This is a genomic window from Chelativorans multitrophicus (assembly GCF_011317445.1).
GTDB classification, from domain to species: Bacteria; Pseudomonadota; Alphaproteobacteria; order Rhizobiales; family Rhizobiaceae; genus Chelativorans; species Chelativorans multitrophicus.
In genome coordinates this window covers 1-57671 of sequence record NZ_JAAAPL010000010.1, presented here as the reverse complement: position 1 = coordinate 57671, position 57671 = coordinate 1, and the positions used below count along the sequence as shown (strand labels likewise).

At 59.4% G+C, this 57671-nt stretch carries 51 protein-coding genes and 4 pseudogenes; 27 read left to right on the top strand and 28 right to left on the bottom strand.

Features of this window, described 5'->3' with window-relative positions; genetic code table 11:
• Positions 1–872: 872 nt before the first annotated feature.
• Both scpB and GNP00_RS22435 read right to left on the bottom strand, forming a co-directional pair.
• Positions 873–1610 (bottom strand): SMC-Scp complex subunit ScpB, encoded by a 738-nt coding sequence (gene scpB, locus GNP00_RS22440; protein WP_011578984.1) that lies wholly within the window; start codon positions 1608–1610, stop codon positions 873–875.
• A gap of 5 nt (positions 1611–1615) precedes the next feature.
• Positions 1616–2647: a DUF1403 family protein gene (locus GNP00_RS22435; protein ID WP_166016320.1), complete on the bottom strand. Its 1032-nt coding sequence runs from the start codon at positions 2645–2647 to the stop codon at positions 1616–1618.
• A 126-nt stretch (positions 2648–2773) separates the two neighbouring features.
• Here GNP00_RS22435 and GNP00_RS22430 point away from each other — a divergent pair, with 126 nt between their 5' ends.
• The 3 genes from GNP00_RS22430 to GNP00_RS22420 all read left to right on the top strand — a co-directional run bounded on the left by GNP00_RS22430 (position 2774) and on the right by GNP00_RS22420 (position 5252).
• Positions 2774–3991, top strand: a complete 1218-nt coding sequence (locus GNP00_RS22430; protein ID WP_041545856.1) for a site-specific integrase — start codon at positions 2774–2776, stop codon at positions 3989–3991.
• A 359-nt stretch (positions 3992–4350) separates the two neighbouring features.
• Positions 4351–4701 (top strand): MbcA/ParS/Xre antitoxin family protein, encoded by a 351-nt coding sequence (locus tag GNP00_RS22425; RefSeq protein WP_011578981.1) that lies wholly within the window; start codon positions 4351–4353, stop codon positions 4699–4701.
• An 8-nt stretch (positions 4702–4709) separates the two neighbouring features.
• Positions 4710–5252 (top strand): RES family NAD+ phosphorylase, encoded by a 543-nt coding sequence (locus GNP00_RS22420; protein WP_011578980.1) that lies wholly within the window; start codon positions 4710–4712, stop codon positions 5250–5252.
• A 323-nt stretch (positions 5253–5575) separates the two neighbouring features.
• Here the strand turns inward: GNP00_RS22420 and repC are convergent, their stop codons facing one another.
• The 4 genes from repC to GNP00_RS22400 all read right to left on the bottom strand — a co-directional run bounded on the left by repC (position 5576) and on the right by GNP00_RS22400 (position 11167).
• Positions 5576–6781, bottom strand: a complete 1206-nt coding sequence (repC, locus tag GNP00_RS22415) for a plasmid replication protein RepC (protein WP_011578979.1) — start codon at positions 6779–6781, stop codon at positions 5576–5578.
• A gap of 156 nt (positions 6782–6937) precedes the next feature.
• Positions 6938–7948, bottom strand: a complete 1011-nt coding sequence (gene repB / locus GNP00_RS22410) for a plasmid partitioning protein RepB (protein ID WP_011578978.1) — start codon at positions 7946–7948, stop codon at positions 6938–6940.
• Entirely contained in the window at positions 7945–9159 is a 1215-nt protein-coding gene (gene repA, locus GNP00_RS22405; RefSeq protein ID WP_011578977.1) for a plasmid partitioning protein RepA, read from the bottom strand. Before repA ends, repB begins: the two co-directional genes overlap by 4 nt.
• A gap of 1384 nt (positions 9160–10543) precedes the next feature.
• Positions 10544–11167, bottom strand: coding sequence for a hypothetical protein (locus tag GNP00_RS22400; RefSeq protein WP_011578976.1), 624 nt, complete (start codon positions 11165–11167; stop codon positions 10544–10546).
• A 22-nt stretch (positions 11168–11189) separates the two neighbouring features.
• On the opposite strand from GNP00_RS22400, the pseudogene GNP00_RS22395 reads away from it, so the two are divergent.
• A pseudogene (locus tag GNP00_RS22395) lies at positions 11190–11349 on the top strand (DDE-type integrase/transposase/recombinase); the annotation flags it as partial.
• Between the two features lie 48 nt (positions 11350–11397).
• Here GNP00_RS22395 and GNP00_RS22390 read toward each other — a convergent pair.
• On the bottom strand, positions 11398–12330 hold the full coding sequence (locus GNP00_RS22390; RefSeq protein ID WP_011578975.1) for a LysR family transcriptional regulator: 933 nt from the start codon (positions 12328–12330) through the stop codon (positions 11398–11400).
• A gap of 145 nt (positions 12331–12475) precedes the next feature.
• Here GNP00_RS22390 and GNP00_RS22385 point away from each other — a divergent pair, with 145 nt between their 5' ends.
• Both GNP00_RS22385 and GNP00_RS22380 read left to right on the top strand, forming a co-directional pair.
• The gene (locus tag GNP00_RS22385; protein WP_011578974.1) at positions 12476–13639 is read left to right on the top strand and encodes a mandelate racemase/muconate lactonizing enzyme family protein; all 1164 of its coding nucleotides are present in this window, start codon (positions 12476–12478) and stop codon (positions 13637–13639) included.
• A 16-nt stretch (positions 13640–13655) separates the two neighbouring features.
• Positions 13656–14732, top strand: a complete 1077-nt coding sequence (locus GNP00_RS22380) for a tartrate dehydrogenase (RefSeq protein ID WP_011578973.1) — start codon at positions 13656–13658, stop codon at positions 14730–14732.
• A 47-nt stretch (positions 14733–14779) separates the two neighbouring features.
• On the opposite strand, the gene GNP00_RS22375 is transcribed toward GNP00_RS22380, so the two are convergent.
• Entirely contained in the window at positions 14780–15937 is a 1158-nt protein-coding gene (locus tag GNP00_RS22375; RefSeq protein ID WP_011578972.1) for a mandelate racemase/muconate lactonizing enzyme family protein, read from the bottom strand.
• A 642-nt stretch (positions 15938–16579) separates the two neighbouring features.
• Between GNP00_RS22375 and GNP00_RS22370 the strand changes: the two genes are divergently transcribed.
• The 6 genes from GNP00_RS22370 (at position 16580) to GNP00_RS22345 (ending at position 23849) form a co-directional block, all read left to right on the top strand.
• A complete protein-coding gene (locus GNP00_RS22370) occupies positions 16580–17704 on the top strand; it encodes an ABC transporter substrate-binding protein (protein ID WP_011578971.1) in 1125 nt (374 codons plus the stop codon).
• Positions 17705–17790: 86 nt separating this feature from the next.
• Positions 17791–19530, top strand: a complete 1740-nt coding sequence (locus GNP00_RS22365) for an ABC transporter permease (RefSeq protein WP_011578970.1) — start codon at positions 17791–17793, stop codon at positions 19528–19530.
• Between the two features lies 1 nt (position 19531).
• Positions 19532–20629, top strand: a complete 1098-nt coding sequence (locus tag GNP00_RS22360) for an ABC transporter ATP-binding protein (RefSeq protein ID WP_011578969.1) — start codon at positions 19532–19534, stop codon at positions 20627–20629.
• 127 nt (positions 20630–20756) lie between these two features.
• Positions 20757–21911, top strand: a complete 1155-nt coding sequence (locus GNP00_RS22355) for a mandelate racemase/muconate lactonizing enzyme family protein (RefSeq protein WP_011578968.1) — start codon at positions 20757–20759, stop codon at positions 21909–21911.
• Positions 21912–22111: 200 nt separating this feature from the next.
• Positions 22112–22993, top strand: coding sequence for a serine aminopeptidase domain-containing protein (locus GNP00_RS22350; protein ID WP_041545855.1), 882 nt, complete (start codon positions 22112–22114; stop codon positions 22991–22993).
• A gap of 4 nt (positions 22994–22997) precedes the next feature.
• A complete protein-coding gene (locus tag GNP00_RS22345; RefSeq protein ID WP_011578966.1) occupies positions 22998–23849 on the top strand; it encodes an IclR family transcriptional regulator in 852 nt (283 codons plus the stop codon).
• A 410-nt stretch (positions 23850–24259) separates the two neighbouring features.
• Here GNP00_RS22345 and GNP00_RS22340 read toward each other — a convergent pair whose 3' ends face one another.
• The 5 genes from GNP00_RS22340 to GNP00_RS22320 are packed head-to-tail and all read right to left on the bottom strand — an operon-like array spanning position 24260 to position 27749.
• On the bottom strand, positions 24260–24751 hold the full coding sequence (locus GNP00_RS22340) for a nuclear transport factor 2 family protein (protein ID WP_011578965.1): 492 nt from the start codon (positions 24749–24751) through the stop codon (positions 24260–24262).
• A complete protein-coding gene (locus tag GNP00_RS22335; RefSeq protein WP_011578964.1) occupies positions 24738–25490 on the bottom strand; it encodes an amino acid ABC transporter ATP-binding protein in 753 nt (250 codons plus the stop codon). Before GNP00_RS22335 ends, GNP00_RS22340 begins: the two co-directional genes overlap by 14 nt.
• Positions 25487–26185, bottom strand: a complete 699-nt coding sequence (locus GNP00_RS22330) for an amino acid ABC transporter permease (protein ID WP_011578963.1) — start codon at positions 26183–26185, stop codon at positions 25487–25489. Before GNP00_RS22330 ends, GNP00_RS22335 begins: the two co-directional genes overlap by 4 nt.
• A 4-nt stretch (positions 26186–26189) precedes the next feature.
• A complete protein-coding gene (locus GNP00_RS22325) occupies positions 26190–26888 on the bottom strand; it encodes an amino acid ABC transporter permease (protein ID WP_011578962.1) in 699 nt (232 codons plus the stop codon).
• 24 nt (positions 26889–26912) lie between these two features.
• Positions 26913–27749 carry an ABC transporter substrate-binding protein gene (locus tag GNP00_RS22320; RefSeq protein WP_166016318.1) on the bottom strand — a complete coding sequence of 279 codons (837 nt, stop codon included), beginning with the start codon at positions 27747–27749 and terminating at the stop codon, positions 26913–26915.
• 192 nt (positions 27750–27941) lie between these two features.
• Between GNP00_RS22320 and GNP00_RS22315 the strand changes: the two genes are divergently transcribed.
• Together GNP00_RS22315 and GNP00_RS22310 are read left to right on the top strand one after the other, a co-directional pair.
• The gene (locus GNP00_RS22315) at positions 27942–28868 is read left to right on the top strand and encodes a LysR family transcriptional regulator (RefSeq protein WP_011578960.1); all 927 of its coding nucleotides are present in this window, start codon (positions 27942–27944) and stop codon (positions 28866–28868) included.
• A gap of 31 nt (positions 28869–28899) precedes the next feature.
• Positions 28900–29862 (top strand): NAD(P)-dependent oxidoreductase, encoded by a 963-nt coding sequence (locus tag GNP00_RS22310; protein WP_011578959.1) that lies wholly within the window; start codon positions 28900–28902, stop codon positions 29860–29862.
• Positions 29863–29930: 68 nt separating this feature from the next.
• On the opposite strand, the gene GNP00_RS22305 is transcribed toward GNP00_RS22310, so the two are convergent.
• From GNP00_RS22305 to GNP00_RS22285, 5 genes are all read right to left on the bottom strand, one after another.
• Positions 29931–30716 (bottom strand): SDR family oxidoreductase, encoded by a 786-nt coding sequence (locus tag GNP00_RS22305; RefSeq protein WP_011578958.1) that lies wholly within the window; start codon positions 30714–30716, stop codon positions 29931–29933.
• Positions 30717–30728: 12 nt separating this feature from the next.
• The gene (locus GNP00_RS22300; protein WP_011578957.1) at positions 30729–31949 is read right to left on the bottom strand and encodes a mandelate racemase/muconate lactonizing enzyme family protein; all 1221 of its coding nucleotides are present in this window, start codon (positions 31947–31949) and stop codon (positions 30729–30731) included.
• A gap of 124 nt (positions 31950–32073) precedes the next feature.
• Positions 32074–33321 carry an ABC transporter substrate-binding protein gene (locus GNP00_RS22295; RefSeq protein WP_011578956.1) on the bottom strand — a complete coding sequence of 416 codons (1248 nt, stop codon included), beginning with the start codon at positions 33319–33321 and terminating at the stop codon, positions 32074–32076.
• A 123-nt stretch (positions 33322–33444) separates the two neighbouring features.
• Positions 33445–34440 carry a mannonate dehydratase gene (locus tag GNP00_RS22290; protein WP_011578955.1) on the bottom strand — a complete coding sequence of 332 codons (996 nt, stop codon included), beginning with the start codon at positions 34438–34440 and terminating at the stop codon, positions 33445–33447.
• A gap of 95 nt (positions 34441–34535) precedes the next feature.
• Positions 34536–35222, bottom strand: a complete 687-nt coding sequence (locus tag GNP00_RS22285) for a FadR/GntR family transcriptional regulator (RefSeq protein ID WP_246259414.1) — start codon at positions 35220–35222, stop codon at positions 34536–34538.
• A 166-nt stretch (positions 35223–35388) separates the two neighbouring features.
• Here GNP00_RS22285 and GNP00_RS22280 point away from each other — a divergent pair, with 166 nt between their 5' ends.
• The 7 genes from GNP00_RS22280 (at position 35389) to GNP00_RS22250 (ending at position 41392) form a co-directional block, all read left to right on the top strand.
• The gene (locus tag GNP00_RS22280) at positions 35389–36381 is read left to right on the top strand and encodes a Gfo/Idh/MocA family protein (RefSeq protein ID WP_011578953.1); all 993 of its coding nucleotides are present in this window, start codon (positions 35389–35391) and stop codon (positions 36379–36381) included.
• A 132-nt stretch (positions 36382–36513) separates the two neighbouring features.
• Positions 36514–37386, top strand: coding sequence for a carbohydrate ABC transporter permease (locus GNP00_RS22275; protein ID WP_166016316.1), 873 nt, complete (start codon positions 36514–36516; stop codon positions 37384–37386).
• Entirely contained in the window at positions 37379–38206 is an 828-nt protein-coding gene (locus tag GNP00_RS22270) for a carbohydrate ABC transporter permease (protein WP_011578951.1), read from the top strand. The genes GNP00_RS22275 and GNP00_RS22270 overlap by 8 nt, the downstream gene beginning before the upstream one ends.
• 44 nt (positions 38207–38250) lie before the next feature.
• Positions 38251–39024 (top strand): SDR family oxidoreductase, encoded by a 774-nt coding sequence (locus GNP00_RS22265; RefSeq protein WP_011578950.1) that lies wholly within the window; start codon positions 38251–38253, stop codon positions 39022–39024.
• Complete coding sequence (locus GNP00_RS22260; protein ID WP_011578949.1) at positions 39017–39511, top strand: heme-degrading domain-containing protein; 495 nt, start codon at positions 39017–39019, stop codon at positions 39509–39511. The genes GNP00_RS22265 and GNP00_RS22260 overlap by 8 nt, the downstream gene beginning before the upstream one ends.
• A 15-nt stretch (positions 39512–39526) precedes the next feature.
• Entirely contained in the window at positions 39527–40303 is a 777-nt protein-coding gene (locus tag GNP00_RS22255) for an RraA family protein (protein WP_011578948.1), read from the top strand.
• A gap of 18 nt (positions 40304–40321) precedes the next feature.
• Positions 40322–41392 (top strand): ABC transporter ATP-binding protein, encoded by a 1071-nt coding sequence (locus GNP00_RS22250; protein WP_011578947.1) that lies wholly within the window; start codon positions 40322–40324, stop codon positions 41390–41392.
• Positions 41393–41774: 382 nt separating this feature from the next.
• Here the strand turns inward: GNP00_RS22250 and GNP00_RS23510 are convergent.
• Positions 41775–41870: pseudogene (locus GNP00_RS23510) on the bottom strand (IS6 family transposase); the annotation flags it as partial.
• A 57-nt stretch (positions 41871–41927) separates the two neighbouring features.
• Between GNP00_RS23510 and GNP00_RS23505 the strand changes: the two are divergent.
• Positions 41928–42238: pseudogene (locus tag GNP00_RS23505) on the top strand (DDE-type integrase/transposase/recombinase); the annotation flags it as partial.
• Between the two features lie 561 nt (positions 42239–42799).
• Here the strand turns inward: GNP00_RS23505 and GNP00_RS23930 are convergent.
• From GNP00_RS23930 to GNP00_RS23500, 5 genes are all read right to left on the bottom strand, one after another.
• Positions 42800–43096: an ABC transporter substrate-binding protein gene (locus tag GNP00_RS23930; protein WP_425482945.1), complete on the bottom strand. Its 297-nt coding sequence runs from the start codon at positions 43094–43096 to the stop codon at positions 42800–42802.
• Positions 43097–43221: 125 nt separating this feature from the next.
• Positions 43222–44544, bottom strand: coding sequence for a TRAP transporter large permease (locus GNP00_RS22230; RefSeq protein WP_011578944.1), 1323 nt, complete (start codon positions 44542–44544; stop codon positions 43222–43224).
• A complete protein-coding gene (locus GNP00_RS22225) occupies positions 44537–44983 on the bottom strand; it encodes a TRAP transporter small permease (RefSeq protein WP_207634035.1) in 447 nt (148 codons plus the stop codon). Before GNP00_RS22225 ends, GNP00_RS22230 begins: the two co-directional genes overlap by 8 nt.
• Before the next feature lie 104 nt (positions 44984–45087).
• A complete protein-coding gene (gene dctP, locus GNP00_RS22220; RefSeq protein WP_011578941.1) occupies positions 45088–46104 on the bottom strand; it encodes a TRAP transporter substrate-binding protein DctP in 1017 nt (338 codons plus the stop codon).
• Between the two features lie 342 nt (positions 46105–46446).
• Entirely contained in the window at positions 46447–46608 is a 162-nt protein-coding gene (locus tag GNP00_RS23500) for a RidA family protein (protein WP_246259397.1), read from the bottom strand.
• A 703-nt stretch (positions 46609–47311) separates the two neighbouring features.
• Between GNP00_RS23500 and GNP00_RS22210 the strand changes: the two genes are divergently transcribed.
• Together GNP00_RS22210 and GNP00_RS22205 are read left to right on the top strand one after the other, a co-directional pair.
• The gene (locus GNP00_RS22210; protein ID WP_011578940.1) at positions 47312–48538 is read left to right on the top strand and encodes a metal-dependent hydrolase family protein; all 1227 of its coding nucleotides are present in this window, start codon (positions 47312–47314) and stop codon (positions 48536–48538) included.
• 24 nt (positions 48539–48562) lie between these two features.
• A complete protein-coding gene (locus tag GNP00_RS22205; protein ID WP_011578939.1) occupies positions 48563–49699 on the top strand; it encodes an iron-containing alcohol dehydrogenase in 1137 nt (378 codons plus the stop codon).
• A gap of 124 nt (positions 49700–49823) precedes the next feature.
• Here the strand turns inward: GNP00_RS22205 and GNP00_RS22200 are convergent, their stop codons facing one another.
• Positions 49824–50342 (bottom strand): MmgE/PrpD family protein, encoded by a 519-nt coding sequence (locus GNP00_RS22200; protein WP_011578938.1) that lies wholly within the window; start codon positions 50340–50342, stop codon positions 49824–49826.
• Positions 50343–50927: 585 nt separating this feature from the next.
• Here GNP00_RS22200 and GNP00_RS22195 point away from each other — a divergent pair.
• Positions 50928–51371, top strand: a pseudogene (locus GNP00_RS22195) (DDE-type integrase/transposase/recombinase); the annotation flags it as partial.
• Positions 51372–51956: 585 nt separating this feature from the next.
• Complete coding sequence (locus GNP00_RS22190) at positions 51957–52676, top strand: GntR family transcriptional regulator (RefSeq protein WP_011578937.1); 720 nt, start codon at positions 51957–51959, stop codon at positions 52674–52676.
• 116 nt (positions 52677–52792) lie between these two features.
• On the opposite strand, the gene uxuA is transcribed toward GNP00_RS22190, so the two are convergent.
• The 3 genes from uxuA to uxaC form a co-directional block, all read right to left on the bottom strand.
• Complete coding sequence (uxuA, locus tag GNP00_RS22185; protein WP_011578936.1) at positions 52793–54007, bottom strand: mannonate dehydratase; 1215 nt, start codon at positions 54005–54007, stop codon at positions 52793–52795.
• A 197-nt stretch (positions 54008–54204) separates the two neighbouring features.
• A complete protein-coding gene (locus GNP00_RS22180; RefSeq protein ID WP_011578935.1) occupies positions 54205–55641 on the bottom strand; it encodes a mannitol dehydrogenase family protein in 1437 nt (478 codons plus the stop codon).
• Positions 55638–57059 carry a glucuronate isomerase gene (uxaC, locus tag GNP00_RS22175; protein WP_207621443.1) on the bottom strand — a complete coding sequence of 474 codons (1422 nt, stop codon included), beginning with the start codon at positions 57057–57059 and terminating at the stop codon, positions 55638–55640. Before uxaC ends, GNP00_RS22180 begins: the two co-directional genes overlap by 4 nt.
• Before the next feature lie 75 nt (positions 57060–57134).
• Here uxaC and GNP00_RS22170 point away from each other — a divergent pair.
• The coding region (locus GNP00_RS22170) for a sugar kinase (RefSeq protein ID WP_166016310.1) at positions 57135–57671 on the top strand (537 nt) is incomplete at its 3' end.

Sequence of the window (57671 nt, the reverse complement as noted above, 5' to 3'; positions counted from 1 at the left end):
CAAACTTCCTGTCAGCTCGCCGCCAATTTAGACTGGTCTCTGCGCCCCGCTCGCTCGGCATCAGGTGTTAGCAGGCGGTGTGATGGTCGGTCCAGTTAGCCGCCGATAATTGCGCACCAATGAGCCTGGTCTTGTATGCCAGCACGGCCGCCCCATTGAGATGGGAACTGTATAGGAATGGCCGGGCCGGACGGAAGGCCCGCTTACTCGATGACGCTGCACACGGACACCGCCGCTGGTACGCGCGCCCGGTCCGCTTGCCCGGCAAAGAGCATCAGGGTCACTTTTGGTCTGCCCGTACGACCATCTGAGCGGCTGCCACTAAAGACGGTTTTTGGAAGGCGGAGGGGAGGCCTCGTTCCGACTCTGCTCGCGAGATGCAAAATCTTGAGTGCTTTCTGAGTGAACGGGTCGGCGGCGGCGCTCGGCTGGAGCGTTGGGTTGCCCGCGGTCTGCCAGCGCGCCTACAAGAGAAAATGATTCGACGGCGCCGGCGGTCGAGTGATCGACCTTTTCGAGCGCTCCCTTCGGCCTTGCCTGGAAGGCCGGAGTATATTTTCCAAGGTCGGCAGAAGTCCGGCAAGCCGCGCGGCGTTATGCATTTTCCGCACGCCGGCAGCGATCCGTCGTGTTGATGATGGAAAATGCCGGGGTCTCGCCGACAGAAAGCTGACGGACACCGGGGGCAGACAGCTCGGATGTCCGCTTGAGACCTTTTGGAGGATCTGCTGAATGATCACAGTGCAGCGAAATGCTGCCATCGAAGTCCGGACGAGGCGCGAGATGGTGAATGGATTTCCGCCGCAACGGAACTCACCGGCGACATTGACAAGGCGCAACGATCCGCGACGGCATAAGCTGAACAGACCCAATCAAAGGGCTTCGTCCTGGACGAAATCACCGTCCGGCTCGTCCGCCGCCCCGCGAACCAGCCCGGATAAAATGTCGCGCGCGAGCAGCTTCTCCTTGCTCAGCAACCCGGCATCCTCCAGCGCCTCGAAATCCGGCAGGTCGCGCAGCGTGTCGAGGCCGAACTCGAGCAGGAATGCTTTCGTCGTCACGTAGGTGTAGGGCGCGCCCGGCGTCGGGCTACGCGGGCCGGACGCGATCATGCCCGCGCCGCGCAGATGGGCGATCAAGTCGCGAGAAATCTCCTTGCCGAAAAAGGACGACAGTTCGGCGCGGGTGATCGGTTGGAAATAGGCGATGCACATCAGCACCAGCACCTCCGATTGCGTGAGGTCGCCCGCACCCCCGCTGCCGCCGACGGTCGTGCCAAATGCACTGCGGATGGCGTCAGCATAGGCCGGCCTGGTCAGGTGCCGAAAACCACCGGCGACGGCGACGAGGTCATAGGGCCGGCCGCGCAGCTCCTCGCGGATGTCGTCGATCAGAAGATCGATGCTGCAGCTCTCGCCGACGATGCGTGCCAGCACCTGGCGGCTGACCGGCTCGCTGGCGGCGAAAATCACCGCCTCGACGCGATGCATCCATTCGCGCCAGCGCGCTTCCGGCGGCAGATGATCCAGCTCGCGGTCAAACAGACCGTCGTCTGCTCGGCCTTCGCCTCCCTGCCCCCCTTTTCGCCGCTTGGCCGCACGCTCCGCCATTGTCTTCACAGCCCGTAGATGCGGAAGGTCGGCCGGCCGGACAGCTCGCGCACGGCGCCGAGCGCGACCAACCGGTCAAACAGGCGGCGCAGGCCGCGATCACTCATGCCGGTATGTTTGTCCCTGTCTCCCCGCGACGCGACCAGCGCATCCTCGTTCAGGAACCGGTCGACGATCGCATCCGCTCCCTTGGCCCTGAGTTTTGGCGCCACGGCAAGTAGCCGGTCCGCGCGACGTCCCAATTCGGACGACAGGTCAATCGCGCGCAGAGCTGCGCGCGCCTGTGCCGCGAGCAGATTCGTCGTAGCATGCGGACCTTTCTCACCGCCCATTACCGCAACCCCGGCACGCGCCCGCCGTGATCGCGCAGCCCCTGCGCTGAAAGCGGGCTCGGCACCCAGCAGCGGTATTGCATGCGCCCACCCGAGCCGCTGCGCCAGCACAGCATCGGCAAGCCAGGCTCCCAGGAGGCGCCCGAAGCCGTGCCGCTCGGCGGCCATCAACGCGCCCGTCAGCACGCCGAGGGTTCCGGAATTGCCGGCAAGCTGCCGCAGTTCGTCCGCCAGCCCGCTGACCGCAGCGTCGTCGCGGGCATGACCGAAGTCCTGCAGCACCGCGGCGAGGGTTTTCGCCGTCAGAAGCTCCGCGCTCGGCTGCGCCGTTAGCCGCCGCCACGCCCACAGCATCTGGCCGCCAGGCCCGACATCGTCAGCGCCCTTCGTCAGCAGCAGCGCATCGCGCAGGGCTGCTTCGTCCTCGAGGCGCCCCGCCTGCTTCGTCGTGGCGGCGGCGGCCGCCAGTGCGAGGCGTTGCCGCCAGGCACCGGCCCATCGCTCCTGCCGGCGCACCACCGCATCGAGCGTGCCGAGGGCGGCACCCGCCGCGAGCGCAACATCCTCGACTCCGTTCCCGGCAACGCTTTGCGCGCCCGGAACCGCGCTGCGCAGCCAAGCCGGCACCGCCGTCAACGGGACGGCCGCGGCCGATCCGGGGGGCGTGCCACGATGGCGCGACGAGGGGTTGAGACGCAGAATCATCGCCGACAATGCTGAAGAACAGCGGCGCTTTTTGCAAGCATATGATTGCAAAACCGCCGCGCCTGTCGTGGATAAATAATGACCGATAATCTTGCATTATCGTTCGTTATGTACTTTTATGGAACAATGGCTTCTCTCGTCGATCAAAACACCGAAAAACGTACTCAGCACGGCTCCGCTCGACCACAGAAAACGCCGCCGGGGATCGACCAACCCTCGGCCGAGCACGATGCGCCGATCGCCGAGGACTTGCCCGACATCATCGACGTGGTCATGGAGATGGGGCGCGCGACGGACGAGCTGTCGGCGGAAGCCCAAACCCCCTCCCCTGTTCCGGCCGTCGCCAATTCTCGCCTGCCGACGCATCTCGATGCGCTGGCCGATCGCGCCCGCGTTTATGTCGACGCAGCGAGCTCGGCCAACACACGCCGCGCCTACGCCTCAGACTGGAAGCATTTTGCCAGCTGGAGCAGGCGGCAGGGCGTCGAGATGTTTCCGCCGGATCCCCAGGTGGTCGGCCTCTACATCACGGCATGCGCCTCGGGAAAGGCGACCGGCGACAAGAAGCCCAATTCCGTGTCGACGATCGAGCGCCGGCTCTCCTCGCTGACGTGGAACTATGCCCAGCGCGGGCAACCGCTCGACCGCAAGGACCGGCACATTGCCACCGTCATGGCCGGCATACGCAACAAGCACGCCGCTCCGCCCCGGCAGAAGGAGGCGATCCTGCCCGAGGACCTGATCGCTATGCTGGAGACACTCGACCGTGGCACGTTGCGTGGGCTGCGCGACCGGGCCATGTTGCTTTTGGGCTTCGCCGGCGGGCTGCGCCGCTCCGAAGTCGTCGGGCTCGATTGCGGCCGCGACCAGACGGAGGACGGCCGCGGCTGGGTGGAGATCCTCGACAAGGGCCTCCTGGTCACGCTCCGCGGCAAGACCGGCTGGCGCGAGGTGGAGATCGGGCGCGGCTCCTCGAACGCCACCTGCCCCGTCGTGGCGCTCGAAACTTGGCTCAAGTTTGCCCGCATCGCCCATGGTCCGCTGTTTCGGAGGGTAACTGGTCGAGGCAAGGTCGTCGGCGCCGAGCGCCTCAACGACCAGGAGGTCGCGCGGTTGGTCAAACGAACAGCAATGGAAGCAGGCGTGCGCGGAGACCTGAGCGAAAAGGATCGAGTGAAGCTTTTTGCCGGCCATTCGCTTCGTGCCGGCCTTGCGTCCTCCGCCGAGGTTGACGAACGCTACGTGCAGAAGCAGCTCGGTCACTCGAGCGCAGAAATGACCCGCAAGTACCAGCGGCGGCGGGACCGTTTTCGCGTTAATCTCACCAAAGCGTCGGGTCTATAGAAAAACCCCTACCCTGGTTTTGACCCCTAATAACTAGGTGGTCAGGACTTTCACCTTCGCAGCATCGACGGGATCGCTGTGCAATCATTCCGTTCCGTAACTGCGATGCGGCTTTATCGGGCGGCCCAAGTCCCGTTAGAGATGCTCGCCAGCGGAGCGGAACGGAGGTGCAATTGCGGCCGAGCACCCTGCCCGGCTGGATGCCTTTCAGCCCTGATCAGGCCGATGTGCTGGAATCGCGAGCGGCAGACGTCGGCGGTCCGCCGTATCGGGGACGCCTCCCTGCTCTCTTGAATTCCATCTCTTCTGACGCTATCTTACGTCAAGATCACTGGCACAATACATGGGAGTTCCGATTCATGGGCCTCGCCCAATATGCGGATGATGGAATTTTCGCTCCGCGCCGGATCGCTGAAGCATTCCGGACAACAAGCGAGGAGATCGCCCGCACGGCCGGTCTGGGCAAAGACGCGATCCAGCGCAGGGATCGGGTCCGGTCGGATAAGACCCAGCGCCGGCTGCGTGAAATGATCGAGGTCATCAATAAGGTGGAGCCGCGTTTCGGTTCGGCGCTGATGGCCTATGCCTGGTACCGCTCGGAACCACTCCCGGGGTTTTCCGGTCAGACGGCCATGCAGCTCGTGCGCAGCGGACGAGCTGACGACGTGCTCGATTACATCGACGCGGTTGATGCGGGCGTGCATGCCTGAACGCCCGGATGCACTATAACGGCAAGCTCTATAGGGCGCTAAACCCGATCTATGCCCGTGAGCCGCTATCCGGGCGGGGAGCGGAGCTATATGGCGGCAGGTTCAATCCGAAAGGGGTGCCCGCTCTCTACACCTCTCTATCCATCGTAACAGCTCTGAGAGAGGCCAACCAGGTGGGTAATCTGCAGCCAACCACGCTGGTCTCCTACGACGCGGAGATCGACAGCATCTTCGACTGCCACGACGAGATGGCGCTTTCAGCCGAAGGAATGGACGCCGCGGCCATCGCTGACACGACCTGGCGCGATCAGATGAAAGCCAGCGGCGAAGCCAGAACGCAAGGTTTTGCCCGACGCTTGATCGACGCAGGCTATAATGGCCTACTCGTTCGAAGCTTTGCTGCTGGTTCTACGCCCGAGGATATGAATCTTGTGCTATGGAAATGGAGCAGCAGTCCTCCGGCGCGTCTCATCCTGATCGACGACGAAGGCAGACTGTCCGCATCTACAGTGACGGGCAGTATTCCTCCACGTTCTGAAGTGATGACCTGACGCGGGGACACAGTGGCTGTCGATCGCTCGCAACCACGGCCAGGACCGGTTCACCATATGCCTCAGAACACGGAGCCGACTTGTCCTTACATAAGGGCCCCCTATCCGTCTTATGAGCGATCTTGAACCCTCGATTTCGCAAGCCTTCGGTTGCGTCCTTCCTGGTAACGAGCTTCAGCGTGCCGGGCCCGGAATCACCTGCGTTGTCCATGTGCAACCTTCGTCAACCCTCACGACAAACACTTCGAAGCGCGTTCGGAGGCGAGCCTGTCCCTCTTCGTTCGCTGTCTCTTTGTAATCCCTTCGCAATCACCAGCTGAGCCTCATCCGGCTTTTCTTTCGCTACCAGCGTTTGCTTTCAGGCACGCCATCAGCATGGGGCCGACGGAGAACTGCCCTGCCCTCGCCTTTTCTGTTAGGGTGCGCAGATAACCACCAGCCGAATTGATGTGATTGGCGCGTTGCAGCATGCAGGCAATCACGATCGCGGTTGTTTCCTGCCCCATTACATCGAGCGCATCGGCATATGCGGATGGCGAGACCCCGAGATATCCCCTCACCTGGGCGGCGGTTGCCATCAGGTCACGCCAGCTTGCAATTCCGCTAGTGGAGTAATCGGCTATGTCGGGGCATGCTCTTAGCACCAATCCAAGTGGATAGCCTTTCAGCGGCTCAGGCGTTTCTTTTGCAGCCGCGGCTTCGTCCCCGCTCTTTTCGAGAGCAGGTTCAAATTCAATAAAGTGGTCGGTGTTTGAATTAGAATGCTGCCGCCCATTATGGGATTCATTGCCATCCGGATTCTCCGCATTCATGTGAGAATTCAGGATGTTGTCTACTTCTTCCCGAAGGTTTGCGAGACGCGCCACGAAAGGCTCGAGTTCCGTGGCGGTCGCACGGCGCGGCAAACGGTCCACGATCGCGCGGAAACGCTCCAAGATACCTGTCCAGTTGCCTGGAACGCCCTCCTCCACGGCCGCCTCGATAAGTTTACCTATATCGCGCCTGTAGAGCGTAATGCGTTCCCTCATGAGCTTGAGGGCGCGGTTCTCGGCCTGGATACGCTCAGCAGCATCCTGAAACGCTTCGGCGCGGGCAAGCAGCGGCGCCAGCGAGAAGCCGAAGGCTTCTTCCAACTCCCCTCCCCTCCCCTTCCGAGCGTACCTTTTCCCGTTTGGGCTGTCCCTGCGGATGATGATGCCACAATCTACCAAGTTGCCCAGGTGACGACGCAAGGTCGTATCTGGCATCCCGTGCGCCCTTAGCGACAGCTGCTTGTTGGACGGAAAAACAATCAGACCGCCTTCTTCGCTGAGTTCATTATCCGGATGGAACGACAGAAGCGCCGCCAGAATTGCGAGAGCGCGATCAGTGACTCCGATCAGCGACTTCCCCTCGCAAAGCCAGCGATACACCTGCCATTTGTCGACCGTCTTTCCCTCTGCGAGCTCACGCGCACTATTTTGTGCCACTAACAGAGCAAGCGACATCGGTCGGCTCCCAAAGGGAGTCGATGCAATATGCGTCTCCATTTCCTTTCACCCTCTCTCAGGCAAAAGAAATCTGCTCGCCGAAACGACGCCAGGACTCTTGACAGTGATTCGCGGAAATGCGATTCTCAGGCTGCTTAGACCATTGAGAAGGGCTTCCGCGACGGTGACGTTCGGGGGCCTTTTTCTTTTGCGGTTCTACTCTCCGTTTTCCTGCTTCTCCAACTTCCTGAAAGCCTCATAAAGGCTGTCCAGATTATGAGAGATCCATTCGCCGAATGGCTTCCCGTTCTTGGAATAGAAAGTAATCATGAGGGCTTTTTCGCCCTCCTTCACGTTTGCGGTCACCGATTTATCGGGAGCGCCCCACGGTCGGGTAGCAGATCTGTTGCGAGTCGGCTTGTTTTTGAGCAGTTTGAATACGGCCTCAAAACGATCGGCGCTCTGCAAATACTTGAAGCCAGATCCCGCGACCGTTGACTTCCAATCTGCGTCGGGACTGGACTCTAGCAGATCAGCCAATGCAACCCATCTTGGCCTACCGATGCCCGGTGCCGGCCCAATCGCCTCGACTAGGGTAGGCGGAAGTCGTCGGGCCAGACTGATCATCTCTGATAACACCCCTTTGGAATTGGTGCCGAATGTTGACATGATCACGGAGCGGGACATGCCGCGTTCCTCGAGACGGAGAGCAAAGAGCGCTCTCTCGATGAAGCTGAGATCTTTCCTTTCAAGGTTTTCGTTGCCCTGGGCGATAACCAGCTCCTCATCCGTCATCTCACGGACGAGAGCCTTGACCCGCTTATTGAGAATGCGGAGCGCGGCTACGCGGCGATGCCCGAAAGCGAGCTGATAAAACCCTTCCCTTTCGGGATGCGGTCGGACCAAAACGGGAATAGCCTGCCCGTTTTCACGGATGCTGGCGACAAGACTGTCAAATTCTTCACCGGTGTAATCATCAAGCCGATCTTTGACAAACGAGCTTTCCACCTGGTCGGGCTCGATATCTACGATCGTAGAACCTTCGGCCAACGCCTTACGAAGTTCCTCAGCCTCTTTCGATAGGCCGGAGATAGCATCATTCATGCTTTGCAGCGCGCCCGAGGGCACCTGCTGGCGCGGCCGGTGATATCTCGGGTTCTCAGCTGAGAACTCCGGGCTGGATACCGGCGTCAGAAAGTCTTTGAGTGCTTCGCGGCGCTTCGTCATTTGCGACCCCAGGATTGCCTAACGAGATGTTCAACCTCGCCATTGACCGCATCGAGCGCTTCCATCGCCCTATCATATGTCTGGCGATGGAAATTCTCGCGGCCGACCTCGTAAAGAGTTTGCTTGGTGATCCCCGCATCAGAAATCGCAGCGGACTTTACCATCGCGCTTGTGAGAACCCTGTCTCCGAACAGGCTTTTAAGGAGACCGGCAACCTGCGACTGGGAGCCGTCATTCGGTTCGTATCGTGTCAGGACATAGCGGAACCAATCATATCCAGCATTGCCGCCAGCTTTCTCGACAACGTCGAACAAGCCTGCAGTCATGTGCAGGAACTGGCTCATGGAAGCCACGTCCAACATCTGGGGATGGATCGTCACCAGCACGGCTGTCGCAGCGCAAAGCGCCGAAAGCGTCAGGTATCCGAGCGACGGCGGACAATCCAGGACAATAACGTCGTAATCAGCCTCTACAGATTTCAAAGCGGCCGACACTCGCGTAAAGAACATGCGGTCTGCGGCACGCCTCCCTTCCGTCAGCGCGCGAGGCGTCTCGTGTTCGAATTCTTGAAGCTCAAGATTGCCGGGAACGATATCGAGCCCAGTAAAATATGTCTTCCTGATAATCTCGGCCATAGGCCGCTGTTGTTCGTCATAGCGAATCGCGCCGTATATCGTCTCGTTCGGATCGAGATCGAATTCAGGCTGAATTCCAAATAAGGCTGACAGAGAGGCCTGCGGATCGAGATCGACCGCGAGCACGCGATACCCGCGGAGTGCAAAATACTGCACCAGATGCGCACTGGTTGTCGTCTTGCCGGAGCCACCTTTGAAATTTGTGACCGCTATGACTTGCAGATGTTCGCCCCCGGTTCGACGACGAACATAATCCCTCTTGTTCCTTCCGAGATGATCCCGGATCGCATGAATCTGTTCGAGGGTGTACAGTCTACGTCCGGCCGAATCCTTTTTCGCTTCCGGAATCACACCATCCAAAACCAGTGTTCGGAGATAGGCATCACTAATTCCGATCAGTCTGGCAGCTTCCCCCGCCATGAAGCGGCGCAGTTCCTTCTGTGCCGTTGGCGGAAAAGCACGAGCCCGCAGTTGCTGCAACTGAGAACTGAGGACATCAGCATCGGCTTCGATCAGCCTTGTCAATGATCTCGGCGGAGATGTTTGCTCTGCGTCCATTATAATGGTCTCGGACATTAAAAACGCTCAACTGTGTCATTCGACGATTTTGGCGTAAGGTGCACTGAGTCTTTCGGACCGTCAACAAATTAAGGGTAAACAGAATCTTAACGGCGTGGGCAATTTCGAAGCGACACGGCAAGTTCTCAGCTGAGAACGGTCCTCTGCTCTTTCCTGCAAAATCGCTACCGCTCGTGTCTCAAACCTCTAAAGCAAAGCGGGTGCGGAATTGAACTGATCTGCAGCCGGTTCGCGTGCTGGTGTCTAAACGCACCGTTGGCCCACCAAAAGGAAGCGCTCGTTGGGCACAGGCCAACAAGTATTTCCAATCCGCGTCGTAGCGCCTTCCATCGACTGATCCGCCCTCAACGGCATTTTGGAGCTGCTAGGCAACGAGCGCCTTCTTGACAACGGCAGGTCGGCGCAATTGAGATTTTCTTGTCTCGTAGGCACCACCACTCTGCGGGCGGAAAGCGAGGACGCCACTATCTTGATCGGCTCGCCGAGTTTGGCAGCGATTTGAAGATGCCCGCAGCCATATACAACCTGATGCCTTCCAACCGATGGATGGCACCCGACTAGGATTGAAACCTGCGAAGCCTATGGCACAATCGAACCGCAGCGGATGCGCTTCGTGTGCTTCGCTGGTAGGGGAGGGGGCGAGGCATGCTCTAGCATCTTTGCTGCTCTTCAGTGTCCCTTGACGACCGTAAAAGTTTAAGAGCTCTCCACGCAAAATCGAGCGTCGGGCGATGTCGGATAACCACCGTCGCAGTCGCAGCGCATGACTCGCAAACACCTGAAGGGTCGATATGCAGCGTCGATACGGCACTAATCGAGTGCCCGCCGGCCGCGCATGGTTTAAGAAAACATCGTGGCATTTCCAACTGGCTACAGCTGGCGAACGCTCTTCGACAGCATGCCCACGGTGCCCGTAACCTCATATTCGCTGTACTCGTCGCCACCTAGGCGCCACAGAAATGTCAGTCTGTTCGGCACGAGCGGCGCCTCAATCAGCGATGTCGCCGACGGGACGCGCAGGCAAGGGCAGGGGTGCCGAACCAACGCTGAACCCAGCGCATGGCTAGGATCTGGCCAGAAGCAGTTCGGCTGTCAACAAGCACCCCAGATCTTCGCCGCAGACAAGGGCTTGTCCTATACCACTTAAGCTGGCCGCTGCAGGCGACCCTCACGAGATCGGGGGCAGGGGAGGGGCTTCGCAGCTCGCCTTCTACCGCCTGCCGAGATTGGCACCGACAGCGCCCGGACCTGGACGTTCGAATGAATCAAGGGCACCGCTCGGCTTGCGCGTCCCTCCGGGAAGGATCTTCGATATCAGGCAGCGGTCATGGTGGTAGACGGGTGGAGCGAAGAAACGGAATGATACAGACGAAATTCTGCTTTAGGCGAGGGGCAGTTGATCTGGGGGAGGCAGCAAGTTCTCCAGTGCCGCCTTCAGTTCGATAGCGAGAAAGCGCGAGTAAAGGCGTGAGTCGAGCAGCGATCCGCCGGTCAGCCAAAGCCCTGGCTGTGCAGTCCGACGCCACATGTTGCGCATTTGGAAATGCTCGTCGAAACCCCACACAGGACCCAGCCTGTCGGCGATCTCGTCACCCAGAATTTCTCGCACTGTTTTCTGCATGTTGCAGTAGCCGGTGGCGAGTATCACCGCGTCGAACTGTTTCTGGCTGCCATCCCGCAGGATCGGTCCGTCTCCCGTCCAGTCGATCACATCCTCAGCTGGAATAACGCCGATTCGGCCGCTGGCAATGAGGCGTGAACAACCGACATCGATGTAGTATCCGCCTTCGTCGCGCATGAACATCATTTGAAATCCGGTGTCGTCGCTCCCGAAATAGGTCCGAAACCGAACCTGGTTAAGGCTTTCCAGGAGCTCGCGGTCATATTCAGCGCCTTTGCGCGTGATCCAGCGGTAGGTGTCTTCCATGATGGGATAGGGAATGGCGGCCGTCATGAGGTCGACATCTTCGGTGGAAAGCCCCTCGCCATAAATCTTGTAGACCATGGCGGCTGTCGGATCGAGGCTGCTGCTGTTAAAACCTTTCAACCGGCGAAAGTGTTCGGTGACGGGCAAGTGGCACGTTGAAACCTACGTCTGGGGTTCGTGGTCGATGGACGTATCTCTACCGTGCCATCGACAGTGTAGGCGACACGGTCGAGTTCTTCTTCAGCAAGACCTGCGGTCTTTTGCCTGCGATGGCGAAAGCAGGTTTCGGGACTGATCACGCAATCGATTTATGCGGATGATGCGGCTTGATGCGGTGTTCCATCTGTCTCAAGCTTTTTCAGCCTTGACCATACTGCCTCTGCCATTGGGCTAAGGCGCGAGGTGGACCGGTACAGGCGGATATGTACGGGGATGAAAAAGCGGTTGCTGCCGGCAACGACAAGCCGGCTTCGATCGATTTGGTCTCCGGCCAACATCTTCGGAAGCCATACGAGGCCGTCGCCACCGCAGGCCATCGACATCAATGTCGTCGCCAGATCCGAGGTAAAAACCTGGACGAGAGGGGGAGCGTCATCACAACGGGTAATCCAGTCCGCGACGATGCGGCCGAGCGCCGATCTATCGCTATAGGCAAGGTATCGGGCTTCGGCCTGGTTCTCCAGCGACCACTTCGGCAGGCCGGAGGGCAAGGGAGCCGAGAGGGGAATAAGCACATCGTCGCCGACAACGACGCTGGAAAAGCCGGGACGCGCAAGCCGGCTCTGGCTGGCCGGATGATCGTGGCACAACAGGAATTGAACGTCTCCATGCAGCATCATTTGCCCGCAGGCTTCCATCGTTCCCGAACTCAATGTCACGCTTTCGGTCGCAAATCCGGTGTCTTCATTGCGGATCCATCGGGGAAAGAAGGTAAAGGAAAGGGCATGCGTCGCAGCGAAGGAAAGCCGGGAGACGTGACGCCGACTGGCTTCCGCCGTTTCGCGGCGGAGCTGCTGCAAGCCTCGCACGAGGTTGCCAGCCTCGCTGCGGAAATGTTCACCGGCGGGAGTGAGAGATACTTGATGCGTCGTGCGGTGGAATAGGGCGGTCCCTACCCAATTTTCCAGGGCGCGGATGCGCCGGCTGAAAGCGGGCTGCGTCACGGACCGCGTTGCAGCCGCTTTCGAAAAGTTCAGTGTTTCAGCGAGAGCCAGGAAATCTTCCAGCCAGGTAAGGTCCATCCGTTATGCCGTTTATGCATGATCAATCTCGATATTGGCATTAGTATCTCCGACGCAATGGACCTACGCAATAAGCATTGAGCCGATAATGCAGGTTCCACATATGCAATCTGCGCATAAAGGCTTTCGAATTTGGAGGAACCTTATGCGCATCATCGACATTCGTGAAACCACCCAGCCGATCGCCTCGCCGATCCGGAACGCCTATATCGATTTTTCGAAGATGACGACCAGTCTTGTGGCTGTCGTGACCGATGTCATGCGCGATGGCCGCAGGGTTGTCGGCTATGGATTCAACTCCAACGGCCGCTATGGCCAAGGGGGATTGATCCGCGAGCGTTTCCGCGATCGGGTTCTGCAAGCCGATCCGTCGACGCTGATCGACGATGACGGCACCAACCTGGATCCTTTCCGCATCTGGAAGACGATGATGGCGAACGAGAAGCCCGGCGGTCATGGGGAGCGGTCCGTCGCTGTAGGCACCGTCGACATGGCGATTTGGGATGTTGTCGCCAAGATTTCAGGAAAGCCTCTCTTCCGGCTTCTCGCCGAAATGAAGGGACGCGAGGCTGATCCCCGCGTGTTCGTCTATGCCGCCGGCGGCTACTATTATCCTGGCAAGGATCATTCGGCCTTGCGGGCCGAGATGCGCAGTTATCTCGACCGCGGCTACACCGTTGTCAAAATGAAGATTGGCGGCGAAGCGATCGACGAGGATCGCCGCCGCATCGAAGCCGTCTTGCAGGAGATCGGTTCCGAAGCGCAACTGGCGGTGGATGCCAATGGCCGTTTCGATCTTGAGACTGCGATCGCCTATGCCAAGATGCTGCGGGACTATCCGCTCTTCTGGTATGAGGAAGCAGGCGATCCACTGGATTATGCATTGCAGGCGGCACTGACTGAGTTTTATCCAGGACCGATGGCCACCGGCGAGAACCTTTTCTCCCATCACGACGCTCGCAATCTCCTGCGCTATGGTGGCATGCGGCCCGATCGCGACTGGCTGCAGTTTGACTGTGCGCTTTCCTATGGACTCGTCGAGTATCTGCGCACCTTGGACGTGCTGCAGCAGTTCGGCTGGTCTGCGTCGCGCTGTATCCCGCATGGCGGCCATCAGATGTCGCTCAATATCGCCGCGGGCCTTGGTCTCGGCGGCAATGAAAGTTATCCCGACCTGTTCCAGCCTTATGGCGGCTTTCCGGACACCGTGAAGGTGGAGGATGGTCACATCGTCATGCCCGATCTGCCGGGCATCGGTTTTGAAGGAAAGTCCGACCTGATCAAAGTCATGCGGGCGCTTGCGGAATAGCCTGGAGACCATGTTGATGGGAAATAGTCGCCGTTATCGCATCGCCGTCATTCCCGGAGACGGGATAGGCAAGGAAGTCGTCCCGGAGGGGCTGGCGGTCCTGGAGGCCGTCGCCGCGAAATACGGGATCGAAATCATCTTCAACCATTTCGATTTCGCCTCCTGCGACTATTACCTGCGGCATGGCCGCATGCTGCCGGAGGACTGGAAACAGCAGATCGGGTCGCATGACGCGATCTTCTTCGGCGCGGTCGGCTGGCCGCAGATCGTCCCCGACCACGTAGCGCTGTGGGGATCGCTCGTGCAGTTCCGCCGGGAGTTCGATCAGTATATCAACCTGCGGCCGGTACGGCTGATGGAGGGCGTTCCCTGTCCCCTACAGGGCCGCAAGCCGGGTGACATCGACTTCTACGTTGTGCGGGAGAACACCGAAGGCGAATATTCTTCCATCGGTGGGCGTATCTTTGCCGGCACCGAGCGCGAAGTAGTGATGCAGGAAACGGTGCTGACCCGGACGGGAACGGATCGTGTCCTGCGCTTCGCCTTCCAGCTGGCGGCGCAGCGCAAAAAGAAGCACCTCACCTCCGCCACGAAGTCCAACGGCATCTCGATCACCATGCCCTATTGGGACGAGCGGGTGGAGCAGATGGCTAGGAACTTTCCGGATGTCATCTGGGACAAGTACCATATCGACATCCTCTGCGCCCACCTCGTGCTGCATCCCGATTGGTTCGACGTGGTCGTCGCCTCGAATTTGTTTGGCGATATCCTGTCCGACCTCGGTCCGGCCTGCACCGGCACGATTGGGATTGCCCCCTCCGGCAATATCAATCCGGAGCGGACGTTCCCCTCGCTCTTCGAGCCGGTGCACGGGTCGGCGCCGGATATTGCCGGACTCGGCATCGCCAATCCGATCGGACAAATCTGGTCCGTGTCGATGATGCTGGACCATCTCGGGGAGCCGGAAGCCGCCGCGTCGATCGTGAAGGCCATGGAGACAGTACTTCGCGAACCGAAGCTCCGGACGCGGGATCTCGGCGGAACCGCCGATACCCGTACATGCGGAAAGGCTGTCGCGGCCGCCATTTCCTGATCTGCAACCGGCGCCGCCGCTCAAGGCGGCGGCACCTCTTCATCCCGTCATTGATCGATCATGGAGCCGTCGAAATGCGGCCGCATGTGAATCGTGCGGGTTTTGCGCGGATACTTTCGCTCGGCGTCTTCGACAAGCTCTATTCCAAGGCCGGGACCGCTGGGAATTTCGATAAAGCCGCCAACCGGTTCGGGCAGGCCGGTCACCATGGTATGTGCGCGGAGCTGGCTGTAGCCCTCCGACTCCGGATTTGCGACGGGATATTCCTGGATCGCGAAGTTGCCGATCGCGGCATCCAACTGCAGGCATGCCGCAAGGCTGATCGGGGAAAGCGGGTTGTGCGGAACGATCTGGGCATCACTCGCCTCGGCCAGAGCGGCGATCTTGCGTCCTGCGGTAATGCCGCCGCAGAGGCAAATGCACGGCCGCAGGAAATGAACGCCGCGGCGGGCAAGCAGCATCTGGAACTGGTGCATGTCGGTGAACCGTTCGCCTGTGGCGATCGGTACGGGTACGCGGTCTGCCACCAATGCCATCGTATCGATGCCCTCCGGCGGGACAGGGTCTTCGACGAACATCGGCAGTGTTTGCTCGATCGCACGCGCGAACGTCACGGCCTCGGCAGCAGTCAGCCGGCGGTGCAGTTCGATACAAAGATCGGCCTCGTGGCCCAATGCCTCGCGGAGCTTGAAGACGTTTTCGATTGCATCCTTCATCTTCCGCGCATGCGGTTTGAAATAGGCCTCGTGGACGTCCTCATCGAGAAATGGATTGAGATGGCCGAAGGCGGTGAAGCCGCGCTCCTGCAAGCTCGATGCAAGACCGATCAGCTTCTCGATCGTCCTGCCCTTCACATGGGCGTAGAGACGCGCCTTGCTGCGTACGGCGCCTCCAAGCAGTTGGTAGATAGGCACGCCATACGCTTTGCCTTTGATGTCCCACAGCGCGATATCGATGGCGGAAATTGCTCCCGAGATGGCGGCCCCCGTAAAATGGTGTGCCCGGCGCATCACCTGCCAGTGGTGTTCTATCTGCCGCGCGTCCTTGCCAACGAGATACTCCCCGAATTTCGAGATGGCGGCCGCGCTCGCTTCGAGATGGCCCCACGCTCCCGATTCTCCGATGCCCGAAATGCCTTTGTCCGTTTCGATTCTTACGAAAAGGAAACGGTCGATGAACAATGGAACGGCCTTGGTAATGATCATGCTGTCTTCCTCCATGTCAGCTGATGCGATGTCTCTGAAAGGATGTGGCTTCCGGTCCCGATTTGGTTGTCGACGAACCAAACGAGCCACATTGGCGGATCATGCGCACCGGCAGCATCCCGCCCAAGTTTTCTCTACGCCGCTCCGGTTTCCGAGAGAGTGCTGTGTCTTCCGTTCGACGGCTGCTGTGAACGCGTTCGTCACCCTCAATGCCTTCGCCTCCTCGAAGGAAAGAGGGTATTTTCGTCATCTGGAACGGGGCATTTATGGGCCTCAGCCCTATTCAATTTTTGGAAACATTGCAAATGATTCCTGGTGCCTGGTGAAAAAGGGATTTTGACGCGCATAGAGGCGAAATTCAAACAGTGTTTTATACAACTAATTGAAAACACTACATAATTTATCTAATTTTGTTGTGTGGCTTGCTTCCGAGGATATGCCGAAAGTGGACGAGGGAAAGGTAAAACAATCATCTCGTTAATTTATCACTAGATGATAAATCATTTTGGAGATTGACAATTTTCTCTCGTCGTTTCAGGTTCCTTCGGGGGCGGAAATCGCGTCTGGACTCCGGCCGGGACAAAGGCGCCGATATTGGATGAACAACCCGTTACGGGTCCGGTTTTTCAAGGGAGGAAACAAATGCTCATAGGACAAATCAAACGGGGACTCGCTCTGTCGGCGATTCCTGTGCTGCTTGGTGCCGCGGCGGTGCCTGCCCATGCGCAGCCCGACTATTATCCGAGCTCTTATGCTGAGATTGTTGAAGCCTCCAAGCAGGAGCCGACGCTTCTCATTCAGTCCAACGTAGGCGAAGCCAATTGGCGGCCGGTTCTGGATGCTTTTCAGGAGCAGTATCCATGGATCACCGTTCGCACGCTCGATCTCGGCGGCACAGAAGTCTTCGAGCGCTTCTATGCTGAGCAGGCGGCCGGCTCGAGTGAAGCGGATATCATTCTATCCGCCTCCGGCGCCGTCTGGCCGGAATTTATCGACAAGGGCAATGTCGTTGTTTACGACTCTCCTGAAAGCTCGAAATTGCCGGACTGGTCGAAGCCTTTTCCGGGCGTCTACACGATTTCGGTGGACCCATATATCATTGTCTACAACAAATTCGTGTTGTCGGAGTCGGAATATCCGGATTCCGTCGAAGACCTGGTTGCGCTCGTCAAGGACAATCCTGGGAAATTCGATAAGCGCATTGCAACAATCCGACCTTTCGGTACTTCCGCAAACCAGTCGCAGCTGACCCACTACATCGATCACGTCGGGCTCGACAAGGTCGTTTCGCAATATGAAGTGCTCGGACCGATCGCCGATCTCCAGCGATCCGGCGGCCCGGTTTTTGAGAAGATCTTGACCGGCGAGTATGCCGCCGGCTGGGCACTCTCGGCCATTCAGGCGGTGCCGTTCCTGCGCGATCAGACTCGTGCGAACATTATCGGTTTTGCTCTGCCGAAGGACGGGTTGGTGATGTCGCCGCGTTACTTCGCCATCGCCAAGACGAGCAAGCACCTGAATTCGGCCAAGCTGTTCGTCGATTTCCTGATCTCGAAAGAAGGACAGGAAGCGGTGAATGCGGGCGGTCTCATCCCCTACCGCTCGGAGCTGCAGATCCCGCCGGGCTCCTATGATCTCACCTATGAAACTATCGTCAAGCAGATCGGCGAGCAGAACATCATCCGCGTGACGCTCGACAAAAAATTGCTCACTCCTCCGCCGGAATACGTCGAGAAGGTCAACAAGGCATTCGGCATCACGCAATAAAAGCCGTCGGCCTTCGAACTTATCCCGAATGAGAACGCGGGGTCGGGTGCTTCGCCCGGCCTCGTTCCAGAGGAGTGTAGGTACTCATGACCGCCACCGACCCTTCCTTGGCGACAGCATCGATATCCCGGGACTCCCGCATCCTGCAGAGGATTGGCAACAATCGGGGTCTGATCGTCCGCATCGTACTAGCCGCGCTGCTCTTTATGCTGCTGGTCTCGCCGATGGTTCCCATCGTCTACCAGGGCTTCCTGGACAAGCCGCTCTATGACGGGAGTGCGGCCTTCACGCTTGCCAATTTCGGCAACCTATTCGCCGATCCGCGCTTCATCAATGCGACCAAGAACACGCTGATCATCGGCTTTATCGGCACAGCCATTTCGACCTTTGTGGGCTTCCTCTCGGCCTTGTTCCTGGATCGCCTCGACCTTCCGTTCCAGCGAACGTTGAGGATGATGTTCCTCGCACCGATGTTCCTGTCGTCGCTCATCATGGCTTTTGCCTGGTCCATGATGTACAGCCCAACCGGTTTCATCGCGCTCTGGCTGAAGGAAGTTATCGGCTTCGGCCTTCCCAATCTCAATTCCCTACTTGGCATCAGTCTTCTGGCGGGCGTTTCGGCAGCGCCGGTGAGCTATATCTATTTTTCTGCGGCGATGCAGAACATCCCGAATACGCTGGAGCAGGCGGCCCGTGCCGCGGGAGCAACGCCTATGCGGGCGATCCGCACTATCGTTTTGCCGCTGCTCATGCCCTCGGTCCTCTACTGCGTTCTGCTGAATTTCGTGATGAAGCTCGACCTCCTCGCCGTGCCGCTCGTACTCGGCGGGCCGGCCCGCATTGAGGTGCTCTCCACCTATCTCTATGACAAAGGCATCGTCGCCGCCCAGGTCGATTACGGCCTGGTCAGCGCCGCCGCAATCTTCATGCTCATCCTGGTGCAGCTCTTTGTTTTTGCGCAGAAGTACATGCTTGGCGACCTGCGTAAATTCAATACTATCGGCGGCAAGTCCTCGAGCCCGTCGCAGATAAGGGTCGGCCTATGGGGCTGGCTGATCTCGGCGCTCATTTTCGCCTACTGCCTGCTGACGGCGATCTTTCCTTGCCTGTTCCTCATCCTCCGGTCGTTCACGTCGTTCCTGTCTCCCTACATGCCGATCAGCCAGGTCTTGACGCTTGACAATTTTCGCATGGTGCTCGGCTATGAAGCCTATGTGAAAAGCATCTACAATACGCTGATCGTCGCGATCGTCGGTGGCGCGGTTGCCGTCGTGCTCACCTTCGTCAGCACGATCGTCGCTTATCGGTCGCCGGCCTTCATCCGTTCGTTCACGCAGCAGACAGCCTTCATCCCGAAAGCAATTCCGGGCCTGGTCGTCGGCATCGGCATCTTCTACGCTACCGTGTTGCTGCCAGGCGGCGGGCTTTTGCGGGGCAGCCTGGCGATCCTCGTGGTCGCCTACATCATCCGCTATTTCCCGACCGGTTTTGCGACGCTTTCGCCGGCTTTCCTGCAGATTGGCGAGGATCTCGAGAAGGCGGTGCGGATTACCGGCGGCTCGCAAATCCGTTCCTACATCGCGGTGACCATGCCGCTGCTGAAGCCGGCGCTATTGTCCTGCTACCTGCTCTATTTCGTGCAGTTCTTCAAGGAATATGCAGCCGCGTCCTTCCTCTTTAGTCCCGATACCGCGGTGATTGGGACGACAATGCTGCAGCTCAACGTGATGGGCAATTACGGGCCGGTCGCAGCTCTCTCGGCGATCACCCTGGCACTGACCCTGCCTGTCGCGATCTTCATCTATTCCGGAAAAAAGGGAGCCTGACATGAATGTGGCTGTCCAACTTCAGAAAATTCGCAAGAGCTATGGCGCGGCGGAGATCATCAAGGGTCTCGATCTCACGATCGAGGACGGATCTTTCACCTCGCTCCTCGGGCCGAGCGGCTGCGGCAAGACCACCCTGCTCAACATGATCGGAGGACTAGATCAGCCTACGACGGGCAGCATCCAGATCTATACCGACACAGTATTCTCGAGTGATGACTACATCAACGTGCCGATAGAGCGGCGCAATGTGGGCTTCGTCTTTCAGAACTACGCCCTCTGGCCACATATGACGGTGCTCCAGAACGTCGGTTATTCGCTCCGGATCCGCCGACTGGACAAAATGGAGCGCGAAAAACAGTCGCGCGAAATGCTGGACCGGCTGGAGCTTGGTGGTCTTGCCAATCGCTATCCGTATCAGCTGTCCGGTGGTCAGCAGCAGCGCGTGGCGATTGCCCGCGCGCTTGTCTATCAGCCGCGCCTGCTGCTGCTCGATGAGCCGCTTTCGAACCTTGATGCGCAATTGAGGGAAAGGGCTCGGTCCTGGCTGAAGGATATCCACCAGAACTTCAAGCTCACGACGATTCTCGTTACCCACGACCAGATCGAGGCGCTGTCGCTCAGCGACCAGGTGGTGTTGCTCAGCAAGGTTGGAATCGAGCAGTTCGGCAGCGCTTCGGAGATCTACACGCGTCCCGCGACGGCCTATGTGGCAGATTTCGTCGGCGGTGCGAACATCATTCCCGGCAAGCTGATCGGCATGCCCGATAAAGCAACCGGTGCAATGGCAACCGTTGAGACCGCCGACGGCACGCGCATTTCCGCCCGGTCCGACCTTCCCGCACGGATCGGATCGGAGGTCAGCGTCGCCGTCCGGCCGCAGAAGATCGTGCTGACGGGAGGACAGGCGAGGTCGGAAAAATCCGGCGCGGTGGTGCCCTTCAAGCCGAGAATCGTCCTCTATCAGGGTGCCCAGTACGAGATCGTCGGCGACACGCCTTTCGGTCCCCTGCGGATTCAGACCGAGCAGCAGCCAACCGAACAGACCATGGCAAGCGCACTGCTGCCGGCAGAGGAGTGCCTGTGCGTGCGCCCTTGAGGGCGACGCTGCCGATGTCGGCCGCGGGATTTAAGCCTGAAACACGGCTGTCGAAGAACCTTGCGCCCGCTACGCACGTCGCGGCGGCGCGCGACACTCCTAATCTGACTAGCGATGGAGAGGCCCTATGAGTGAACTTGCCGTTACCGAAGCCGAAAAAGGCCAAGACATGATCCGATCCGCCGTCGGCGAGATCAAGATAACCAATGCCAGTTTAGCCTGCTATTCCTGGCCGCGTGCTCAGCCGATTCAGAACGGCCTGCATACCTATGTTAACGTCAACATCGCCATCACCAAGATCGAGACCGATATCGGCATCACCGGTTACGGCATCGGCCGGAACAATCCCGGCGAAAACGCGATCCGTCACCAGTTCCTGTCCACCATGATCGGCAAGGATCCGACAGCGACAGCGGCGGTCTGGGCACAATTGTGGAGTCCCAAGCTTTACGGACGGCGTGGCCAGGAAACCAAGGCTCTTTCGTCGATCGACATGGCCCTTTGGGACATCAAGGGCAAGATCGCCGGTATGCCGATCTGGCGCCTGCTCGGCGGTTACCGGAACCGGATCCCGACCTATGTGGCAGGCGGCTATTATGCCAAGGGCAAAGGCCTGAAGGACCTGCAACAGGAGATGGCAAATCACGTCGAGCGCGGCGCCCGCGGCGTGAAGATGAAGGTTGGGGCCGTCGACATCGCAGAAGACGTTGAGCGCATCAACGCCGTCCGCAAGGCGCTTGGTCCGGACATCAAGCTGATGATCGACGCGAACTGCGCCTATACCTATTTCGATGCCATTCGCCTCGCCAAGCGGGTCGAGGAGTTCGACATCTACTGGTTCGAGGAGCCCGTCCAGCCGGATGACTACGAAGGCTTCACAAAACTCTCGCGTGCCACGTCCATTCCGCTTGCCACGGGCGAGAATGAATACACCAAGCATGGCTTCCGCGATCTCATCGCGACGCAGGCGATCTCCTTTCTCCAGCCGGATGCACGCTATATGGGTGGCGTGACCGAATTCATGAAAGTCGCGGCAATGGCGGAGGCACACGGCCTGGTGATCTGCCCGCATGGGGACCAGCAGGCGCATATCCAGCTTCTTGGAGCCATACCGAATGCGCATCTTCTGGAGTTCTATCCGAAGGAATTGAATCCGATGTTCGGCAGTGTGTACAAGCACACGCCAGACCTCAACGAGGATGGCACGGTGACCATTCCCGACGTTCCCGGAATGGCGACCGAACCCAACGAAAAGATGCTCGAACGTTACAGGGTCGCCTGAGAGCTCCTCCCGGAGGACATCATCGCCAGTGTTGCGGAATAGGGCTCCGTCGACCGCCGAGCATGCAGAAAAGGTTGATCCCAGTCGACGTTTCCCACACTTGGTGTACACACTGGCGAACTGGCGGTCGTTATGCCGCCTTGGAATTGGAGCTGCTCGGCGGGCCATTCTCGCCGGGCCTTTGTTTTGGAAAACGTGTAGTGAGCTATGATACCCGCGAGAAGATCGTTTATGTCAGAACAGAGGATGGGCTGACGCTTGAAGGGCTGATGATCGAGCCGGCCCGGAAAGCCGCTCCCCTCGAGACCATTCTTTGGTTTCATGGCGTGCACCGTAAATTCTCCGAGATCGAATATGTGGAGATAGGCCGTCTGCTGGCCGGCCGCGGCTACCGCTTCATTACCGCCAACATGCGAGGCCACGATTTCGGCACCTGGTTCCGAACTGAGAAGGGTGCCTTTCTCGGCGGAAGCGCATGGGAACTCTTCAGCCAATCGCCGATCGATGTAGCAGCCTGGGTGGAATTCGCCACGCGCGATTGCGCCGAAATTCTTCTTGCCGGCCACGGCGTTGGAGGCTCCAAGATCGTCTATTATCAGAGCGAGCGCCGCGATCCGCGCATCATGGGCCTAGTGCTCGCCTCGTCCGCCTCGCTGTTCCGCGAGAAGATGCGCCAGGATCTGCAGGCAGAAGCCGAGAAGATGATCATGGAGGGGCATGAAAAGGAGCTTCTGCCCTGGGGAACCCGCAACAGTCGCCAGGCGGCAACGATCAGCGCCGAAGCCTATGTGGATCTCAATCGCGTGCACGAGGTCCTCTATGGCTTCGGCAACATCCCCCCGGCCCTGTCGCGGATCGCCTGTCCCATTCTCGCCTGGTATGGGACCAAGGAAAAACTCGTCAACAAGGATATCGATGACTTCCTAAGCCGAGTCCGTCATACGGCCACCAGTTCGCAGTTGGTGGTGACGAAGAAACTGGTAGGCGTTGACTATTTTTATACGGGAAGCGAAAAGGCAGTTGCGGGCCAGATAGCTCGCTGGATCACCAAACTGCGAGATTTTGCACAGCAACGTGAATAGAGGAATGAAAACGGGCCAGAGTCGTCCCGGCCGCAAGCCGACGCGAGAAAGCGTTCCGCTAACCCGCGCGCTGGATCGAGGACTATCCATCCTGGAACTCCTCGCAAAATCGCCCGGTTCGAGCCTGTCGGATATTTCACGCGACCTCGCGCTTTCGCCTAGCACTGTCTCGCGTTTGCTCAACACGCTCTGCGAGCGCGGTTTTGTCGCCCAGTCACCGGAAACCAAGACCTTTCGCATGGGACCGCAGGCATTCCATGTAGGCATGGTATTTGCGCGCCAGAACCGGCTGGACCAGATCGCCTCACCCATTCTGCGCACATTCGCACGCGGCATTGGCGATACGATAAGTCTTTGCATCCGCGATGGCTCCGATGTCATCTATATTGATCAATATGAGGGTGGTGGGACTGCCCGGGCCGTTATTCAGATAGGATCTCGCCACCCTCTCCATTGCACGGCGGCGGGAAAGGCTATGCTGGCCTGGCTTTGGGATGAGCGGATCAGGGAATTGCTCGGCCCGAACGAATTACCGGCGATGACCTCGAAGACCATCCGCCGCGTCGATGATCTTCTCCGGGATCTCGAAACTGTCCGCAGGAACGGCTACGCCACCGATCTGGAGGAGCTTGAAGATGGCGTCTGCTGTGTAGCCTCGCCGATACGTTCAAGCGCGGGAGAAATCGTCGGTGCCGTATCCCTCTCGACGGTGGCACCACGGCTCGATCCCGACAGGATCAAGGCGGTTGGTGCCGAACTGCTTCGCGTCACCAACGAAATTTCCCGTCTGATCGGATGGATTCCAAACGGGAACGATCGTGCTGCCCCAGCAAGTTGGGATATTTTTTACGACTGAGGGAACAACAACGGATACTGGATCTCCGGTCTGAAGCGGCTCGCCAAGACGGGTGCGATCAAGTCCTGGGAGATCATTTGCGGCAAACCGGTCTGGGGCGCCCAGGGCATCTGCTACAACAAGGTCGCCGAGACGAAACTCAAGGCAAAGGTGGTCGCGTTCCAGAAGCCAAGGAAGCCTGAATCTACGACGATTCCCCCAATTATCGCCGAGTATCGCTGCCGCTGATCGACAGCGAAAACCAGTGCCGACTCTAGTTCGTTGGAGTTACAGGCACGGACATTGTCTCTTGGCGGTCGCCCACTGGATGGCAGCGGTTTTCCTAGAGGCGTTGGGCAGGTCGGAAACCTTGGACGGGCTCGTGCGCGAGTTTGCCGATTGGCTCTGATGCGAGCCATGCCGACGGCATGTCAACCCGCCGATGGCGGAACGAAAACCTGGATCGGCTCAAGATATGTAATCTCCCACTCCTCGCCGCGGCGAAAGCGAACCACCAGATCACACACTGCTACAGGCACGGGAAGAGGTGACGGGCCATCGGCGGTGCGGACGCCATGGAGCGCGATCATATAGGCGGTGGCCTCCGCGTAATCGCCCAGTGGCGTGACGACGACATTGGTAATGAAATGCCGTGACTGCCGCTGTGGCGGGCGGCGATGCAGAGAGGCCAATATACCCTTGCGGGTATGGACAGGCCCTTCGCCACGAATCCACGTAGCGTCCTCCGAAAAGAGTTCCCCCGAGGCTTCGTAATGGCCGCGGTCCATGAGACTGTAACAGGCCACCAGCAGCCTTTCGCAATCAGCCCGGTCCCGATAGCTGATGTCTTCGCCAATCCTGCTTCTGTCCGGGACGAGAGACGGGCGGCTTGCCACTGCGGTGAGAAGACTATGCGCGTTCATGAGACCTCCAAATAGTCGATATGAAGCGTTGTGCGGACGGGTGATGAGGCTTTGAGAAGAAAAGTTCCGGTGGCGCCTTTTCGATCAACGATCCATCCTCCATGAACCAGATCCAGTCGCCAACGTTGCGCGCGAAGCCCATCTCATGGGTGACGCACACAATGGTGATGCCGGTGCCGGAAAGCGACTGGAGGATCGCCAGCACGTCCCCCACGACCTCTGGGTCGAGGGCGCTGGTCGGCTCGTCGAGCAGCATGATCGGTGGATTCATCGAAAGGGCGCGGGCGATCGCTACGCGCTGTTGCTCGCCGCCCGAAAGCTCGGCCGGCACGTAATTTGACCGGTGGGCAAGGCCGACGCGCTCCAGGAGCACGAGAGCACGGGCACGCGCTTCCTCGGTCGGGACTCGCTGCAGGCGGCGCAGGCCGATGGAAACGTTGTCGATGGCGGTCAGGTGAGGAAAAAGGCTGTACTGCTGGAATACGAAGCCGATCCGGCGGCGCAATTGATTGAGGTCGGTGTTGCGGGCGGCGACATCGATGCCATCGACGACTATTCGGCCTTCATCGATCGCCTCCAGCCCGTTCAGGCAACGAATGAGCGTCGATTTCCCGGAGCCCGAAAGGCCGCAGATGACGACGATTTCGCCGGCATTGATTTCCCCGGTAACGCTCTTCAGCGCCCGGAAACTTCCGAAAGATTTTCCGACAGACTCAAGAGTAATTATCGGGACCATCATGCAGCCGCCACGCGGGTAAACCGGTTCTCGATCCTGGCTTCGAGGAGACGGACAAGCTGGGTGAGCGTGAAGCAGACGGCGAAATAGGTCAGCGCCAGTAGCGCAAAAACCGAGAAGGGCTTCACGAGAATGAAGTTGTTCACCTTGTTGGCGGCGTATGTTAGTTCCTCGACCGCCAGCACATATCCGAGCGACGTTTCCTTGATCATGGAGGTGAACTGGTTGAGGATGCCCGGGATGGAATTGTAGAGCGCCTGTGGCAGGGTAACCTTCCAGATGCGCGGAAAATAGGAGAGGCCCAAGGACAGTGCCGCCTCGGTCTGACCTTTTGGGAGGGCCTCAATCGCCGCACGCAGGACCTCAGAGAGGTAGGCGGTCTGGAAGACGACGATCGCCAGGATAAGTGACCAGAAGGGGCTGATGGGCGTGCCGAGCGCCACCGGCAGGAAGAAATAGACCCAGAAGATCAGCATCAGCAGCGGTATGCCACGCACAATCGTTACGAACAGGAAGGCGGCGTGCTCCAGGACCCTTACTTCGCTCGTCCGCGCCAGCGCAACCAGGACGGCGCTCGGGAATGTCAGGACGAGGCTGACGATCGCGATCACCAGCGTCATTGTGAAGCCACCGAGCGGCCCGTTCGGATAACTGCCGAAAAGCAGGTAGGGCCAGTACTGTTGAACAACGTCGAGCATCTGTCTACCGCGTCCGCAGCTTGTAGCGTTGGGCAAGCCAGGAGCCGGCAAACATCAGCGTCAGCGACCCAGCGAGATAAAGAAGGCTTACGACGAAGAAGGATTCAAACACCCGGAACGTGATGCTCTCGATCTGACGCGCTTGGAAAGTAAGTTCGGCCACCCCGATGGAGGCCGCCAGGCTGGTTCCCTTAAAGAGAATGAGGGTCTGATTGACGAGGGGGGGAAGCGACAGCCGCCAAACCTGCGGCAGAATGGCATATGTCATGGTCTGGACGAAGCCGAAGCCAATAGCGCGGGCTGCCTCGAACTGTGTTTTCGAAATGGCGCGCAAGCCGCTGCGCATATCCTCCGACATGTAGGCCGCCGTGTAGAGCACCAGGGCAAGCAGCGCGAAGATGAATTCCGTGTTGTGCTGGTTGATGAAATCGTTGAGGCCGTCTGGAAATAACGACGAAATGCCGAAATACCAGAACAGGAGCTGTACCAACAAAGGCACGTTACGATGATATTCCACATAAAGGGCAATCAACCAGGAGAGCGGACGTATTCCGCTGCTCCTGATGACGGTCAGCAGCACGGCCAAAGGAAATGCGACAAGCCAGGTCAGGACGAACAGAGCTATCGTATTCTGGATGCCGGTCAGGAAATAATGCAGATACTGGTCGTTGAGAATTGCCGTGAAATCGAGGGCGACGTTCATTTGTGCCGCTTTCCAGTAAAGTCGTTACTGACTCGCGATGTCGTCGCCCATTTTGAAGTCGCGGGACAGGTCGTAATTCGAGGAAGCGCCGACCCAGCGATCGAAGAGGGCCTGGCCCTTTCCGGACGATTCGTAAGTGGCAAGGAACTGATTGAGGTAGTCGACGAAGTCCTTGTCGCCCTTGCGGACGGCAAAGCCCGCCTTCTGCATCATGTTCAGGGCTTCGGGCAGTATGGTAGTGGTGGCTTCGTTCTTCGCTCTTATCTGAAGTGCTCGCAGCAAAGTGGCGCGGTCACAGGTGGCGGCGGCCTTTCCCTGCTGGAACGCGACGAAACGCTCGGAAACATCGTCATAGGAAAGGACGGTTGCATTGGGGAACTGCGAGCGTAAAGCCGCCTCTATCAGGCCACCCTTCTGGACTGAGATGCGCTTGTCCGCCAAGCCGTCGAGCCCGGTGATGCCGGAATCCTTCTTCACCATGCATCGGAAGGAATCGACCAGATATGTATTGCTGAAGTCGACCTGTTCGGCCCGCTCGTTTGTGTAGGAGATGAGTGCTGCGAGTAGATCAACGCGTCCCTGCTGCAATTCCGGAATGCGCGCCTGCGGTGCAATGACCTTGATCGTTGGCGTGACGTCCATGGTGCCGGCCAGGTCCTTGCAGAGATCGATCTCATAGCCGACAACCTGGCGGTTGCCCGGATCTTCATAGCCGAATGGCTCGCTGTTTCCGAGAACCCCGCAGATCAACTCTCCGCGCGCTTTGATGTCATCGAGCGTCCCTGCTTCAGCGGCGGACAATCCCCACATGCCGGGCGTGGCTGCGACCAGCAGAGCGGCATAAAGGCTTTTTCCTTTCATGAGCACTCCTCCCTTGGTGTTTGCGAGGCGCATTTTCAGGCCCCGCCATCGAACAAGACATGTCAACGATGGGCCGACCTCCTTCGGACCATCCACGATCTTGTTGCGCTCGTTATCGATCAGTTGTGGGGGCTGGACAAACGATGTTGTGTAATTATTGCATTCCAAAGCGGAATAGTTTGAAATCGAGAAATGTCGTTTTCCCGCCGCCATATGCCGTCGTTTCAGGAACTGGTCGCCTTTGAGACGGTGGCGCGGCGTGGTAATTTCACGCGCGCGGCCGAAGAGCTGGCGTTGACGCAAAGCGCTGTGAGCAAGCAGCTGCAGCAGTTGGAGCGTTCGCTCGGAGCCGTTTTGCTGAAGCGCAACCGTGGTCAGGTGTCACTGACGCCCGCCGGGTTCACCTATCTCAATGCCACCCAGGAAATCCTCGCCCGGTTCCGCATGGCGGCGATGTCGGTTGGGGCGGCCGGCGGAAAAGAATCTGTTCTCAACGTGGTCGTTCTTCCGACATTCGCCTCGCAATGGCTGATGCCGCGCCTCCCGCGTTTCCTGGAAATCTGGCCGAACTTGACAGTGAACCTCACGACGCGTGTCGAACCATACGATTTCCATGGAAATTCTTACGATGTCGCCATTCACTACGCGGCTGTAAACTGGGATGGTCCGGATGCGATACGCATATGCGGAGAGCTGTTCATTCCGGTCGTAAGCCCGGAGTTCAGGGACCGTTTTCAGCTTTTCGACCCGAGCGACGTCGCTAATGCAACGCTTCTTCAGCAGGCTGACCGGCCGGGACTGTGGAGCGAGTGGTTCGAGGCATCCGGGATCATGTGCCGAGATCCTTATCGAGGGCCGGTCTTGGACCGCTTTTCCATGACGATCGGTGCCGCCTGCGCCGGTCTTGGCGTGGCATTGGTTCCGATCTTTCTCGTCGCGACGGAATTGATGTCTAAAGTGCTCGTGACCCTGTCCACCAAGCCTTATCCGGGCGCGGGGGCTTATTATGCGCTGATTCCGCCATCCAAGCTTCGGGACCCGCATGCGACGGCATTTCGGGAATGGCTGGTAGAGGAAGGGCGCAATAGTCAGCACGTTGAAACGGGACCGCCGGCTTAATAGAGCCGAAAGCTAACAAGGAAAAATTGGAATGTCAGTTAACGGGAACACCCAACCCGGACTGCTCGTCCTGACGGCCGTCGACAATGGCCGGCTCGGGTCTGTCGAAGGCGACTATCGTGTGGTGTTCGCAACGGCCGGCGGCTCAACGGCCGGCGGCTCGCTGGAACCGTTCGATCGGACGGAGCTGGAACAGATCGAGGCGATCATCACCAACGGAGGGCGCGGCCTCTCGGGCGCCGAGATGCAGGCAATGCCACGGCTCAGGTTCATCCAAGTTCTGGGCTCGGGAACTGACAAGCTGGACATCGATGCCGCGGCTGGGCGCGGGATCGTGGTTGCTTCCGGCGTAGGATCAAATGCTCCCTCCGTTGCGGATCACGCGATCGGCATGGCACTCGCCATCCTGCGCGATATCCCCCGGTTCCATATTGAGGCAAGCGAAGGAACCTGGACGCCCTCTCAACGCCCGACGCTCTCGGGAAAGGTCTGCGGTATACTGGGACTTGGAGCGGTCGGGGAAGCGATTGCCAGGAGGCTTATAGGCTTCGATGCCCGAATAGCCTACCACAACCGGCGAGCCGCGCCCGGAAGTCCCTATGCCTATTGCGGCAGTCCAGCGGAGTTGGCTGCAGAGGCGGATGTACTGTTCGTATGTTGCCCCGGAGGCGCAGCCACCTATCATCTCGTCGACACTGGCGTTCTGAATGCCCTGGGATCGGCTGGGTTTCTGGTAAATGTCGGGCGTGGCACCGTGGTGGACAGCGATGCGCTTGCCGCCGCCCTTATGAAGGGAGCGATTGCCGGTGCTGCCATCGACGTATTCGAAGGCGAGCCGCTTCTTCCAGACGTACTGCGGACTGCGCCGAACCTGGTCGTGACACCGCATGTGGCGGGCCTCACGTCAGACGCCCTTGACGCTGCCTGGGCCCGGGCACGCGCCAACCTCCGCGCTTTCCGGGATCATGGCGAAATCGTCGGCAGGCTGGTTTGACGCGAGGCCTGCGGATGGAATGCATTCTTCCCGCAGGTCTGCGTCAGCGGGGTTCGCCGCCCGGAGGCCTAAACGCTGGGGATCATTCCGCCATCGACCCGGAAGGTCGCGCCGTTCACGAAAGATGCATTTCGGCTTGCGAGGAAGGCGACCACATCCGCATATTCTTCGGGCTTGCCGTAGCGTCCGACAGGAATGGTTGCGATGCTTTCGGCGGAAACCTCGTCCACCGGACGACCGCTGCGCTTGGCGCGCTGTTCGTCGAGGAAGATGATCCGCTGAGTCTCAATTCGGCCGGGAACGACGATGTTGACGGTGATGCCATCGCGCGCGATCTCGCTGGCCAATGTCTTGGACCAGCCGAGCAAGGTGGAGCGAAGAGCATTCGACAGGCCGAGATTGGGTATCGGCGCAATGATTCCGGAAGAGGCGGAGGTGATGATGCGGCCCCATCGCCTCTCGCGCATGCCTGGAACGACCTGGTCGGTCAGCGCGATGACGGACAGAACCATGCTTTCGAATTGCTTCAACCAGAGCTCCCGCGGCTGTCCAGCAACGGAAGAGGGCGGTGGTCCGCCTGTATTGTTGACCAGGATATCGATCCCGGAGAACTTCGCCTCCACTTCGGCGACACGATCCTTGATGGCGTCCAGATCCGCCAGATCCCACACAATGGGCATGGCCATGCCGCCATCGGCACGGATAGACGAGGCGATCGCCTCGACCTTGTTCCGGTCGCGACCGGCAACCGCGACCTTGGCTCCTTCGGCGGCGAGCCTGCGGGCCGTTGCGCTGCCGAGCCCGCCGCTGCCACCCAGCACCAGGGCCGTCTTGTCCGTCAGTCCTAAATCCAAAGCTACCTCCTGCTATTGGGCATTTTCTTCGCTGACGACACCGCCAGCGCCCTGCATGAAGCGCGGTATAGCATAGTTCTTGCGGGGAAATTCCTCCCAGTACTGCCGCAGTCCCTTCGGGGGATAATGGCGGTAGGGGAATTTGCGCAGCCGCTCCACGTCAATATCGATCCCAAGCCCTGGTGTCTTCGGCAGTTCCGCCCAGCCGGCTTCCACCTTGATCGAGGAAAGCGCGATCTCGTCACACGCGTGCAGCCGGTTAATGAAGCACTCTGCGATCGTAAAATTCGGGATGACGGCGCAGACATGGACCGTTGCGGCCAGCCCGGCGAGCGTACTGTTGTTGTTGTGAGGAGAGATGGCAACCGCATGCGGCTGGGCCATCGTGGCGATATCCATCAGCGCGGTGATGCCACCGACCGCGCAGATATCGGGATTGAGGATGTCCGCCGCGCGCTTTTCCAAAACCTGCGCATAGGATTCTTTCGTGTAGATGGTTTCCCCCGTTACGACCGGGATCGGCTGGTTGCGGCGGACCTCCGCCACAAGATCGATGTTATCGGAAAGACAGGGTTCCTCATACCAGTGAATGTCGAATTCCGCGAGGCGCCGCCCGAGCCGGATCGCATAGGACGGCGCGAGGCGTCGGTGCATCTCGATCAGGAGTTCCATGTCGGGGCCGAGCGCTTCGCGCATCAGCCGGACGTAATTGACCGCAAACTCCTCGTCCTCGCGGTGGATGAAATTCCGCCAGGGGCCGGGCAGGGGGTCGAATTTCAGGGCGGTATAGCCCAATTCCTTGACCTTCAGCGCCCGCTCGACATAGTCGTCCACCGTTCCAGGCTCATCAGCCCAGCCATTGGCATAGACGCGCACACGCTCGCGCGAAGCGCCGCCCATGATGTCGTGCAGCGGCAATCCGGCCTGCTTGCCGACTATGTCCCAAAGGGCCATCTCGATGGCGCTCCAGGCAGACAGAAAACCGATGGAGGATCGCCTGATGACGAAGTCGTCGAAAAGAACCTGCCCCGTGTGCCGAATATTGAACGGGCTGCGACCTATGAGATGCGGCGCCATCGCCCGCAGATATTCGTCGACGGCCTTTTCCTTTTCCGCGGTAACATAGGCTTCACCCCAGCCGTAAAGACCGGAATCGGTCTCGATGCGGCAGAAGAGCAGGTTGCGCGTGCTTCCTGGGTTGAACAGGAAGCTTTCGACGTGTGTAATCAGCATTGTTGTTCCTGACTGGGTAGCCGGCGATGAGGCGGTCGGCTTGTCATCGATCCCGGAGTTGGCTGCCTTCCGCTCACGCGCGGAAGGCTTTTTCTGTACAGGCGCGATATCAGCCGAGCCGGGTTCAGCGGGCGAGCGCGTCGTTTATCTCTTCGGCCGCAGCATCCATGGCTTCCTGCGCCGTTGCGGAGTTGAGCAGGACTTCCTGGGTGTGGGCAAAGAGGATCTGCTGAGCCTTGATCCAGACGGGTGTCGAAGGCGCGGGCTTGGTGAACTTCAGCATCTCCTTGAAGGGCTGCAGAAGCGGGTCCTTAAACCTTGGCAGGTCCATGGCACTCATACTGGCCGGGAAGGTATCGGTGTAATAGCCCTGGTTTTCCGGCAGCATGAGGAATTTCGCCAAACGGAGTGCGGCGTCCTTATGTTGCGAATCGGCCGGCACTACGAAAGCCCAGCCGCTCAGGATACCCGCAGTCTGCTTGCCTTCCGGATGCGGGAACGGAGCGATGCCGATCTCCAGGTCAGGCGCTTCCTGCTTGATGGCGGGAAGGTCGAACTGTCCGGAGAAATATTGCGCGACGGTTCCGGCGCCGAAAAGCCTGCGCAGTGCAAGGCCGTCGTTCTGCAGCGTCGAAGGCGGTGCAATGTTGTACTTGGTCAGCGGTGCCGTGTAGAACTCGACGGCTTCGACCGCCGGCTTCTCGTTGACGATCGCCTCGGTGAAATCGGCATTGAGAACATCGCCGCCGTTCATCCAAATGAACGGAACCATGCGGGTGATCAGATTGCCCAATTCGCCGCCGCCGGCAACGCCGATGCCATACTGCTGCTTGCCGGCCGTATTGGTCTTCGTCAGCGCCTGCGAGGCCTTGATGAATTCGTCCCAGGTCTTCGGCGGATTGTCCGGGTCGAGACCGGCGTCGCGATAAAGCGCCTTGTTGTAGATCAAGGCCAGGGTCTGGGCCCGATAAGGCAGGCCGTAGATGTGGCCGTTGTAGCGGGTGGAATCCAGTGTGGCCGGCAGAAGGTCGTCGAGGTTAACCTGTTCCTTGGCGAACTGGTCGAGATCGAGCAGCTTGCCGCTGCTGGCGAACGGGATGACCCACTGCATGCTGGTGTCGATCAGGTCCGGCGGGTTTCCCGAGCGCAGGGCGACCTCGATGCGGCTCTGGAGGCCGTTCGAAACGGTGATCTCCAGGTTAACCGTGACATCCGGGTTGGCGGCCTGGAAGTCCTCGACCAGTTTCCGGGCGCGCGCCTCACCCCAGTTCGGGGCCCACCAGGTGATCTCTTCGGCGGAGGCGGCAACGGCCGGCAGCGTCATGGCAATGCTCAGCATGCTGAGCCCTAAGAATTTCGATAGTCGCTTCATATCTCATCTCCCTTTTTCCAGTTTTCCTGCAGGCGATCACTCGCCGGCCTCCCGTTTTCCTCCTGTCGCTGCCTCCGTCTTCCGACGGCTGCGGACATCCACGTCAGCGTTGTATTTCCATCCTCATTTGGTGGTGGACCCCGGCATCACGTCCTCAAGGGCCTGGAGAAGTGCGGCTATGTAGCCGAAGCAGAAAGCGAAACCGGCAGCCTCGGGATCTTTGCCGCTCACTTTCGGAACGTGGTCCGGCATCAGCATGTATTTGTAGCCAACCTCCGCATAGACCTTCAGCGCGCGCCACATGTCCATGTCGCCGTCTTCGGGAAAGGTCTCCATAAAGGAGAGGCGGCCGCCGCGAATGTTGCGGAAATGGACATTGAAGATTTTTCCGCGCTGCCCGAACCAGCGGATGACGTCATTGATTTCGTTTTTTGGATCGTCGAGCATTTCGGCGACGGTGCCTTGGCAGAAATTGAGCCCGTGATAGGGGCTCTCGCGCATCCCGACGAATTTCTTCAGGCCTTCGACAGTGCCCAGAACGCGGGTTACGCCGCGGTAACCCGGCGGAGTGTAAGGATCGTGCGGGTGGCAGGCGAGACGAATGCGGTTTTCCTCCGCAACCGGCACGACGCGCTCAAGAAAATAGTCGATCCGCTCCCAGTTTTCGCTTTCCGAAACCACGCCGGCAATGCTCGGCGCCGCGTTCTGGTCCATCTTTTCCCAGCGAAAGGAGGAATGCAGCGAGCCGCCGCGGCCGACTTCCGGGTTGCTTCTGGGGATACCGATGATGTTGAAATTATACTTGGCGGCCGGGATGCCCGCACGCGCAAGGTTTTCGATCAGGCGGCAGATCGAATCGATCTCACGGTCGCGGGTGGGGCCGGCGGTCAGAATGCCGGGACTCTGCTGCTCCTCGATCGGCCGGGAGCTCAAGGGGAGCTGGATCATGTCCAACTGGAGGCCGAAGCCTTCGATCTTTTCGCGGTGGCGCAGGAGATCGTCAAGTGTCCAGTCATGCGGGTTTCCGGCGAGATCGGCGCAGACATGCCGCACACCAAGCTGTGCCATGAGGCGATAGTCATCGTCGTTACGCGCGACGTTTTGGGTGCCCAGATGCAATGTGTCGCTCCTTCATCGCCGCCGCCCTTCCGCAGGTTCGGCGATGAGGTCAATTTTATAATATGTATGATGAATTTCAATTGAATTTTTGCGGACTACAAATTTTTTAGAGTCGCGACGCGGTAACGCTTGATGCTGCCGGCCAGATGTCGGCGCATTTCTTCCCGGGCAAGTTCGGGATTCTGGTCGCTGATCGCCGAGGCGATTCGAGAGTGTTCGGCGCTGACGGCCGCCAAGTAGTCCTTATCGGAGGTATGGGGACGAGCGATTGTTCTGCGCGCAAGAAAGATCAGGGCGTCGGCATAAAAGTGGTTATTGGTCGCTTCGGCGATCGCCATATGGAATTCAAGATCGGCTTCGAGGGGCGGCTGATTGTTGATAATGCTTGTTTTAAAATGATCGAGGGCCGACTGGATCGCAAGCTCCTGGGCGACGGATCTTCGCATGGCGGCAATTCCGGCGGCTTCTATTTCCAAGGGCATGCGAACTTCGAAAAGTTCCAGCGCGGACGCAAGGCTTGCCATATCCTCGGAGAAGATTCCGGGGCTTTTGTGGGGTTTGCTGCCGGTCACGAAAACGCCGCTTCCCTGGCGCGCTTCTACCAGCCCGTTGGCCCACAATGCGGATACTGCTTCCCGCACCACGGTGCGGCTGACGCCGAACTGTATTACCATCTGCTGCTCGGTCGGCAATTTTGCGCCGGGCGCTAGCGCGCCGGTGCTGATCTGCCGCTGAAGCTCTTCTGTGACGGCGTGAGAAAGCCGCGTCCGCCGCGCTGGCATGCCGTACTTGGTGTCCATCGTCTACCTCTCTCCTGCCGCCGCCCACGCGGATGTGATCTGCGGGATAATAGCTTCGCCTATTGACATTGTCTCTCAATTTGTCCAGTCATTATACATCATATAAATTCGTATCGACAATTGATCTATATGTCGCTCGGAAGGGCTAATGAGCAAGGTTCTGGCATGGGGTGTGCTGAGCACCGCGAATATCGGGATCACGAAAGTCATCCCGGCAATGCAAAAGAGCAGCCTGCTGCAGGTTGCCGCAATCGCCTCCCGCAGACTGCAGGCGGCGCGCGAAGCGGCCGACCGGCTCGGTATCGACAAGGCTTATGGAAGTTACGAGGAGCTCCTCGCCGATCCCGACATCGACATCATCTACAATCCGCTCCCTAACCATTTGCACGTTCCCTGGACGATCAAGGCGATGGAGGCGGGCAAGCACGTTCTCTGCGAGAAGCCGATTGCCTTGAACGAGGCCGACGCAAGGCAGCTCGTCAAGGTGCGTGACCGCACCGGCAAGCAGGTCGTGGAAGCGTTCATGGTGCGTCATCACCCGCAGTGGCTTCGCAGCCGGGAAATCGCCAGATCCTGTGCCTTGGGTGATGTCCGTGTGATGAATGCTTTCTTCTCCTATTTTCTGACCGATCCGGCCAACGTCCGCAACCAAGCCGATATCGGTGGTGGTGGCCTCTACGATGTGGGATGCTACGCCATTGCGTCCGGTCGCTATATCTTCGAGCGGGAGCCGGAAAGGGTGATTGGCTTTATTGAGCGCGACCCGCAACTCGGCACCGACCGCCTGACGAGCGGCATCGTCGATTTCGGCGGTGGTGCGCGTCTGCTTTTCACCTGTTCGACCCAGCTTGCCCGCTACCAGCAGGTCGATGTCTGCGGCACGCGCGGGAGATTGAGGATGGAGCTGCCATTCAACCCTGATTCGGCCAGCCCAGCGGAAATCCTGATCGTCGACGAAGCAGGCCAGCGGGTTGAGCGGATGCCGGCCGTCGATCACTATCAGCTTCAGGCCGAAGCCTTTGGCCATGCCGTCGAGACCGGCGGGCCGGTCGAGTTTCCGATCGAGGATGCCGTCGCCAACATGCGGGTCATCGATGCGATTTTCCGTTCGACCGTGTCGCAAAGCTGGGAGGTACTTTGAGGGAGGGCCGAAGCGAGCGGCTCATTTTCCCGCCCTGTCAAAACCCTGTAGCCGCGGAAAAACGCTCGCGGCAGAAATGCTCACCACTTGGTGCGGCGTCCGGCCCGGATGCGCCAATAACGGGAGGAGGCGATGAAACGTCGTCGCAGGTGGAACCAAGGATATTTCTTCATTTTCCCGGCATTCCTGGTGCTCGGGGTGATGGTTCTCTATCCGCTCATCGACACGGTCGTGCTCAGCGTCACGGACGAGAATGGAAGCTATATTGGGTCGAGGAATTTCGTCCAGATGCTGACCTCCCGCACCACTTCCCTCGCGACCTACAACTCGATCTACTATGTCGGCGGCTCCATCATCCTGGAGCTGATCCTCGGCACGGTCGCCGGAATCCTGCTCGACCGGCATTTCGTCGGCCGCGGCATCGTGCGCAGCATCATGCTGATCCCGTGGGTCGTCCCGGGCACCGTGGCGGCGACCACCTGGGCATGGATGTACCATTTCGAATTCGGCATCATCAATTACGGCCTCCAGTCGCTCCATGTCATCAGCGGACCCGTCGGGTGGCTCACCAGCGCCGAACTGGTGAAGCCGAGCCTGATCGTCGTTGAGGTGTGGAAGATGTTTCCTTTCGTGGCGCTGATGGTTCTTGCCGCCCTGCAGGGCATTCCCGCCAGCCTTTACGAGGCGGCGCGGATCGACGGAGCCACCTTCTATCATGAGGTCCGCTACATCATGCTGCCGCATCTGTTCGGAATCCTCGCGTCCGTCAGCCTTCTGCTGCTGATCTGGGGACTGAACGGGATCACCATCATCTACGCGATGACCGGCGGCGGACCGGCCAACCGGTCGCTCATCCTGCCCATTCAGATATTCAAGGAGGGTTTCGAATCCTTCGACTTCAACCGCGCGGCAGCACTTTCCTTGGTGCTGTTCATCGTCCTCTTCGCGGTGATTGTCATTCAGGTTTCCATCTCGCAGAAACGCCATGGAGCCGCCAATGAGTAGCCGGAAATTCTCTCTCCCGACCTACCTGCTGGCCCTGGTCTTTTCCGTCCTGGCCATATTCCCCTTCTGCTGGATGGCTCTTTCTTCCGTGAAGCCGCTGCAGGAACTCTACAGCGTGCCGCCCACGTGGCTGCCGCAGAACTTCAGCTTTGAGAACTACACAAATGTACTGTTCAGCTCGAACATCCCCCGCTACTTCCTGAACAGCGTCGTGATCTCGTTCGGAGCGACGACGATCTCGATCTTTCTCGCAGCACTCGCGGCCTATGGCTTCGCGCGTTTCCGGTTCCGCGGGCAGGGTGCGCTGCAGGCATCGATCCTGATCAGCCAGCTTCTGCCGACGGCAACGGTCATCGTGCCGCTTTACATCATCCTCGGGCGGCTCGGCCTCATCAACACCTATGCCGGCGTGATTTTGGTCTACCTGATCCATACCTTGCCGCTTTGCACCTGGATGTTGATCGGCTATTTCCGGGCGCTCCCCTTCGAGATCGAGGAAGCGGCGCTGGTCGACGGCGCATCGCGCCTGCTGATCCTGTTCCGGATCGTGCTGCCGCTTTCGGTACCGGGCATCATCTCGACCGTCGTCTACTGTTTCGTCAGCACATGGAATGAGTTCATTTTCGCACTCGTCTTTGCGACCGACCGTACCGTTAAGACCCTGCCGATCGGGCTCGCCGAATTCACCTCGGAATTCAATACCGACTGGGGCTCCGTCATGGCCGCCTCGATGATCATGACGCTGCCGATCGTAGTGTTGTTCTTCGGCGTTCAGAAGCTGTTCGTCGGCGGGCTGACGGCCGGCGCGACGAAAGGGTAAGGCGTCCGGCCGCGCTTGAGGGTTGCCGGAAAAGGAGATCCGACATGGATATCAGGAACAAGGTTGCGGTGGTTACCGGTGCAAGCAGCGGTGTCGGCCGTCGGATCGCGGAACGTTTGGCTGAGAAGGGGGCAAAGCTCGGCCTGCTCGGGCGGGATGCCGCGCGGCTTGAGGAAACGGTAAGTGCGTGCAGCGCCTTGGGGGCTGAGGTCGCATTTGCGGCTGGAGACATCGGTGCGACTGATTATGTCGCCTCGTCCCTTGCTGGCTTCGAACGGGACCTTGGGCCGATCGACATTCTCGCCAACTGCGCCGGCATCAGCCTGCCGCGACGCATGAAGCTCGAGGAGATCGCGCCCGATCGCTGGGACGAGATGATCCAGACGAACGTGCGCGGCACCTATCTCACCTGCCATCATGTCATCGCCGGCATGAAGGATCGCGGCCAAGGCGTGATCGTGAATATCGGATCGACAGCCGCCCATATCGCCAAGCCGGGTGTCTCCGCCTACGCCGCTTCCAAATTCGCGGTGCGCGCGCTGACGGACTCGCTGATCGAGGAATGCGATGGCACCGGCGTCAGGACGTGTATGGTCAGTTCCGGTCCGATCAACACGCCCATATGGGAGAAGGCGCTTGGCCCGATGCCGATGGAGAGAGAGTTCATGCTGCAGCCGGACGATATCGCCGATGCGGCGCTCTGGCTGATCGAACGTCCGGCTCATGTTCGGGCGGATGAAATATTGCTGCGGCCAGTCTCGCGTCCCGCCGCTTCCAGCGCCACCCCGACCGTTACACAAGGAGTAAGCCGTGGCTGAACAGCAAACAATAGAGGAATTGCAGGTAGAGGCCCAGGAATTAGTGCTGCCCGCCTTTGACTCGACCGTGGCCTGGGAGATCGGCGGCTATATCCGGAAGCGGGCGGCGGCAGAAAGCATGCCGATCGCATTCGAAGTGTCGCGGATCGGCCAGCAGGTCTTCTTTCACGCCATGCCCGGCGCCATGCCCGACAACGCTCACTGGATCCGCCGCAAGCGGGCAGTGGTCGAGCGCTTCTACAGCAGTTCGCTGCTCATGAAGCTTCTCGCGGACCGTCAGGGGCGGCCGCTTCTCGAACGCTACATCCTTTCCGCCGACGATTACGTCGCGAGCGGCGGCAGCGTTCCGCTCGTGGTGGCGGGCAGCGGCTGCGTCGGGACGGTCACAGTGAGTGGCCTCACCCAATATGAAGATCATAGGCTTGCCGCCGAGGCCATCCGTTATGCTATTGCCGGAATGGCAAAGCAGCGGGTGGCCGGCGGGTAAACGGGAGCTGATCCGGTGGCACTGGATGAAAGTGTCGTGGTGGACGATGCCACGCTGAAGATGCTGTCCGAAGTCAGCACCAACACGCTGGCCGGGCTACTGATCAAGATCGCCGGCATGCGGACGCGGACCATTCGGCGCGCGCGCCCTCTCAACCCGGAAAACGCCCGGTTCGTCGGCCCAGCCTATACGTTGCGAAACGTCCCAGTGCGCGAGGACCTTACCGATCGCGCCAGCATGGTAAGCCCGAAAAGCCCGCTCCATGGAACGGTCGACCGAATCCCGCCGGGAAGCGTGCTGGTGATTGACATGCTGGGCGACACGACCTGCGGCGGGTTGGGTGATGTCATGGTGGCGGCTCTAGCCGTACGCGGCGTCGCCGCCCTCGTCACTGATGGCGCGATGCGTGACGGAGAAGCGATTGCGGCCGGTTCGCTGCCCGTTTTCTGCAATGGGGTCAATCCAGCTCCCAGCAATCGGGCACTGCTAGCGGCCGGCGTTCAAGAGATGATCGGCTGCGGCGGCGTTCTCGTTGTGCCGGGCGACATTGTTGTCGGCGATTCCGATGGGGTTGTCGTGGTGCCCCGCCATCTCGTAGCGCAGGTCGCCCGTGAAGGGCACGAGCTCGAAGAGGTAGAACGGTGGATCAAGTCGGAAGTGGAGAAAGGAGGGCGCGCCTCGGACCTCTATCCGCCGGACGAAACGGCTGTGGCGCGTTTCCGTGCAGCTCAGCAGAAACAAAGCTGGTCAGATGAGGCGGGCCGACCGGCGCGCCGCGACGACGGGACATAACGAAAACGGAAGGCAGACATGGGCTCGGTGGAACTGCGCGGTGTGAAGAAGAGATTTGGCGGCCACACGGTCATCCATGGTGTAGACTTGGCAATTGACGACGGCGAGTTCGTGGCGCTGGTCGGTCCCTCCGGCTGCGGAAAGTCGACCTTGCTGAGGATCGTCGCGGGGCTGGAAGACGCATCCGAAGGCGAAGTCTCGATCGCCGGCTACGTCGTCAACGATCTGACGCCTCGCGAACGAAACATTGCAATGGTCTTCCAGAGCTATGCGCTTTACCCGCATATGAACGTCGCGGAAAACATGGCGTTCAACTTGAAACTCTCCGGCAAATCGAAAGCGGAGATTGAACAGCGGATTGCGGAAGCGGCCCGCATGCTCGACCTCAGCACGCTCCTCAAGCGTAGGCCGTCGCAGCTTTCCGGTGGTCAGCGGCAGCGCGTCGCGATGGGACGCGCCATCGTCCGCAATCCTTCCGTCTACCTCTTCGACGAGCCGCTTTCCAACCTCGACGCCAAGCTGCGCGTGCAGATGCGTTCGGAAATCAAGGCGCTGCACCAGAAGGTTCACACGACCGCCATCTATGTAACCCATGACCAGATCGAGGCAATGACGCTTGCAGACCGTGTCGTCGTTCTCAATGGCGGTCGCATCGAGCAGGCCGGCCGGCCTATGGAACTCTACCGGCGTCCGGAAAACCTGTTCGTCGCGGGCTTCATCGGTTCGCCGGCCATGAACTTCATCGACGCCACGGGTACGTTGACGCCTGATGGGCCGGTTGCGCGGTTGGGCGATGGCACGGAAATCCGCCTCGAAAGGGCTTTGCCGGTCAAAGAAGGCCAGCCGCTGGTCATCGGCCTGCGGCCGGAGAACCTGGCGCTGAATGGGGAGGGGACAGCTTTGTCTGGCCCGATTCAGCTGATCGAGCCGACAGGTGCACAGACGCATATAGTGTTTAAGCTCGCCGGGCAGGGTATCGCCAGTGTGGTAGATGGGTCCCTGGAGTTCGGCTTTGGTGAAAATTTCAAAGCTGCGATTGCACCGGCTTTAGTGCATGTCTTCGACAAGGCCACCGGACGGCGCGTGTGATATTCCAAAGCCGCCGCCATCAGCCACAGGCGGGGAACTCCGGCGCGCCAGGGCAGTTCTTTTGGCGCATCGCTGTTGAGCGGCAACTGTAAGAAATGCACTGGCGTGGGCGGGCTTGGCTTCTTTTAATGTGAGAATCTTGGACGTCAGATTCTCAAGTAACTGCATTTGAGAAGAGTCTCTCGACACGCGCGCGTCGGGGAAGGCGGACAGCCGCCATTTTCCCCAAAGCCTTGGGTAATATGGGTAGGTGCTCTGGTGTTGGGTCGATCCACCAGGAGCCCGAGCGAGGTCCTTCGAAGTGGCGGACCCTCTTCTCGATCTTGGGCGCGTAGTCTGCACCCGCCGGAAAATTTATGAAGACATTCGGCCTTGACATCTGCATCATCTCCGCGATGTCACGATAGCTAGTCCCATATTTGTACCAGCGCACGCATAACAGGATGACATCAATGGGAAAGCGGCGGCGCTTGAACAGGGACACCTGGAGGGCTCCTCCATGAACCGCCCCGACGCGGTTAATGCAACAGTTCTGCCTGATCGCATCGTCATTGACGGCAGCCAAATGAACCGGGAGGCAATCATTGCCTGTGATGGCGATAGAAGGCTTCGGGATCACGACGAGAGGTGAAGCCGATCCGAATCCAGCAGAGCCGCTATCTCAATAATCGTATTGAGCAGGATCACCGGCGCATCAAACGCCGGATCCCATCCATGCTCGGCTTCAAATTTACCTCCTGCGCTGCAACCATCCTATCCGGCATTGAAAAGATCCATATGATGCGGAAGCGGCAGGCGAGCTACGCCTATAATCCCGCTCCATCACTCGCCGAGCAGTTCAGCATGAACGTCAGCCATGCAGGATCTCCGTTCTCTCATTCCGCATCAGTCAGGGCGATGTCTGCGAGCCGTCTTTGTGAAAGCATCCGGAAGCTGACAACGGTGTTGATCAGGTTGACGATGCGGCTGGTGAATTGATCGCGGTATGTGAGAAAGGGACAAGCATCGCGAGGGTCATCGCGTTTGCCATGACTGCTAGTGCCCCGATGAGGATCAATGCGATGCGGTCTAGCCCAAACAATAAGCGGTTGGCGGCGGCGAAAACCGCATCGAGCTTTAGCTCGCAGCCGCGTCTGCATGGCGCGCGGGAGATTTCCTCTTCTGTCCCCGCCTGAAGGGCACAAACACCAGTTCGCGCAGCCCCCAATATAGAAGTGTCGACGTAAGCGCGATGAATACGCATTCTCTGGACGCGAAGCGGCCTATCCGGAGTTTGCCGCATAGACGCGTAGCCAGTTTTCCATCCACAGCTTCGCGATTTCCTCTCTGGAGTGTGTTGGTATTAGACAATACATCCTCGCTGGATCCTCAGGCAGCCGATCCCAATCAGATCGGCCTTCGCCAAGCTCAAGGCGAACAGTACGCCTCCATTGAAGCATGGAGCCGGATCACGGTGTCGACGGCTGCATGAAAAATCGGCAAGTGGTGTCTATTCGCCTGGCGCTCAATTAAGGCGACGGTATCCTTTAATGCTGCCTTTACAATGGCTTCGCGGTGGATTGCGTACGAAAGCGCTTTCCGCAGCGCAACGTCGTTCAAAATGGGATGGGAGGGATTAAGCCATAAATTCATAACACCGAAATTAGAGACAAAGTGACACCGGGGTCCTTTCTCAAAAACTCGGCTACTATCAGGCCTTACAATTAGATAGGTTTGCTGGCGCTTCCTAAGAACATAGTGCTTGCCTCGCCATAGTTCGAGTACTCACCGTGCCTATATGCACTCATGCGACTGAATACATGTTAAATTAACATCTGTGCTACACAGCCTTAATTGATCGCCAGCGAGGGTAACCATAGTACGAGTTCCGGAAAAATAGAAATTAGCGCCGTCACCACGCACATTACAGCGAAGAATGGTAATGCAGCAAATCCGATCCTGCCGATCGATTCGCCGGTAAGCCCTTTCAAGACAAATAGGTTCAGACCGACGGGAGGTGATATCATCCCCATCTCGATATTGAGAATGATAAAAATGCCCAGCCAAAGCGGATCGTATCCGAGCGCCGTCACGAGCGGATAGACGAAAGGCAAGGTCATTACCATTATGGGCAGGCCGTCGACCACGATCCCAAGCACCAGATAGAATACAGCCAAGATTAGGATCAATTGTAGAGGTGGCAAATGCATCTGACCGATTGCGTCGGCGATCTGGTTAGGCAAATGCATGAAACTCATCGCCGACGTAAGAAAGGCGGCCGACACCAATAATATGCACACCATGCAGGACGTGCGGATCGCACTTGCCAAAGCTTGCGCCAATACTGCGAAACTGAAACGTCGCTTGAGTGCTGCTATCACGACCGTCATTGCCAGACCAATGGCTGCTGACTCAGATGGCGTCGCCAAGCCGAGATAGATCGACCCCATGATCACGACAAATACGCTGGCCGTAGGCACGACATCAGAAAGCAAGGACAAGAACGAAACCCGATCGCTGTCGCCCCGCTCCGACTGCACTGAGCCGGCTACCGACGGATTTATCAAGGCAACGATCATAATAAAGAGCGACGACAGCCCTGCAACCATAAGACCCGGCACGATACCAGCGACAAATAGATCCGCTATGGATACTTCGGCCAGCACACCGTATATTATAAGAGCTGTCGATGGTGGAATCAGTATCCCGAGAGTACCCGCGCCCGCCAGCGAGCCGAGCGCAAGATTGCGCGAATAGCCGCTCGCTGCCAGTACTGGCAACGTTATCCTTGCGATCGTGGCAGTGGTGGCCGCGGACGAACCGCTGACTGCCGCGAAGGCGGTACATCCGATGACATTGGAATGAAGCAGCTTGCCAGGCAGCCACTTGATAAGGGGAGCGATCCCGCGAAACAATTCTGCCGCCAAATTTGTTCGATAGTATATTTCTCCCATCCAAACAAAGAGGGGTACCGCCGAAAGCTCCCACATCTTGGAACTGTTCCAGAACGTAGTCTGGAGGAGGAGGCCAATGCGGTCAATCGGGAACCCTGCCACCCACCAAAGCCCCAACGCGCCCAGAAAGGTCAGAGCAAGAAATATCCACATCCCGCTGCACAAAAGAACAAGCATCGCTACGATGAGGAAAATTGTACTTAAGGCTATGTCAGACATCGACGACTTCTTTCTGAAGCTCGTCTCCCGAAACCAAGCCAGTGACAATCAGCAGAATTGAAGATATGGCCTGAACTGCAAAGATGACGAGCCCGAGGACGGCGACAGCCATCGGAATCCACAACGGAACCTCGGCTATCGTGCGGCTCAAGATGCCGCGCGTCCAATAACGACTACCGGCTTCAGCGAAGTAAAGGGCGATGAACGTACTTATAGTGATCGCAGTGGTGAGCAACACGACTTCTACGAGGCTCTTCATTGAGCTGTTTAGGAAATTCAAAAGGATCATCACCCTTAGATGTCCGTGACGGCGATATGTCGGACCAAGCCCAAGGAATGTCAGCGCGACCATGGCGTATCCGACAAACTCGTCCAGTACAAATGTGGAACTAGCAAAGAATGAACGCAGTAATATCTCGAGCAGGATGTGCATGAGCATGAAGAGGACTGAAAAGCACGCTAGTCCCTCCGCTATACGTGATAGCAGGCCCGCTAGTCTGTCGAAATAGGTTGCGAAAGCGGTCATCACTCAGCACTTGTCGCTTATCGGATACGACCCTGATACTCGGCTAGAAACCTCGCGCCGACTTCTCCTGCCTTAGCTTGCCAGTTTGCGACCAGGGGCTCAGAAATCTGACGGAAAAAGGACATTAAATCCGACGGGACGTTTTCTTGCTTCACCAAAGTTACATTGTTTTCCGAAAGCCTCTTGTATTCTAAATCCATGATTTCGGCGATCATGCCGTGCGACCACTGTTCCGTTTCGACTCCGGCCTCCAGAATCGCAGCTCGTATATCCTCCGGAAAGCTCTGCAGCAGGTCTGCGTTTATCACTGCTGCATTCTGACTAACATGGGAGCCAAAATCCATGAAATGAGGTACGTCTTTGGCCGGCAAGCCGAGCGACAGTCCTTGAATGGATGTGTGTACGGCATCGAGAGCGCCCGTCATGAGCTGAGGTACAACGTCTGCCCAGCTCAGTTGCACAGGTGCCGATCCCGCGGCCTTGAACAATTCAGCTGTGATCGGCTGTGTCACGCGCACACGCAATCCCTTTAGATCCTCGGCGGTCTGGATCGGCTGATCTGACCATAAGCCGATCGGTGGCCAGATAGTGAAGTATAGTGGAACTATATTATCTTCCTTCATCACGTCCGTGAGATAGGGCTTGGCAACCTCCTGCATGACGATGGCCTGCGAGAGGCTGATGCCAAACAACGGCAGATTCGTCATGGAATAGAGGGGACTATGTCCGGCCCCTACCTCAAGCGGAAAATTCGCGAGTGAAACTGCGCCCGTTCCAACTGAATCGATTACATCCTCGGATTTGATACCCAGGGCTCCACTGAAGTGAACAACAACCCTAACCCGGCCGCCGGTCTTCTCAGCGACAAGTTCGGCGAAATGAGCATCGGCGCGCCCGACGATTGAGTTCGTGTTGTACTCGTTCGCCATGTCGAGCGTATATTCCTGAGCCGTGACATGCGTGATACTGCATGCGGCTACCAACGTAAGTCCAAGTGCCCGTGCAAACATTTGCAACGCTCCCTTTGATGCCATGCCAGTTCCCTTTTTTTTTCGGATCGCCCGCAGCGGTCCACTGATTGGCAGGTCGGCCTAGTTGTTTGCCTAAATTTGGAGTCGACAGAAGATCCCGACAGCCAACATTGGAGGTTCTGTGGTCCAACGTATGCCGGCATTGTCCTCGATTCCACGCAAGCCGATCATATTCGGAATTCCGCCGACGCGCCCCATACCGCGAAAGTTGATCAGCCACCATGATCCACCTTTGACTATGATGCGGCTTTTTGTGATCACACAGTGCGATCTAGGTAACATTTTGTCAAGGTCCCAGGTTCGAGCATGCGATGTGAGGAAGGCGGCAAACGTTCTCGACGGAGGTCAAACGAGTTCGAAGATCGCATCGACCTCTACAGCCACTTCCCTCGGAAGCAATGCGCAGCCCACAGCCGAGCGGGCGTGCTTTCCAGCGTCCCCACGCGCCGCCACAATGAGCTCGGATGCGCCGTCGATCACGGCCGGATGGTCGGTAAATTCTGGCATCGCATTTACGAATGTCGCCAAGACGTATGCAACCCAGTACTCGGTCGAGATCACCACCTGTGAAGCTGTCTAGTTGAGGCAGTAAGTTCAAGGCGCGGATGCGGGCGGCTTCTCTGCGCTAGCACATCCTGTTCTCACCTAGTTTGCCGACCATGGCCGGCTCGCCCTCCATGGGGAGACCTGTCCGGAAATGTAGAGGAGGATTGCCTACCGCCCTAGCCGCTACATAGCCGCCGCTGGCGCAGAGGCGGCGGGCAGGCCGATCCAAGATCGGTGAGCCGCTCATACAATAATGTAGGCATTCGCTTCATCTCCATTCGAGAAAACTCCGACGCAGGCTTGACACAGGTAACATGTAATCACAGAGTGTGATCATAAGGCCGTTGATAAATGTATCCTCATGATCCGACCGATCCCCCCTCCCCCCGCTGCCGTTCAAAATGCCACGTCCACTCGGTGGCACGCCGTAATTCTGAGAGCGGGCGCAGGTGGTATGGCCTCCGCTTCCGAGTTGCACAATGCCGGACACCGCCTGGCTCTTTGGAACCGTTCGCCGGACATGTTGAAGCCGCTCCAGGTTCACGATGGCGTGGGGTTCACCGGTGCGATGGGCGCAGGTAACCTCTACCTGCTGCCGCATGCCAAAAGGCCAGTCGGAGCGGTACGCTCAAAGGCCGGAACTACATATTCAGGAAAGGCCGGCATGACCAAACTGCTGCTGAAAAACGCCAACATTCTCGACGTTGTGGCCGGTCGCCTCATCGGCGAGCATGACGTGCTAATCGCCGATGGGCGGATTCGCGAAATAGACCATGGCCTCAGCCATAATTCGGCCCGCCAGATCGACCTTGCTGGCCGAACGCTCATGCCCGGCCTCTGCGATGCGCATGTGCATGCGGCTGCGCCGATGAATTCGTTTGCCGAGCTCGAATGCCTGTCTCCATCCTACGTCGCGATCCGAAGCGCCAAGGTCCTGGAGGGCATGCTACTACGCGGTTTTACGACTGTCCGGGACGGCGGCGGCGCAGATTTCGGCCTTGCACGAGCGGTCGACGAGGGATTCGTGACGGGACCAAGGCTTCTCTACTGCGGCAAAGCGCTTTCGCAAACCGGAGGCCATGGAGACATGCGCCAGCCCGGCCAGCTGGCGCGAGACGCGCATCCATACGTCCCTGGCCTAGGACAGATCTGCGACGGCGTTGATGCCGTCAGGCGCGCAGTGCGGGAAGAGATCCGCCGAGGCGCCCACCACATCAAGCTCATGGTTGGCGGCGGCATTGCCTCCCCGTCCGATCCCATCGATCAGGATCAGTTTTCCAAGGAGGAGATTTTGGCGGCTGTCGAGGAAGCCGAATGCGCGAACAGATATGTCATGGTACATTCCTATGCAAACAGGTCTGTCGCGCGGGCAGTACAATGCGGAGCGCGCTCAATTGAACATGCCAACTTTCTGGACGACAAGACCGCGCAGATCATTCGGGAACATCAGGCGCATGTAGTTCCAACGCTGGCTATCTTCCATGTCATGGTGAAGGAGGGGCTGGAGATCGGCATCTCACCGCGAGTGCACGCCATTAACAAGCACGTGCTGGAGCACGGGATGCGCGCCCTCGAAGTCGCCCGACGCAACCAGGTCTCGCTTGCTTACGGCACTGATCTCAGCGGGCAATTGCATATCCATCAATCGGTCGAATTCTCACTGCGGGCGGAGGTTTTCTCGCCGGCCGATCTGCTGCGCCAGGCAACTGTCAACGCAGCCGAGTTGTTTCGCATGGCCGATCGAATCGGCAAGGTTGCGGTCGGATTCGAAGCCGACCTCATTGGCATCGACGGCGATCCGCTGGAGCGCATCGGGGTGCTCCAGGAGCAGGGTCGCCATATCGATCTCATCATAAAGGGCGGCTCGGTCATCAAGGCCCAGCTCAACTAAGCGCTCATCGAGGAAAAATAACGTATGGCGATTATCTCCTATCTCAATACAGTCCGGCTGGATCAGGGAGCCATCGGCTCCTTGGCCGAAGACATTGCCATTCTGGGCATAAAGAAACCGCTTATAGTCTCTGACGCAGGTATCAAGCACGCCGGGCATGTGGACAAGGTCATTGCCAACCTGCCAGGGGGCCTCGCCTATTCGGTGTTCCTCGAAACCCCACCCAACCCGACCGAACCCGCCGTTCACGCGGCGCTGGCTCAATATCGGACCGAAGGCTGCGATGGCCTCATCGGCCTTGGCGGCGGATCATCGATCGATTTAGCAAAGGGGGTTGCCGTCCTGTCGGCTCACCCCGCACCGCTGCAGCAATATGCTGCCGTTATGGGCGGGCAGGCGCGAATCACCGACAGGACAGCGCCGGTCATCGCCATACCGACGTCGGCGGGAACCGGCAGCGAAGTTGGGAGGGGCGCCGTCATAACCTTCGCGGACGGCCGCAAACTCGGCATTCTGTCGCCGCATGTCGTGCCAAAGCGGGCGATCTGCGATCCCGACCTCACAGTGACCGCCTCGCCGCAGCAGACCGCAGCGTTCGGCATGGACGCACTTGTCCACTGCATCGAATGCTTCGTATCCCCGGTGGAAAATCCGGTGGCGGAAGCAATTGCGATCGACGGCTTTGCAAGAGCGATAGCCAATCTTCCCCGCGCGGTGAGAGATGGCGCGGACCGGGAAGCCCGCCGCCAAATGATGGTAGTCGCCCTCATGGGCGCCATGAGCTTTCAGAAAGGTTGCGGCGCAGTCCACGCGCTCGCACACCCTCTGGGGGGGCTGAGCAAGACAGAGCTTCATCATGGGACACTGAGTTCAATCCTGCTGCCGCATGTCCTGAGGTTCAATGCAGGCGAGGCCTTGGTATTACCCAAATACAGGCGGCTGCTTGACGTCGCCGGCGCTGGTGAAGCAGACGACATCGCAGAATTCATGCGCCGCTTCTCGGTAGAGATCGGCATGCCGCAAAGGCTGTCGGATATAGGCGTGTCGAGAGATCTGCTGCCTCGGATTGCAGCTCTTGCCCCGCTGGACCACACACATGCGACAAATCCGAGACGGGCAGCCGAAGCTGACTACCTAGACATGCTGGAGGCCGCCTTCTAAAGGCGATTCACAATCAGAAGGCCTGCTTCAGGGCTGAGAGGTCACGGCCTTGCAGGCTGGCGACCGAGGCTGGGTCAAGATGCCCGAGACAGAGTCACTGAACTTCTCGAGCCGTGCTTCTTGATCAAATGGTTCGAGGATCGAACCTTTCTGCATCAGCCGTTTGCCTGAGTGTCGGATACTCACCTTGTGCGGAAGGTCCGCACCCGCGCGCTCGTCTTCGTGTGCATGGGCCCGCATCTGCACGAGCGACATCAAGCGGCGGATCTCCGGCCGTGCCTCCTTCCGGGCCGAAATCGGTTATCCTCGCCCGTCCATCGACGAGCACAAGCGCTACGCAGAAGTTCATGGAGAACTTTGCCTGCACCTCGTTCTCCGGTTTTGCATGGGGCAGATTGCCGTAGTTGATCGCCCCCAGCGTGACTGTCTCGACCACCTCATCCAAGGCAAAGCTGTGCAGGGCTTTGAGTTCGAGCACGATATCGAGCATCTTGTACGTCGTCGCGCAGCAGGGGAAGCGCTTGGGCGTCAGGCCAATCATCTCGATGGAATGCCTTCCGCCGATATTACGAGCACCTTGGCCAAGCTCCTTGCCTACCTGTGTAGAGTCGGTGAAGCCCAAATCGATACTCGATAACGTCATGCCGCCCCTTCATGGCGGCCTCGGCCAGCAATCCGGCCTCGATGGCATTGCGCGCTGCAAGTCCGGTGTGAAGGGGCTTGGCCTGCGTTCCAAACTAAGCCTTTATTCCGTGGTCATGCTGCACGCCAGGGACATGCTTTCGGCGATGCCCCTGGAAACGAGTCCGAGCGGCCGCGCAAACGCTCGCTGCTGCGTCAAATGGCGACGACCGTTGCCGAGCAAGGCTTGGGGCTTCCAAACCTACGAGATAGCCATCGACCAACGTCGCTCAACCCAAATGTCGCTTGGCAGTTAATTGTGAGAATAGCCTGCCAATATTTTCAGCATGTTAACGGTGCACCTAATTTGAGAATGTGCGCTTAATTTGATAATCGAACCAGGTCATTGGCATTTATGTGAGAACCAGCGTCAGCAATGTGGCGGCGTCGATTTACTGAGGACGGCGGATGAACTTCAAAGAATGCACGCCCTTCACGCTAATACGATGGCAATTAAATTGAGAAACCGAGCTATGCCATTCCCTCCGTTAACAGCACAACATGACTGAAACAACCGCATTCTCGCGATTAACTGCCAAGCGACAGGATGTGTCTGTTTCGAGCCATCGACAGCGTCGGCGACTCGGTCGAGTTCTGGTTCAGCGAACATCGTGATCTGCGGGCGGCGAAGCGCTTCTTGAAAAAGGCGCTGCAGCGCCATGGCCGGCCCGAGCACATCGTCATTGACGGCAGCCAGACGAATCGCGAGGCAATCATCGCCTGCGACGGTGAAAGCTGGCTGCGGGATCGCTCGCGGCGTTCCACGAAACCGATCCGCATCCGGCGAAGCTAGTACCTCAACAACCGGATCGAGCAGGACCACCGGCGCATCAAGCGCCAGATGAGATCAATGCTCGGCTTCAAGTCGCAGGCGACCGCCGCCATGATCCTCTCCGGTATAGAGATGATCCACATGATACGCAAGCGACAGGCGAGGTATGCCTACCCAGCCCCTCCGATCGCCGAACAGTTCGAAATCTTCGCCGCTTGAAGGGCCGAGCGACGCTGATTGTGTCCTTCGCCCGAATTTGCGACAGAACCGACCGGAGAGGTGTTCATGCGCGTGCGTCTGTCGCGGCAACTCCTCACAGCCGTTACAGAGACATCACCCGACATCGGCCGCCAACACTGCGGTCGCCGGCCCTCGCGGACCAGCGCCATCCTGGCCGCTCTTCACGCACCCGCCCCGCACTACCGGCGCCCAATGCGGCAGCAGCCACACCTCATGACTATCAACGCCGCGCCAGCACGGCGCGGCAATGCGCACGCAGCAGGTCATATCCGATATCACAGACGGCGGCTTCCGTTGCCGTTTCGCACTCTGCCGTGTGATCCTCAACCGCCATGCCAGTTCCCTCTTCTGCCCGGCGATCGCTGGCAGGCTCGCCGGACTATTGCAATTCCGGCAGCGTCATCCTATTAATGGTATGGTAGAATGGCGATTAGGTCAAACGCAGCCCGCGCTCTGAATTGCCCGAAATCGGGGATCTTGTGCAAGAGCCCTTGAGAAACCGCCAAGGTTGGACAAATCTGTGCGGGCTAGGCAGGGATGCAGCAATTCGATGGCTAAGCGACAATGAATTCGGTGAGCAAGGCTATCGCTACTGCCGTTCTGGCCCCGATCGGGCCCGAGTGGGAGCGCACGTCGATCTCCGCTCGCGTATACAAGGAGCTGCGGAAGGCGATCGTCTCGATGCAGCTTCTGCCCGGTCACACCCTGTCGGAGGCGGAAATCGCCCGGCAGCTCGGCACGTCGCGGCAGCCAGTGCGCGAAGCGTTCATCAAGTTGGCCGAAGCCGGTTTCATCGAGATCAAGCCGCAGAAGGGCACTCAGGTGCTGAAGATCTCGTCCGGCGAAGTCGCCAATGCGCGCTACCTGCGACAGACGCTGGAGGTCGCGATTGCTCGCCGCTCGGCGGAAAAGCCCGACCACGCTACGCTCAAGGAAATCCGGCTAATCCTCGATGCGCAGCTCCGCGCCTGCAAGTCGGACGACCATGAGGGTTTCATACGGCTGGATGACGATTTCCACCGTCTGGTCGCGATCGCCGGCGGATTCGGCAAAATGTGGCGGTTGGTCGAGGACTTGAAGGGCCAGATGGACCGTGTCCGGTTCCTGTCGATTCCCGAGGCCACGCCGATGATGCGGCTGATCGAACAGCATACCGAGGTTGCAGACTGCATTCAGGTCGGCGATCCGGACGGCGCCGGAAATGCCATGCAACGGCACCTGTCCGAAATGCTGATCTCCCTGCCCATCCTGGCCGAACGTCATCCCGAACTCTTCTCGGACTAGATCATTCCAGTGTTTCACAGAAACACTGGAATGATCTAAGTCTTTGGTTTTGCGCGATTCCGGACGAAAACCGTTCCACTTTCCTGGAATTGCAATAGCGCTGCTGTCTCGGCCCCTCAGGTCAAGCCTGTCCCGGGGTGCGTCAGGGCCCGGTGCACGCCGCGCAGCTCTGCCAGACCGCGCAACCGCCCGATTGTCGCATAGCCCGGCTGCGCGCTGCGGTTCAAGTCGTCGCAGATATCATGCCCGTGATCGGGCCGCATCGGAATCGAGTGGTCGGCCCGGCCGAGCGCGCTACGCCGAGCCTCTTCGCGCAGCACCTCCGCCATCAGCGAAACCATGTCCACATCGCCGTCCAGATGGGCGCTTTCGTGGAAGCTCGCCGGAATGCCCCCGCTTTCGCGGTGCACATTGCGCAAGTGCAGGAAATGCACCCTGTCGCCGAGCCGCCGCATCATGCCGGTCAGATCGTTGTCGGGCCGCGCACCGAGTGAGCCGGAACAAAGCGTCATGCCGTTGGCCGGGCTGTCGATCTGGCGCATCAGATCGGCATAGTCCTCTTCCGTCGACATGATGCGAGGCAGACCCAGCAGAGAGAACGGTGGATCGTCAGGATGGCAGCACAAGCGAAGCCCCAGCCGTTCCGCCGTCGGGATCACCAGTTCGAGAAAATCGTAAAGATGGCGCCGCAGCAGGTCCGGGCCGATCTGTTGGTAGCGGCCCAGCAACTCGCGTACGTCATTGATGGTCAGCGTCTGGTTCGCGCCGGGCAGGCCGCAGGTGGCGTTCTGCACGAGCCTCTCGCGCGATGCATCGTCCATGCCGGCCTCGCGCCGCGCGGCCTCTTCGACGATCGCCTCTGGATAACTCGCGGACGCACCCGCGCGCTTCAGCAGAAACACGTCGAAGACGGCAAAATCGACCAGATCGAACCGCATGCAACGCCCGCCATGCGGCAGCCGCCATCTCAGATCTGTACGCGTCCAGTCGAGGATCGGCATGAAATTGTAACAGATCGTTTCGATCCCCGCCTCCCACAGGTTCTCGAGGCTGGCGCAATAATTCTCCACATGACTCCGCCACGCACCGGTCTGCGTCTTGATCTCTTCCGAAACCGGCAGGCTCTCGACCACGTCCCAGCGAAGGCCGGAGGGCGAACCGTCACGTAGCAGGGAAATCTCCGCCTGGCGCTGCACTATCTCTTTGCGGGTCCACACGGCCCCGTTCGGCAGATGATGTAGCGCGGTCACGATCCCCTCTGCCCCGGCCTGGACAACATCATCGATGGTTGCCGTATCGCGGGGACCGAACCATCGCCACGTCTGCTTCATGCCCAGCCCTCTTCGTTCGTTCGCACCGACATGACCGGCGCTAAGCCAATCTAGCCTACTAGTATGTTAGAAACTTCTCAAGCAGGGTCTTGCCCTACTGAGACAGGAAAGCCGCATTTCTGGAATTTGAGCAGGGACATACGAGGTCCGAGATCTTTCGTGCTCCCGATCTGCCTGCGATAGCCCGACCGGTCCGCTCACAGCTCCGCTACGGCGCGCCGCGCGCCGAGCCTCACCAGCCGTTCCAGGGCAAACACGAGTTCCGCCCTGAAGCCGCTATTGCCGGCGAGCCGGGCTGGGAAGATCTCGGGCAGCCCCAGCAGCGCATCGACGCACGCTTCCGGATTCCGCACCCCTTCCATCACCTTTTTCAGCTTCAGGGCCAGCGGATCGCTCAGTGCGATAGGATGGCCCGCTTCATCCGTGCCCCAGACGAAACGCATCCAGGCCGCGACGGCCAGGGTAAGGCCGGGCATCGCCCTGCCCGCATCGCGTGCCTCGACGATAGGTTGAAGCAGCCGCTGCGGCAGTTTCTGCGAGCCGTCCATAGCGATCTGTAGGGTCAGGTGGTGGATCGCGGGATTGCCATAGCGCGCCATCAGTGCTGCGGTGTAATCGGCAAAGTCGATGTCCGGCGGCGGCGCCAGCCCCGGGCAGATCTCTGAATCCCAGAGCCGCCGGACAAAGCCCGCAAAGGCTGGATCGGCCACCACATCGGCCACCGTTTCGTACCCGGCGAGGAAGCCCAGATAGGCCATTGCCGAATGGGTGCCGTTCAGACAGCGCAGCTTCATCAGTTCGAAGGGTGTCACATCCTCGACCATCTGCACGCCGGCGGCCGGCAGGTCGGGGCGCGCACCGCGGACGAAGCAGTCCTCGACCACCCATTGGCGGAACGGCTCATGCAGCACCGGGCTTTCGTCGCGATAACCGGTCAACGCCGCCACCCGGTCAGTGTCGCCGGGGCGCAGCGCCGGCACGATCCGGTCGACCATGGTCGAGGGGAACCGGCCCTCCTGCCCAATCCAGTCGGCAAGCGCGGGATCGCGAGCGCGGGCGAGGTCTGTCACTATGCGGCGCACGAGCGCACCGTTTTCCGGCAGGTTGTCGCAGGTCAGAACCGTAAAGGGCGCGTGCCCGGCAGCGCGCCGGAGCCGCAGCGCCTCGACCAAAAAGCCCGGCGCCGAGACCGGCGCGCCGGGGTTCTGCAGATCGGCCACAATGTCCGGATGGTCGAAATTCAGCCGGCGCGCGGCCGGCTCGTGGCAATAGCCCTTTTCGGTCACCGTCAGCGTGACGATCCGTGTCTCGGGCTGGGCCATCGCCGCCAGCACCGCCGCCGGATCCTCGGGCGCGACCAGAACGTCCTGGACCACATCGACGACCTGCGCCGTCTCGCGCCCCGGCGCGAGTTCGACCGCCATATAAGCATAGCCCTGCGGCCGCAGCCGATCGCGCTGGCCCGGGCGTTTCAACGACACGCCGACGATGCCCCAGTCGCCGCCCGAGGCGCGCATCGCCTCGGCCACGTAAAGCGCGCCATGGGCGCGGAAAAACGCGCCCAGGCCAAGATGGACGATCCCTATGCCGGGACACGGCCTTTCGGGGCGCTGCAGTCGCGGATAGCCGCTCACAGGCGGTAGGTCTCCTTGGCAAGACGGTAACTCAGGTCATACGCCACCTCCGCCGCCTCGGCCTCGGCCAGGCGGCCGGTGCAGACCAAATCGGCGAGATAGCCGCAGTCGACGCGCCGGGCCACGTCGTGCCGCGCCGGGATCGAGCAGAAGGCGCGGGTGTCGTCGTTGAACCCGACAGTGTTGTAGAATCCCGCGGTTTCGGTCGCCGCCTCGCGGAAGCGGCGCATGCCCTCGGCGCTGTCGAAGAACCACCAGGGTGGGCCAAGCCGCAGCGCCGGATACGCCCCAGCAAGCGGCGCGAGTTCCCGGCCGACCGCGGATTCGTCGAGATTGAACAGGATGACCGTGAGGTTAGGCTCCATCCCCACCGCGTCGAGCAGAGGCTTCAGCGCCCCGACGTAATCGGTGCGCGTCGGGATGTCGAACCCCCTGTCCGGCCCGAAGGCCGCCATCACCGCGCCGGAATGGTTGCGCCACGATCCCGGGTGGATCTGCATCACCAGCCCGTCCTCGAGGCTCATCCGCGCCATCTCGGTCAGCATCTGGCCGCGGAAGGCATCTGCCTCTTCCGCCGTCGCCTCGCCCGAGCGGATGCGCGCGAAAAGCCGGGCCGCGGCCGCGTGGTCCAGGTTCTCGGTCCGCGCGCTGGGATGGCCATGATCGGTGGCGGTCGCGCCGCGGCGCCGGAAATCGGCGCGGCGTGTGCGGTGCGCCGCCAGGTAGCCGTCCCAGTCGCTGGTGTCGCAGCCCGTGACCACGCCGAATTGTCGCAGATTCTCGGCGAAGCCGGGGCCCTCGGGGTCGATCACCGCATCGGGGCGGTAGGTGCAAACGACCCTGCCCTGCCAGCCGCTTTCGGCGATGCTGTCATGCCACCGCAGATCGTCGAGCGGGCTGTCGGTGGTGGCGATCGCTTCGATCCCGAAACGCTCGTATAGCGCCCGCGGGCGGAACTCGGGCCGCTCCAGGCAGGACGCGATGTGGTCAAAATAGGCATCGGCGGTCGCCGCGTTCAGACGTTCGTCCAGGCCGAAGACATTCTCGAAGGAATGGTCCAGCCAAAGCTGTGACGGCGTGCCGCGAAACAGGTGATAATGCGCGGCGAAGCGCCGCCAGATCGTGCGAGGGTCGGCTTCTACCGGGCCGCCGTCCCGCCGGGGAATGCCCAGGTCGGACAGCGGGATGCCCTGCGAACAGAGCATGCGCAAGACATAGTGGTCCGGCACCACGACCAGCCGCGCCGGATCAGCGAAGGCCGCATTCTCCGCGAACCAGCGGGGATCGGTGTGACCGTGCGGACTGATTATTGGCAGGTCCCGGACCGCTTCGTACAATGCACGTGCCAAGCCGCGGGCCCGTGGCTCGATTGGAAACAACCGGTCAGGATCAAGCAAAGCCAAGAAATTCTCCGTCATTTCCGCGGGAAAGGAGTTGCTCCGGCATCTAACCTACTAGTATGTTAGACGCAGGCGCACTGTCAAGGATACCTCATGAAAACAGACTTTCAGCACCGCCATCTGCTGTCCATCGGCGAATGCATGGTCGAGTTCGCGCCCAACGGCGCGGGAGGCTACGCGATGAATTTCGCCGGCGACACGTTCAATGCGGCCTGGTATGCACGCCGGCTGCTGCCCGGCGGTTTCGAGGTGAGCTACCTGACGGCGGTGGGCCGCGACGACATCTCGGCCGAGATGCTGGCCTTCATGCGCGACCAGGGAATCGACACGTCCTTCGTGGCGCGCGATGACGAACGGACGGTCGGGCTTTACGTGGTGCAATTGCAGGACGGTGAGCCCAGATTCACCTATTGGCGCGACCGCTCCGCGGCGCGGCGCCTGGCCCACGACGCCGCGGCGCTGTCGGGGCTCTCGGCCGAGATGGTGATCCATTTCTCGGGCATCACGCTGGCGATCCTGCCGCCCGAAAACCGGCAGCGGCTGCTGGACAGCCTCGCGGCGGCGCGCGCGGCTGGGGCGACGATATCGTTCGACACCAATATGCGGCCGCGGCTCTGGCGGGGCAACGCG

Coding starts and splice junctions, on each gene's coding strand:
- scpB (WP_011578984.1), bottom strand. CDS start 1,610: ATGGCGGAGCGTGCGGCCAAGCGGCGAAAAGGGGGGCAGGGAGGCGAA.
- GNP00_RS22435 (WP_166016320.1), bottom strand. CDS start 2,647: ATGATTCTGCGTCTCAACCCCTCGTCGCGCCATCGTGGCACGCCCCCC.
- GNP00_RS22430 (WP_041545856.1), top strand. CDS start 2,774: ATGGCTTCTCTCGTCGATCAAAACACCGAAAAACGTACTCAGCACGGC.
- GNP00_RS22425 (WP_011578981.1), top strand. CDS start 4,351: ATGGGCCTCGCCCAATATGCGGATGATGGAATTTTCGCTCCGCGCCGG.
- GNP00_RS22420 (WP_011578980.1), top strand. CDS start 4,710: ATGCACTATAACGGCAAGCTCTATAGGGCGCTAAACCCGATCTATGCC.
- repC (WP_011578979.1), bottom strand. CDS start 6,781: ATGGAGACGCATATTGCATCGACTCCCTTTGGGAGCCGACCGATGTCG.
- repB (WP_011578978.1), bottom strand. CDS start 7,948: ATGACGAAGCGCCGCGAAGCACTCAAAGACTTTCTGACGCCGGTATCC.
- repA (WP_011578977.1), bottom strand. CDS start 9,159: ATGTCCGAGACCATTATAATGGACGCAGAGCAAACATCTCCGCCGAGA.
- GNP00_RS22400 (WP_011578976.1), bottom strand. CDS start 11,167: ATGGTCTACAAGATTTATGGCGAGGGGCTTTCCACCGAAGATGTCGAC.
- GNP00_RS22390 (WP_011578975.1), bottom strand. CDS start 12,330: ATGGACCTTACCTGGCTGGAAGATTTCCTGGCTCTCGCTGAAACACTG.
- GNP00_RS22385 (WP_011578974.1), top strand. CDS start 12,476: ATGCGCATCATCGACATTCGTGAAACCACCCAGCCGATCGCCTCGCCG.
- GNP00_RS22380 (WP_011578973.1), top strand. CDS start 13,656: ATGGGAAATAGTCGCCGTTATCGCATCGCCGTCATTCCCGGAGACGGG.
- GNP00_RS22375 (WP_011578972.1), bottom strand. CDS start 15,937: ATGATCATTACCAAGGCCGTTCCATTGTTCATCGACCGTTTCCTTTTC.
- GNP00_RS22370 (WP_011578971.1), top strand. CDS start 16,580: ATGCTCATAGGACAAATCAAACGGGGACTCGCTCTGTCGGCGATTCCT.
- GNP00_RS22365 (WP_011578970.1), top strand. CDS start 17,791: ATGACCGCCACCGACCCTTCCTTGGCGACAGCATCGATATCCCGGGAC.
- GNP00_RS22360 (WP_011578969.1), top strand. CDS start 19,532: ATGAATGTGGCTGTCCAACTTCAGAAAATTCGCAAGAGCTATGGCGCG.
- GNP00_RS22355 (WP_011578968.1), top strand. CDS start 20,757: ATGAGTGAACTTGCCGTTACCGAAGCCGAAAAAGGCCAAGACATGATC.
- GNP00_RS22345 (WP_011578966.1), top strand. CDS start 22,998: ATGAAAACGGGCCAGAGTCGTCCCGGCCGCAAGCCGACGCGAGAAAGC.
- GNP00_RS22340 (WP_011578965.1), bottom strand. CDS start 24,751: ATGAACGCGCATAGTCTTCTCACCGCAGTGGCAAGCCGCCCGTCTCTC.
- GNP00_RS22335 (WP_011578964.1), bottom strand. CDS start 25,490: ATGATGGTCCCGATAATTACTCTTGAGTCTGTCGGAAAATCTTTCGGA.
- GNP00_RS22330 (WP_011578963.1), bottom strand. CDS start 26,185: ATGCTCGACGTTGTTCAACAGTACTGGCCCTACCTGCTTTTCGGCAGT.
- GNP00_RS22325 (WP_011578962.1), bottom strand. CDS start 26,888: ATGAACGTCGCCCTCGATTTCACGGCAATTCTCAACGACCAGTATCTG.
- GNP00_RS22320 (WP_166016318.1), bottom strand. CDS start 27,749: ATGAAAGGAAAAAGCCTTTATGCCGCTCTGCTGGTCGCAGCCACGCCC.
- GNP00_RS22315 (WP_011578960.1), top strand. CDS start 27,942: ATGTCGTTTTCCCGCCGCCATATGCCGTCGTTTCAGGAACTGGTCGCC.
- GNP00_RS22310 (WP_011578959.1), top strand. CDS start 28,900: ATGTCAGTTAACGGGAACACCCAACCCGGACTGCTCGTCCTGACGGCC.
- GNP00_RS22300 (WP_011578957.1), bottom strand. CDS start 31,949: ATGCTGATTACACACGTCGAAAGCTTCCTGTTCAACCCAGGAAGCACG.
- GNP00_RS22295 (WP_011578956.1), bottom strand. CDS start 33,321: ATGAAGCGACTATCGAAATTCTTAGGGCTCAGCATGCTGAGCATTGCC.
- GNP00_RS22285 (WP_246259414.1), bottom strand. CDS start 35,222: ATGCCAGCGCGGCGGACGCGGCTTTCTCACGCCGTCACAGAAGAGCTT.
- GNP00_RS22280 (WP_011578953.1), top strand. CDS start 35,389: ATGAGCAAGGTTCTGGCATGGGGTGTGCTGAGCACCGCGAATATCGGG.
- GNP00_RS22275 (WP_166016316.1), top strand. CDS start 36,514: ATGAAACGTCGTCGCAGGTGGAACCAAGGATATTTCTTCATTTTCCCG.
- GNP00_RS22270 (WP_011578951.1), top strand. CDS start 37,379: ATGAGTAGCCGGAAATTCTCTCTCCCGACCTACCTGCTGGCCCTGGTC.
- GNP00_RS22265 (WP_011578950.1), top strand. CDS start 38,251: ATGGATATCAGGAACAAGGTTGCGGTGGTTACCGGTGCAAGCAGCGGT.
- GNP00_RS22250 (WP_011578947.1), top strand. CDS start 40,322: ATGGGCTCGGTGGAACTGCGCGGTGTGAAGAAGAGATTTGGCGGCCAC.
- GNP00_RS22230 (WP_011578944.1), bottom strand. CDS start 44,544: ATGTCTGACATAGCCTTAAGTACAATTTTCCTCATCGTAGCGATGCTT.
- GNP00_RS22225 (WP_207634035.1), bottom strand. CDS start 44,983: ATGCTCATGCACATCCTGCTCGAGATATTACTGCGTTCATTCTTTGCT.
- dctP (WP_011578941.1), bottom strand. CDS start 46,104: ATGGCATCAAAGGGAGCGTTGCAAATGTTTGCACGGGCACTTGGACTT.
- GNP00_RS23500 (WP_246259397.1), bottom strand. CDS start 46,608: ATGCCAGAATTTACCGACCATCCGGCCGTGATCGACGGCGCATCCGAG.
- GNP00_RS22210 (WP_011578940.1), top strand. CDS start 47,312: ATGACCAAACTGCTGCTGAAAAACGCCAACATTCTCGACGTTGTGGCC.
- GNP00_RS22205 (WP_011578939.1), top strand. CDS start 48,563: ATGGCGATTATCTCCTATCTCAATACAGTCCGGCTGGATCAGGGAGCC.
- GNP00_RS22200 (WP_011578938.1), bottom strand. CDS start 50,342: ATGACGTTATCGAGTATCGATTTGGGCTTCACCGACTCTACACAGGTA.
- GNP00_RS22190 (WP_011578937.1), top strand. CDS start 51,957: ATGAATTCGGTGAGCAAGGCTATCGCTACTGCCGTTCTGGCCCCGATC.
- uxuA (WP_011578936.1), bottom strand. CDS start 54,007: ATGAAGCAGACGTGGCGATGGTTCGGTCCCCGCGATACGGCAACCATC.
- uxaC (WP_207621443.1), bottom strand. CDS start 57,059: ATGACGGAGAATTTCTTGGCTTTGCTTGATCCTGACCGGTTGTTTCCA.